The organism is Curvibacter sp. PAE-UM, from assembly GCF_001432305.1.
Lineage (GTDB): Bacteria > Pseudomonadota > Gammaproteobacteria > Burkholderiales > Burkholderiaceae_C > Hylemonella.
Genome location: NZ_KQ483358.1, coordinates 1155361 through 1210649 on the forward strand (window position 1 = coordinate 1155361; position 55289 = coordinate 1210649).

At 66.2% G+C, this 55289-nt stretch carries 54 protein-coding genes and 1 riboswitch (2 of these 55 only partly in view); of the genes, 37 read left to right on the forward strand and 17 right to left on the reverse strand.

All coding sequences use genetic code 11. The features are described 5' to 3' along the window. On the reverse strand, nucleotides 1-186 hold the 5' end (the start) of the coding sequence (locus AO057_RS05590; protein WP_057674695.1) for an HAD-IIB family hydrolase. It extends 600 nt beyond the left edge of the window; only the first 186 of its 786 coding nucleotides appear in the window; its start codon is at nucleotides 184-186; the stop codon falls past the left edge of the window. A gap of 53 nt (nucleotides 187-239) precedes the next feature. On the opposite strand from AO057_RS05590, the gene AO057_RS05595 reads away from it, so the two are divergent. Genes AO057_RS05595 through AO057_RS18070 form a run of 3 tightly spaced genes read left to right on the forward strand, consistent with a single transcriptional unit; the run spans nucleotide 240 to nucleotide 2395 of the window. Then, the gene (locus tag AO057_RS05595) at nucleotides 240-1139 is read left to right on the forward strand and encodes an alpha/beta hydrolase (protein WP_057674696.1); all 900 of its coding nucleotides are present in this window, start codon (nucleotides 240-242) and stop codon (nucleotides 1137-1139) included. Nucleotides 1140-1170: 31 nt separating this feature from the next. Then, complete coding sequence (locus AO057_RS05600; protein ID WP_168163352.1) at nucleotides 1171-1962, forward strand: alpha/beta hydrolase; 792 nt, start codon at nucleotides 1171-1173, stop codon at nucleotides 1960-1962. 52 nt (nucleotides 1963-2014) lie between these two features. After that, complete coding sequence (locus AO057_RS18070) at nucleotides 2015-2395, forward strand: hypothetical protein (RefSeq protein ID WP_205629999.1); 381 nt, start codon at nucleotides 2015-2017, stop codon at nucleotides 2393-2395. A gap of 56 nt (nucleotides 2396-2451) precedes the next feature. On the opposite strand, the gene AO057_RS05610 is transcribed toward AO057_RS18070, so the two are convergent. Continuing rightward, complete coding sequence (locus tag AO057_RS05610) at nucleotides 2452-4083, reverse strand: peptide chain release factor 3 (protein WP_057674698.1); 1632 nt, start codon at nucleotides 4081-4083, stop codon at nucleotides 2452-2454. Between the two features lie 229 nt (nucleotides 4084-4312). Between AO057_RS05610 and AO057_RS05615 the strand changes: the two genes are divergently transcribed. From AO057_RS05615 to metF, 5 genes are all read left to right on the forward strand, one after another. Further along, on the forward strand, nucleotides 4313-4777 hold the full coding sequence (locus AO057_RS05615) for a hypothetical protein (protein ID WP_057674699.1): 465 nt from the start codon (nucleotides 4313-4315) through the stop codon (nucleotides 4775-4777). Nucleotides 4778-4795: 18 nt separating this feature from the next. Continuing rightward, complete coding sequence (locus AO057_RS05620) at nucleotides 4796-5830, forward strand: NAD(P)H-dependent flavin oxidoreductase (protein ID WP_057674700.1); 1035 nt, start codon at nucleotides 4796-4798, stop codon at nucleotides 5828-5830. A gap of 43 nt (nucleotides 5831-5873) precedes the next feature. Further along, nucleotides 5874-5978, forward strand: a riboswitch (S-adenosyl-L-homocysteine riboswitch). A gap of 73 nt (nucleotides 5979-6051) precedes the next feature. Further along, nucleotides 6052-7479, forward strand: coding sequence for an adenosylhomocysteinase (gene ahcY, locus AO057_RS05625; protein WP_057674701.1), 1428 nt, complete (start codon nucleotides 6052-6054; stop codon nucleotides 7477-7479). Continuing rightward, on the forward strand, nucleotides 7479-8237 hold the full coding sequence (locus AO057_RS05630; protein ID WP_057674702.1) for a TlyA family RNA methyltransferase: 759 nt from the start codon (nucleotides 7479-7481) through the stop codon (nucleotides 8235-8237). The genes ahcY and AO057_RS05630 overlap by 1 nt, the downstream gene beginning before the upstream one ends. A 10-nt stretch (nucleotides 8238-8247) precedes the next feature. Next, nucleotides 8248-9084, forward strand: a complete 837-nt coding sequence (gene metF / locus AO057_RS05635; RefSeq protein WP_057674703.1) for a methylenetetrahydrofolate reductase [NAD(P)H] — start codon at nucleotides 8248-8250, stop codon at nucleotides 9082-9084. On the opposite strand, the gene AO057_RS05640 is transcribed toward metF, so the two are convergent. Continuing rightward, nucleotides 9081-9980, reverse strand: a complete 900-nt coding sequence (locus tag AO057_RS05640) for a DMT family transporter (protein ID WP_057674704.1) — start codon at nucleotides 9978-9980, stop codon at nucleotides 9081-9083. The two genes, metF and AO057_RS05640, sit on opposite strands and share 4 nt — an antisense overlap. A gap of 20 nt (nucleotides 9981-10000) precedes the next feature. Further along, nucleotides 10001-10894, reverse strand: a complete 894-nt coding sequence (locus AO057_RS05645; protein WP_057674705.1) for a 23S rRNA (adenine(2030)-N(6))-methyltransferase RlmJ — start codon at nucleotides 10892-10894, stop codon at nucleotides 10001-10003. A 126-nt stretch (nucleotides 10895-11020) separates the two neighbouring features. Between AO057_RS05645 and AO057_RS05650 the strand changes: the two genes are divergently transcribed. From AO057_RS05650 to erpA, 7 genes are all read left to right on the forward strand, one after another. Continuing rightward, entirely contained in the window at nucleotides 11021-12676 is a 1656-nt protein-coding gene (locus tag AO057_RS05650) for a serine/threonine protein kinase (RefSeq protein ID WP_057674706.1), read from the forward strand. Between the two features lie 89 nt (nucleotides 12677-12765). Continuing rightward, nucleotides 12766-14310 carry a serine/threonine protein kinase gene (locus tag AO057_RS05655; protein WP_057674707.1) on the forward strand — a complete coding sequence of 515 codons (1545 nt, stop codon included), beginning with the start codon at nucleotides 12766-12768 and terminating at the stop codon, nucleotides 14308-14310. A 163-nt stretch (nucleotides 14311-14473) separates the two neighbouring features. Further along, complete coding sequence (gene rplM / locus AO057_RS05660; RefSeq protein WP_057674708.1) at nucleotides 14474-14905, forward strand: 50S ribosomal protein L13; 432 nt, start codon at nucleotides 14474-14476, stop codon at nucleotides 14903-14905. Between the two features lie 11 nt (nucleotides 14906-14916). Further along, nucleotides 14917-15309 (forward strand): 30S ribosomal protein S9, encoded by a 393-nt coding sequence (rpsI, locus tag AO057_RS05665; RefSeq protein ID WP_057674709.1) that lies wholly within the window; start codon nucleotides 14917-14919, stop codon nucleotides 15307-15309. 152 nt (nucleotides 15310-15461) lie between these two features. Further along, nucleotides 15462-16142, forward strand: a complete 681-nt coding sequence (locus AO057_RS05670) for a DUF6776 family protein (protein ID WP_240480737.1) — start codon at nucleotides 15462-15464, stop codon at nucleotides 16140-16142. Nucleotides 16143-16166: 24 nt separating this feature from the next. Further along, a complete protein-coding gene (locus tag AO057_RS05675; protein WP_057674711.1) occupies nucleotides 16167-16562 on the forward strand; it encodes a bactofilin family protein in 396 nt (131 codons plus the stop codon). Nucleotides 16563-16625: 63 nt separating this feature from the next. Then, the gene (erpA, locus tag AO057_RS05680) at nucleotides 16626-16991 is read left to right on the forward strand and encodes an iron-sulfur cluster insertion protein ErpA (protein WP_057674712.1); all 366 of its coding nucleotides are present in this window, start codon (nucleotides 16626-16628) and stop codon (nucleotides 16989-16991) included. 14 nt (nucleotides 16992-17005) lie between these two features. Here erpA and AO057_RS05685 read toward each other — a convergent pair whose 3' ends face one another. Continuing rightward, nucleotides 17006-18112 carry an anhydro-N-acetylmuramic acid kinase gene (locus AO057_RS05685; RefSeq protein WP_057674713.1) on the reverse strand — a complete coding sequence of 369 codons (1107 nt, stop codon included), beginning with the start codon at nucleotides 18110-18112 and terminating at the stop codon, nucleotides 17006-17008. Nucleotides 18113-18119: 7 nt separating this feature from the next. Then, nucleotides 18120-19520, reverse strand: a complete 1401-nt coding sequence (locus AO057_RS05690; protein ID WP_057674714.1) for a peptidoglycan DD-metalloendopeptidase family protein — start codon at nucleotides 19518-19520, stop codon at nucleotides 18120-18122. 120 nt (nucleotides 19521-19640) lie between these two features. On the opposite strand from AO057_RS05690, the gene tyrS reads away from it, so the two are divergent. Beyond that, entirely contained in the window at nucleotides 19641-20891 is a 1251-nt protein-coding gene (gene tyrS / locus AO057_RS05695; RefSeq protein ID WP_057674715.1) for a tyrosine--tRNA ligase, read from the forward strand. A gap of 218 nt (nucleotides 20892-21109) precedes the next feature. Then, complete coding sequence (locus AO057_RS05700) at nucleotides 21110-21502, forward strand: hypothetical protein (RefSeq protein WP_156404476.1); 393 nt, start codon at nucleotides 21110-21112, stop codon at nucleotides 21500-21502. 7 nt (nucleotides 21503-21509) lie between these two features. Here the strand turns inward: AO057_RS05700 and AO057_RS05705 are convergent, their stop codons facing one another. The 3 genes from AO057_RS05705 to AO057_RS05715 are packed head-to-tail and all read right to left on the reverse strand — an operon-like array spanning nucleotide 21510 to nucleotide 25171. Then, nucleotides 21510-23300: a M61 family metallopeptidase gene (locus tag AO057_RS05705; RefSeq protein WP_057674717.1), complete on the reverse strand. Its 1791-nt coding sequence runs from the start codon at nucleotides 23298-23300 to the stop codon at nucleotides 21510-21512. A 21-nt stretch (nucleotides 23301-23321) separates the two neighbouring features. Next, the gene (locus tag AO057_RS05710) at nucleotides 23322-24035 is read right to left on the reverse strand and encodes a DsbC family protein (protein ID WP_057677183.1); all 714 of its coding nucleotides are present in this window, start codon (nucleotides 24033-24035) and stop codon (nucleotides 23322-23324) included. 14 nt (nucleotides 24036-24049) lie between these two features. After that, complete coding sequence (locus tag AO057_RS05715; RefSeq protein WP_057674718.1) at nucleotides 24050-25171, reverse strand: FAD-dependent monooxygenase; 1122 nt, start codon at nucleotides 25169-25171, stop codon at nucleotides 24050-24052. A 103-nt stretch (nucleotides 25172-25274) separates the two neighbouring features. On the opposite strand from AO057_RS05715, the gene AO057_RS05720 reads away from it, so the two are divergent. Continuing rightward, nucleotides 25275-26189, forward strand: coding sequence for an MOSC domain-containing protein (locus AO057_RS05720; RefSeq protein ID WP_057674719.1), 915 nt, complete (start codon nucleotides 25275-25277; stop codon nucleotides 26187-26189). Between the two features lie 21 nt (nucleotides 26190-26210). On the opposite strand, the gene AO057_RS05725 is transcribed toward AO057_RS05720, so the two are convergent. Then, a complete protein-coding gene (locus AO057_RS05725; RefSeq protein WP_057677184.1) occupies nucleotides 26211-26666 on the reverse strand; it encodes a glycine zipper family protein in 456 nt (151 codons plus the stop codon). Between the two features lie 235 nt (nucleotides 26667-26901). Between AO057_RS05725 and ychF the strand changes: the two genes are divergently transcribed. Next, nucleotides 26902-27993 carry a redox-regulated ATPase YchF gene (ychF, locus tag AO057_RS05730; RefSeq protein WP_057674720.1) on the forward strand — a complete coding sequence of 364 codons (1092 nt, stop codon included), beginning with the start codon at nucleotides 26902-26904 and terminating at the stop codon, nucleotides 27991-27993. Between the two features lie 9 nt (nucleotides 27994-28002). Here the strand turns inward: ychF and AO057_RS05735 are convergent, their stop codons facing one another. Both AO057_RS05735 and AO057_RS05740 read right to left on the reverse strand, forming a co-directional pair. Further along, the gene (locus AO057_RS05735) at nucleotides 28003-29379 is read right to left on the reverse strand and encodes a sensor histidine kinase (protein WP_057674721.1); all 1377 of its coding nucleotides are present in this window, start codon (nucleotides 29377-29379) and stop codon (nucleotides 28003-28005) included. 1 nt (nucleotide 29380) lies between these two features. Next, nucleotides 29381-30100, reverse strand: coding sequence for a response regulator transcription factor (locus AO057_RS05740; RefSeq protein ID WP_057674722.1), 720 nt, complete (start codon nucleotides 30098-30100; stop codon nucleotides 29381-29383). A 121-nt stretch (nucleotides 30101-30221) separates the two neighbouring features. On the opposite strand from AO057_RS05740, the gene AO057_RS05745 reads away from it, so the two are divergent. From AO057_RS05745 to AO057_RS05755, 3 genes are read left to right on the forward strand one after another with little or no spacing between them, the layout of a single operon-like run. Beyond that, a complete protein-coding gene (locus tag AO057_RS05745) occupies nucleotides 30222-31196 on the forward strand; it encodes a Bug family tripartite tricarboxylate transporter substrate binding protein (protein ID WP_057674723.1) in 975 nt (324 codons plus the stop codon). Then, nucleotides 31193-31657: a tripartite tricarboxylate transporter TctB family protein gene (locus AO057_RS05750; protein WP_057674724.1), complete on the forward strand. Its 465-nt coding sequence runs from the start codon at nucleotides 31193-31195 to the stop codon at nucleotides 31655-31657. The genes AO057_RS05745 and AO057_RS05750 overlap by 4 nt, the downstream gene beginning before the upstream one ends. A 27-nt stretch (nucleotides 31658-31684) precedes the next feature. Beyond that, nucleotides 31685-33178 (forward strand): tripartite tricarboxylate transporter permease, encoded by a 1494-nt coding sequence (locus AO057_RS05755; protein ID WP_057674725.1) that lies wholly within the window; start codon nucleotides 31685-31687, stop codon nucleotides 33176-33178. Here AO057_RS05755 and AO057_RS05760 read toward each other — a convergent pair. Then, nucleotides 33168-33650: a YqaA family protein gene (locus AO057_RS05760; RefSeq protein ID WP_057674726.1), complete on the reverse strand. Its 483-nt coding sequence runs from the start codon at nucleotides 33648-33650 to the stop codon at nucleotides 33168-33170. The genes AO057_RS05755 and AO057_RS05760 overlap by 11 nt on opposite strands. A gap of 143 nt (nucleotides 33651-33793) precedes the next feature. On the opposite strand from AO057_RS05760, the gene dusB reads away from it, so the two are divergent. The 3 genes from dusB to purH are packed head-to-tail and all read left to right on the forward strand — an operon-like array spanning nucleotide 33794 to nucleotide 36704. Then, a complete protein-coding gene (gene dusB, locus AO057_RS05765; RefSeq protein WP_057674727.1) occupies nucleotides 33794-34846 on the forward strand; it encodes a tRNA dihydrouridine synthase DusB in 1053 nt (350 codons plus the stop codon). Further along, complete coding sequence (locus tag AO057_RS05770; protein WP_057674728.1) at nucleotides 34843-35079, forward strand: Fis family transcriptional regulator; 237 nt, start codon at nucleotides 34843-34845, stop codon at nucleotides 35077-35079. The genes dusB and AO057_RS05770 overlap by 4 nt, the downstream gene beginning before the upstream one ends. Nucleotides 35080-35123: 44 nt before the next feature. Then, entirely contained in the window at nucleotides 35124-36704 is a 1581-nt protein-coding gene (gene purH, locus AO057_RS05775) for a bifunctional phosphoribosylaminoimidazolecarboxamide formyltransferase/IMP cyclohydrolase (protein ID WP_057674729.1), read from the forward strand. Nucleotides 36705-36769: 65 nt separating this feature from the next. Here the strand turns inward: purH and hemL are convergent, their stop codons facing one another. Beyond that, complete coding sequence (hemL, locus tag AO057_RS05780; protein WP_057674730.1) at nucleotides 36770-38080, reverse strand: glutamate-1-semialdehyde 2,1-aminomutase; 1311 nt, start codon at nucleotides 38078-38080, stop codon at nucleotides 36770-36772. After that, a complete protein-coding gene (locus AO057_RS05785) occupies nucleotides 38064-38984 on the reverse strand; it encodes a bifunctional hydroxymethylpyrimidine kinase/phosphomethylpyrimidine kinase (RefSeq protein WP_057677185.1) in 921 nt (306 codons plus the stop codon). Before AO057_RS05785 ends, hemL begins: the two co-directional genes overlap by 17 nt. A gap of 135 nt (nucleotides 38985-39119) precedes the next feature. Here AO057_RS05785 and AO057_RS17410 point away from each other — a divergent pair, with 135 nt between their 5' ends. From AO057_RS17410 to AO057_RS05810, 6 genes are all read left to right on the forward strand, one after another. Next, nucleotides 39120-39272 (forward strand): rubredoxin, encoded by a 153-nt coding sequence (locus tag AO057_RS17410; protein ID WP_047193774.1) that lies wholly within the window; start codon nucleotides 39120-39122, stop codon nucleotides 39270-39272. Nucleotides 39273-39335: 63 nt separating this feature from the next. Next, complete coding sequence (locus AO057_RS05790; protein ID WP_057674731.1) at nucleotides 39336-39734, forward strand: response regulator; 399 nt, start codon at nucleotides 39336-39338, stop codon at nucleotides 39732-39734. After that, nucleotides 39734-40099, forward strand: a complete 366-nt coding sequence (locus tag AO057_RS05795; RefSeq protein WP_057674732.1) for a response regulator — start codon at nucleotides 39734-39736, stop codon at nucleotides 40097-40099. Before AO057_RS05790 ends, AO057_RS05795 begins: the two co-directional genes overlap by 1 nt. A 10-nt stretch (nucleotides 40100-40109) precedes the next feature. Further along, a complete protein-coding gene (locus AO057_RS05800; RefSeq protein WP_057674733.1) occupies nucleotides 40110-40637 on the forward strand; it encodes a chemotaxis protein CheW in 528 nt (175 codons plus the stop codon). Between the two features lie 30 nt (nucleotides 40638-40667). Next, a complete protein-coding gene (locus tag AO057_RS05805) occupies nucleotides 40668-42923 on the forward strand; it encodes a methyl-accepting chemotaxis protein (protein WP_057674734.1) in 2256 nt (751 codons plus the stop codon). Nucleotides 42924-42956: 33 nt separating this feature from the next. Further along, nucleotides 42957-48911 (forward strand): hybrid sensor histidine kinase/response regulator, encoded by a 5955-nt coding sequence (locus AO057_RS05810; protein WP_057674735.1) that lies wholly within the window; start codon nucleotides 42957-42959, stop codon nucleotides 48909-48911. Nucleotides 48912-48945: 34 nt separating this feature from the next. On the opposite strand, the gene AO057_RS05815 is transcribed toward AO057_RS05810, so the two are convergent. Continuing rightward, nucleotides 48946-50427, reverse strand: coding sequence for a cryptochrome/photolyase family protein (locus tag AO057_RS05815; RefSeq protein WP_057674736.1), 1482 nt, complete (start codon nucleotides 50425-50427; stop codon nucleotides 48946-48948). A 20-nt stretch (nucleotides 50428-50447) separates the two neighbouring features. Between AO057_RS05815 and AO057_RS05820 the strand changes: the two genes are divergently transcribed. Genes AO057_RS05820 through AO057_RS05845 form a run of 6 tightly spaced genes read left to right on the forward strand, consistent with a single transcriptional unit; the run spans nucleotide 50448 to nucleotide 55026 of the window. After that, the gene (locus AO057_RS05820) at nucleotides 50448-51047 is read left to right on the forward strand and encodes a YqgE/AlgH family protein (protein ID WP_057674737.1); all 600 of its coding nucleotides are present in this window, start codon (nucleotides 50448-50450) and stop codon (nucleotides 51045-51047) included. Next, entirely contained in the window at nucleotides 51044-51469 is a 426-nt protein-coding gene (gene ruvX, locus AO057_RS05825; RefSeq protein ID WP_057674738.1) for a Holliday junction resolvase RuvX, read from the forward strand. Before AO057_RS05820 ends, ruvX begins: the two co-directional genes overlap by 4 nt. Further along, entirely contained in the window at nucleotides 51466-51963 is a 498-nt protein-coding gene (pyrR, locus tag AO057_RS05830; RefSeq protein ID WP_057674739.1) for a bifunctional pyr operon transcriptional regulator/uracil phosphoribosyltransferase PyrR, read from the forward strand. Before ruvX ends, pyrR begins: the two co-directional genes overlap by 4 nt. Nucleotides 51964-52015: 52 nt before the next feature. After that, nucleotides 52016-52978, forward strand: a complete 963-nt coding sequence (locus AO057_RS05835) for an aspartate carbamoyltransferase catalytic subunit (RefSeq protein ID WP_057674740.1) — start codon at nucleotides 52016-52018, stop codon at nucleotides 52976-52978. Between the two features lies 1 nt (nucleotide 52979). Further along, the gene (locus AO057_RS05840) at nucleotides 52980-54275 is read left to right on the forward strand and encodes a dihydroorotase (protein ID WP_057674741.1); all 1296 of its coding nucleotides are present in this window, start codon (nucleotides 52980-52982) and stop codon (nucleotides 54273-54275) included. Then, nucleotides 54256-55026 (forward strand): lysophospholipid acyltransferase family protein, encoded by a 771-nt coding sequence (locus AO057_RS05845; RefSeq protein WP_057674742.1) that lies wholly within the window; start codon nucleotides 54256-54258, stop codon nucleotides 55024-55026. Before AO057_RS05840 ends, AO057_RS05845 begins: the two co-directional genes overlap by 20 nt. A 4-nt stretch (nucleotides 55027-55030) precedes the next feature. Here the strand turns inward: AO057_RS05845 and AO057_RS05850 are convergent, their stop codons facing one another. Continuing rightward, on the reverse strand, nucleotides 55031-55289 hold the final stretch of the coding sequence (locus AO057_RS05850; RefSeq protein WP_057674743.1) for an ABC transporter ATP-binding protein. Its footprint extends 878 nt past the window's final position; the window shows 259 of its 1137 coding nt (coding positions 879-1137); its start codon lies beyond the right edge, outside the window — the gene reads right to left on this strand; its stop codon occupies nucleotides 55031-55033.

A 55289-nucleotide genomic window follows, 5' to 3' on the forward strand; every position in this document is an offset into this window, starting at 1 on the left:
CACGCTCCAGCCCACGGGGCGACCCGTGACGGGCACCACGTGCAGGCCGGCGGCGCGCAGGTCCGCCAGCGCCTGCAGCGCATCAGCAGTGATGGCGCCCTCGGTGGTCAGCGTGTCGTCGATGTCGGTCAGCACGCCGTGGATGTGGTGGCGTTCATCGGCAGGCCATTGCAAGAGAGGGAGCATGCGGCGGATTTCAGGGAGAATTTGTCCAACTTTACTTGAGCGGATACGCGAGCATGAAAACGGAAGAACTGCCGGTGCAGGGCACGCAGCACTGGGTGGTGCAGGACGAGTTGCGGCTCTTCGTCTGGGAGAAGTACCAGGGCGGCCCGCAAGGCAAGCCGGTGGTGGTGCTGGCCCACGGCTCGGCCACGGCCGGCCGCGAGAGTTTCGACCTCAAGGTGCCGGGCCATCCCGAGGTCAGCCTGATGGACTTCCTGGCGCGCCGGGGCTTCGACGTCTTCGCTCCCGACATGCGCGGTTTCGGCAGCTCCACCAAACCCGAAGGCCACATCACGACGGAGCAGGCCGCCGGCGACCTGAACGCCGTGGTGGACTTCATCTGCAAGTTGCGCGGTGTGGCGCAGGTGCAGCTGCTGGCCTGGTCCTGGGGCACGCAGTACGGCGGCCAGTTCGTCATGGCGCAGCCGCAGAAGGTGCAACGCTACGCAAGTTATGCGCAGATGCACGCCAAGAGCCCGGACCTGGAGGCGCGCCGTTCGCGCCTGGCGACCTTCCAGCGCGCGCCCTACATCCGTATTTCCGAGCCCGGCTGGAAACTGCGTTTCAATTCCATGACGCCCGAAGAGGTCAACGACCCGGGGGTCATGGACGCCTTCGCGCGTTCGGCGGCCCTGGTCGAAACCAAATCACCAACAGGCCCGCAGGTGGACCTGCTGACGCGTCAGCCGCTGATCGATGCGAGCAAGATCACTGTGCCCACGATGATGATTCACGGCCAGTACGACGACGTGGCCGATCTGGAAGGCCTGCTGCCTTTTTTCAGCGCACTGCCGAATCCGGACAAGCAATACACCGTGGTGCCCGATGGCGGGCACATGTTGCATCTGCAGAAAGGCCATGCGCGGTTTCAGCGCGCGGTGGCGGATTGGTTCTCGGCCCCGGCCCAGAGGTGAACGGGCGCACCACGACACGAAGGAGATGGACATGTTGCAACGCAGAACCTGGATGATCGCAGCGCTCGCCTCGGTGGCCCTGTCCGTGGCCGCCCAGACTGGCCGCATCGGGGTCGTGGTCATGCACGGCAAGGGTGGCCGCCCCGATGGGCTGGTGACCGAACTGGCCAGTGGACTGGCTGCGCGCGGCATGCTGGTGCGCAATCTGGAGATGCCCTGGTCCGGGCGTCGCGGCTACGACGTGGCGCCAGAGGCGGCCGAGGCCGAGGTGACCCAGGCGCTGGAGGACTTGCAGCGTGCCGGGGCGACACGCCTTTTCCTCGTCGGGCACAGCCAGGGCGGTCTGTACGCGCTGCACCTGGGGGCCAGGCTTCCATTGGCTGGTGTGGTCGCGGTGGCGCCCGGTGGCAATGTGGCCGCGTCCGTGTATGAGCAGCACATCGGTGCGCAGCGTGCCCGCGCACGTGAGCTCGTGGCGGCAGGGCGCGGCGCCGAGGTTCAGGTCTTTGCCGACTACGAAGGCAGCAAGGGCACGAACGAGGTCCGTACGCGTGCCGACGTCTACTGGGCCTGGTTCGATCCCCTGGGTGTGATGAACCAGGAACGCGCACTGCGTGCGCTACCGGCGCAACTGCCGGTGCTTTATGTGGCACCCACGGGAGACTACCCCGCCTTGCGGCGAGCCAACCCGGGCCTGTTTGCCATCCTCCCGCCCCAGCCTCTCACGCGCTATCTGCAACCGGATGCCAGTCACACGCGGGTCCCGACCGTGGCGCGCGAGGCGATCGCGGGCTGGCTGATCGAGGCCGCCGCCGCCCGCTGAAGAAATCGACAACCCGGGTTTGTTTTGCCAAAGTAGGGAATCCTTACTTTCTTTGCTTGCCAAGATCACTGCCAAGAACCAGCGCACCCTGCCCAAGAGCGTGACGCAGGGCGTGGGCGCCACGGAGTACCTGGACGTGCAGGTGCGCGACGGGCAGATCATCCTGACGCCGGTACGCATCCAGCGCGGCGACGCGGTGCGCGCGGCCTGGCAGAGCGGCACGCTGCGCCCGCTGGCCAACGCGGCCACCGTGCAGGAGGAACTGCTGGCCGACTACCTGCCCTTCATGCAGCTCGCGCTGGCGGGAAGGGCGCGGGGGCTGGTCAGTGGGGACCGTGATCTGCTGGCTGTGGCGGATGCCTTTACCAAGGTGGGTGGTTGTCCTATCCTGAGCCTGGAGGCGTCTTTCCGGAGGCAGCGGATAGGCGTGTAGCGCGGAACGGCCGGTGAGACGAAAGGCAAGCCCCGACCTCGCCGCGCGTCGTCGTGCTATCCCGCGCTCTGGAGTGCCAAGCCCGCATGCTCCCGCAGCGGATGGAAGTGGATTTTGGGAAACCGCTCCTGCGCCAAACGCACGTCGTACGGTGAGGTGCACAGATAGGCCAGGGTGTCGGCCGCATCGCGCGCCATGCGCGTGGGGTAGGCATCCACAAAGGCCTTGAGCTCGGCCGGTGTGTCGGCGGTGATCCAGCGCGCGCCGGTGTACTGGCAGCCCTCCAGCCGCACGTCGGCGTCGTACTCACCCTTGAGGCGGTGTTGCACCACCTCGAACTGCAGCTGGCCCACGGCGCCCAGCAGCATATTGCCGCCCATCTCGGGGCGGAAGACCTGGATGGCGCCTTCTTCGCCCAGCTGGGCCAGGCCCTGCTGCAGCTGTTTGGTGCGCAGTGGGTTCTTGAGCACCACGGTCATGAAGAGCTCGGGCGCGAAGAAGGGCAGGCCGGTGTACTGCAGGGCAATCGACCCGTCGGTGATGGTGTCGCCCAGCTGCACGCCGCCGTGGGTGGTGAAACCCACGATGTCGCCGGCGTAGGCCTCTTCCACCGCCTCGCGGCGCTGGCTCATGAAGGTCACCACGCTGGTGGGGCGCAGTTCCTTGGCCGAGCGCTGCACTTTCAGTTTCATGCCCGGCGCGTACTTGCCCGAGCACACGCGCACGAAGGCGATGCGGTCGCGGTGATTGGCGTCCATATTGGCCTGCACCTTGAACACCACGCCGGAGAAGGCGTCGTCGTCGGGCTGCATCTCCTTCACCACGGTCTGCTTGTTGACCACCAGCGAACTGGTGCGCGGGCCGGGCGAAGGGGCCAGATCGACCAGCGCGTCCAGCACCTCCATCACACCGAAGTTGTTGACGCCGGAGCCGAAGAACACCGGGGTCTGCTTGCCTGCGAGGAAGGCTTCGCGGTCGAAGGTGGGCGAGGCGCCGGTGGCCAGCTCCATACTTCCTTCGGCGGCTTCGAACTCGGAGCCGAAGCGTTTCAGAAGGTTGTCACGGTCACTCAGCGGCACGGTGTCGAAATCCTGCGGGCGGCGCTCACTGCCCGATTCGAAGACGGTCATGGCCTGGGTGCGCAGGTTGATGATGCCGCCGAAACTCTTGCCCTGGCCCACGGGCCAGGTCATGGGCACGCAGGGCATGCCGAGTTCGCGCTCGACTTCGTCCAGGATGTCCAGCGGGTCACGCACCTCGCGGTCCATCTTGTTGACGAAGGTGATGATGGGGGTGTCACGCTGGCGGCAGACCTCGATCAGGCGCCGCGTCTGCGCTTCCACGCCATTGGCCGCGTCGATGACCATGAGCGCCGAGTCCACCGCGGTCAGCACGCGGTAGGTGTCTTCCGAGAAGTCCTTGTGGCCGGGGGTGTCGAGCAGGTTGATCACATGGTCCCGGTACTGCATCTGCATCACCGAGGACGCCACCGAGATGCCGCGCTGTTTCTCGATCTCCATCCAGTCGGACGTGGCGTGGCGCGAGGCCTTGCGCGCCTTGACCGAGCCGGCGATCTGGATGGCTCCCGAGAACAGCAGCAGCTTTTCGGTCAGCGTGGTCTTGCCCGCATCGGGGTGCGAGATGATGGCAAAGGTGCGGCGGCGCCGGGTTTCAGGGGCGTAGGACACAGTGGTTCCAGACAGTGGTGGCGCAGGGCAGACGGAGCCTTGCAACAGACAAGGGAGGCGGTGCGCCCGTGCCGGTGATCCGGCAGGGCGGTGCCTGTGATCGGCCCAATTTTACCCGGGCAGGGCCTCGGGACGGCCGGGGCTCCTGTGCAGACGCTATAGTGCATTTGACGATGCCCGCGCCGGCTTGCCGGGCATTCCGAACGATGGACACCGAAGGACTGCAGCCATGACGACCCTCAATAGAAAAGCATTGATCGCCACGCTGGCCGTCGCCAGTTTCCTTGGCAGCGTGCCGGCCGCGGCCGGCCCCTATTCGGACGACCTGGCCAAGTGCCTGGTGCGCTCCACGGGTGACGCGGAAAAGCGCACGCTGGTGAAATGGATCTTCGCCGCCGTGGCCCTGCATCCGGAGGTGGCTGATATTGCTTCCGTGACGCCGGCGCAGCGCACCGAGATGACCCGCAACACGGCCAAGATCTTCGAGAAACTGCTGACCGATTCCTGTCGTGCCGAGGTGCAGCAGGCCGTGCAGTACGAAGGCCCGCAGACCATCGGTTCGAGCTTCCAGGTGCTGGGGCAGGTGGCGGCGCGCGAACTGTTCTCCAACCCGAGCGTGGCCGCCAATATGGCTGACCTGGGCAAGTACATCGACCAGAAGCGCATCGCCGACGTCATGGGCAAGGCACGCTGAAGCCAGGGCCCGACGAGCATGGGTCTGCAAGAGTTGCTGGGAGTCGAGCTGCCCCTGATCCAGGCGCCCATGGCCGGTGTGCAGGGCAGCGCTCTGGCGATTGCGGTGTCCAATGCCGGTGGGCTGGGTTCCTTGCCCTGTGCCATGCTGGGGCCGGACGCGATGCGGGCCGAGCTGAGCAAGATCCGAGCACAGACGAGCCGGCCCTACAACGTCAATTTCTTCTGCCATCGCCCGCCGGCACCCGATGCGACGCGCGAGGCCCTGTGGCGGCAAAACCTGGCCCACTACTACCGCGAGTTCGATGTCGACCCGGCGTCGATCCCTGCGGGCCCCGGCCGCCTGCCCTTCGATACCGCTACCGCTGAACTGTTGGCCGAATTCAAGCCGCCGGTGGTGAGTTTCCATTTCGGCCTGCCCGATGAAGCCCTGCTGGCGCGCCTGCGCAGCTGGGGCGCCAGGATCCTGTCCTCGGCGACCACGGTGGACGAGGCGCGCTGGCTGGAAGCCCGCGGTGTGGACGTGATCATTGCGCAAGGGCTGGAAGCCGGCGGGCACCGCGGCATGTTCCTGAGCGAGGACCTGAGTACCCAGCTCGGCACTTTCGCACTGCTGCCGCAGATCGCGCGTGCGGTGCGGGTGCCGGTGGTGGCGGCCGGTGGCATCAGCGACGCAGCGGGTGTGCGGGCGGCCCTGGCGCTGGGCGCCGCCGGTGTGCAGGTGGGCACGGCCTACCTGCTGTGCCCCGAGGCCACCACCAGTGCCGTGCACCGGGCCGCCCTGCAGAGCCCGGCGGCCACGCATACGGCCCTGACCAATCTGTACACCGGACGTCCGGCGCGCGGCATCCTGACCCGGCTGATGCGCGAGCAGGGCCCGATGAATGCCATGGCGCCGGCTTTTCCGCTGGCCACGGCGGCGGTGGCCCCCCTGCGTGCCAAGGCGGAAGCCGCGGGCAGCGGGGACTTTTCTCCCCTCTGGGCTGGGCAAAACACCAGTGGGTGCCGTCCCGTGCCGGCGGCACAGCTCACGCGCGAGCTGGCCGGGTCCTGACCGACGGCCCAGCGCAAAAATGCCAAGCTCCGTATAATCACGCCTTTCCGAGGAGCGTTGCGGCTCGTCCCGCCTGTTTCACCAGGCCGACGGGTTAGGCTCGGAACCCAGGGCGGCATGCCCTGCCTTCCAACTGCGCTCACCCACCGGTTTGCTGTGAGGTGAGTCTGCACACTCTCTGCATCCGGTGGCATCCAACGAGCTTTGAATTGGAGTCCACCATGAGTGCTGTTCTCAAACCCACCCCCGACTACGCCGTGCGCGACCTGTCTCTTGCTGCCTGGGGCCGCAAGGAGATCAAGATCGCCGAGACCGAGATGCCCGGCCTGATGGCCATCCGTGAAGAGTTCACCAAGAGCCAGCCGCTCAAGGGTGCACGCATCACCGGCAGCATCCACATGACCATCCAGACCGCCGTGCTGGTGGAAACGCTGCAGGCCCTGGGTGCCAGCGTGCGTTGGGCCTCGTGCAACATCTTCTCCACGCAGGACCACGCCGCTGCCGCGCTGGTCGAGAAGGGCACGCCGGTGTTCGCGCACAAGGGCGAAACGCTGACCGAATACTGGGACTTCACCCACCGCATCTTCGACTTCGGCCCCAAGGGTACGGAAGGCGAAGGTCCCAACATGATCCTGGACGACGGCGGTGACGCCACGCTGCTGATGATCCTGGGCCAGAAGGCGGAGAAGGACGCCTCGGTCATCAGCAAGCCCACCAGCGAAGAAGAGACCTGCCTGTTTGCCGCCATCAAGGCCAAGCTGGCGCAGGACCCGACCTGGTACACCCGCAAGGCCGCGCAGATCATCGGCGTGACCGAAGAAACCACGACCGGCGTGCACCGCCTGAAAGAGATGGCTGCCCGGGGCACCCTGCCTTTCCGCGCCATCAACGTGAACGACTCGGTGACCAAGAGCAAGTTCGACAACCTCTACGGTTGCCGCGAGTCGCTGGTGGACGGCATCAAGCGCGCCACCGATGTGATGATCGCCGGCAAGGTCGCCGTGGTGGCCGGTTACGGTGACGTGGGCAAGGGCTCGGCCCAGGCCCTGCGCGCACTGTCGGCCCAGGTCTGGGTGACCGAGATCGACCCCATCAACGCCCTGCAGGCCGCGATGGAAGGCTACAAGGTCGTGACCATGGAGTACGCCGCCGACAAGGCCGACATCTTCGTGACGACCACGGGCAACAAGTCCATCATCACGCACGATCACATGAAGGCCATGAAGGACCAGGCCATCGTCTGCAACATCGGCCACTTCGACAACGAGATCGACATCGCCTCGATCGAGAAGTACACCTGGGACGAGATCAAGCCCCAGGTCGACCACGTGACCTTCCCCGACGGCAAGAAGATCATCATGCTGGCCAAGGGCCGCCTGGTGAACCTGGGTTGCGGCACCGGCCACCCGAGCTTCGTGATGTCGAGCTCGTTTGCCAACCAGACCATTGCGCAGATCGAGCTGTTCTCGCACCCGGACAGCTACGACATCGGCAAGGTCTACGTGCTGCCCAAGCACCTGGACGAGAAAGTGGCGCGTCTGCACCTGAAGAAGGTGGGTGCCATGCTGACCGAACTGACGGACGAGCAGGCCGCCTACATCGGTGTGCCGAAGCAGGGCCCGTACAAGCCCGATACGTATCGTTATTGATGCGTGTTGATCAACTGCTGGTCCAGCGCCAACTCGCCAGCACCCGTTCCCAGGCCCAGCGCCTGATCGCGGGTGGGGTGGAGTGGCTGCAAGGGGATGCGTGGAAACGCGTTGTCAAGAACGGCGACGAGGTGCCCGACGACGCGCAGCTGCGCCTGCTCGACGACGCCGAAGCCCGCTACGTCTCGCGTGGCGGCCTCAAGCTGGAGGCCGCGCTCAAGCGTATCGGCCTGTCGGTGACGGGGCGTACCTGCCTGGACGTCGGCCAGTCCACCGGTGGCTTTACCGATTGCCTGCTGCAGGCCGGTGCCGAGCGGGTGGTGGGGCTGGACGTGGGGCAGGCGCAATTGCACGCCAGCCTGCGCGACGATCCCCGCGTGCTCTGCATCGAGAAGGTCAATGCGCGTGACCCGGATGCGATCGCCGAGGCCCTGGCCGATGACGAGGTGCTCGAGGCCGGTTTCGACCTGCTGGTGGGCGACCTGTCCTTCATCTCGCAGACCCTGGTGCTGCCGGCCGTGGTGCCGCTGCTCAAGTCCGGCGGCCACCTGCTGATGCTGGTCAAGCCGCAGTTCGAACTGCAGCCGGGCCAGGTGGGCAAGGGCGGCATCGTGCGCGACACCGCGCTCTACGCCTTTGTCGAGCAACGCTTGCGTGACGCCTGCTCGGCCCTGGACCTCGCGGTGCAGGACTGGTTCGACTCGCCCATCGAGGGTGGCGACGGCAACCACGAATTTTTCATCCATGCCATCAAGTGAAGAGGCCGCCATGAGCCTGCAACAGCTGCCCCTGAGCATTGAATTCTTTCCGCCCAAGACGCCCGAAGGCGTGGAGAAGCTGCGCGCCGTGCGCCAGCAACTCAAGGCCTTGAAGCCCGAGTTCTGCTCGGTCACCTACGGTGCCGGTGGCTCCACGCAGGAAGGCACGTTTGCCGCCGTGCGCGAGATCCTGGCCGAGGGCATGGACGCGGCCTCGCACATCTCCTGCATTGGCGCCACCCAGGCCACCATGCGCGAGAACCTGGTCACGCTCAAGGCCATGGGCGTCAAGCGCCTGGTTACCCTGCGCGGCGACCTGCCCAGTGGGTATGGTGCCGGCGGCGAGTTCCAGTACGCCAGCGACCTGGTGGCCTTCATCCGCGCCGAGACCGGCGACCACTTCCACATCGAGGTGGCGGCTTATCCGGAAATCCATCCGCAGGCCAAGTCGCCGGCGTCGGATTTGCAGGCCTTCGTGACCAAGGTGAAGGCCGGGGCCGACTCGGCCATCACGCAGTACTTCTACAACGCCGACGCCTATTTCCGTTTCGTCGAAGAGGCTGACGCGCTGGGGGTGACGGTGCCGGTGGTGCCGGGCATCATGCCCATCACCAGCTCCACCCAGCTGATGCGTTTCAGCGATGCCTGCGGCGCCGAGATTCCGCGCTGGATCCGCCTGCGCCTGCAGGCTTTTGGCGACGACACGGCGTCCATCAAGGCCTTCGGCCTGGACGTGGTCACGGAACTGTGCGAACAGTTGCGTGCCGGTGGCGCGCCGGCCCTGCACTTCTACAGCATGAACCAGAGTGTGGCTACGCTGGAGATCTGCAAGCGCCTGGGGCTCTAGCGGGAGCTGGTGCGCGTCACCAGGTAGATGCCGGGCAGCACCAGGGCCATGCCCCAGAGGTGAAAAGCGCTCAGCCCTTCACCCAGCACCAGCCAGGCCAGCAGCGCGGTATAGATGGGGCTCAGGTAGAGCACCACGCTGACCCGTGCCGCACCGAGTTCGCGCTGCATGAAGGAATGGGCCAGGTAGGCGCCAAAGCCCGGGATGATGGCGGCGGTCAATGCGAGTGCACCGCCTTCGAGCGTCAGGGCCGGTAAGGGGCTGTACAGGACTTCCCACAGGGCAAAGGGGAGGTTGATCAGGGCGCCGGCCAGGCTGATGAGGGCCAGTTGGGCGCCCAGGCCCAGGGGGCTGAGCCATTTCCTGAGCAGCAGGGAATACAGGGTCCAGGACAGTGTGGCCGCCAGGATCCAGCCGTCGCCCGGGACGAACTGCACCGCAGCCAGCGCGTCCCATTGCCCTTTGAGCACCACATGCAGGACGCCGGCCAGCGCCAGCCCCACACCCAGCGCCTGGCGCAGGCTGAAACTTTCACCCAGCCACAGGGCCGAGGCCAGCACGATCAGCACGGGCGAGATCGCGTAGATGAGGCCGATGTTGGCGGCGCTGGTGCTGTGCCCGCCGATGTAAACCCAGGCGCCGCAGATCCACATGCCGAGGGCACCGAGCACCAGGTAATGCTTCCAGTCGGCCAGCACCTGGCGACGCTGCGTCCAGATCTCGGCATGGGTGCCGAGGGCAAAGAGCCCGCTGGCCAGCAGCCAGCGCAGCATGGCCAGCAGGTGCGGCTCGATCACGCCTGTGGCCTTGCGTGCGATCAGGGCGTTGACTGCCCAGAGCGCGGGCGTGATGAAGAGCAGTGCCAGGGCGAGGCGGTGGCGGGCGGCGGCGTGCATGCCGGTGGAGCGCGCCGGCTTCAGCCGCCGCTGTCCAGCGTGAAGCCGGCGTTGCGGTCCTGGCCCAGCAGCTTGACCAGCTGCGGCAGCGCGGGTTGCAGCAAACCCTTGAGCGTGTGCGGCGGGTTGATCACGAACATGCCGCTGGCCGGCAGACCGGGGCGTTTCGCCTCGCCTTGGGCGGCGGCGGCGCTCAGCTTGCTCGACTTGACTGTCAGCGTGGCGTGCAGCCAGGGTTTGCCGACTTTGGTGGCCAGGGTCTTGAGCTTGCGCGGCAGGTCGTGCGCCTCGGGCCGCGGAATGATGGGGTACCACACGGCATAGGTGCCGGTGGCAAAGCGCTTGAGTGCTTCGGTCGCCATGGCCACCACGCGCGGATAGTCGTTCTTGATCTCGTAGCTCGGGTCGCACAGCAGCAGCGCGCGGCGCGAGGGTGGGGGCAGGAATTTGTTGACGCAGCCGAAACCGTCTTCGCGCAGCACGACCACCTGGCGCCCGGCATGGAGCTGCGCCACATTGGCGTCCAGGGTCTTGGCATCGGTCGGGTGCAGCTCGTAGAGCTTGAGCAGGTCGTGCTCACGCAGCAGGCGCTGGATGATGAAGGGCGAGCCGGGGTAGACGCGCCAGTTGTTCTTGCTGTTGAAGCTGGCGATCAGGTCTACATAGTCCTGCAGGGCCGGGGCCAGCGGTTCATCGCTGCCGGAGGCCAGCAGGCGCTGGATGCCTTCGGCGGCTTCGCCGCTGGTGTCGGCAAACTCGCTGTCGAGCCGGTACAGGCCGGCGCCGGCGTGGGTGTCGAGCACGGTGAGCGCAGCCTCTTTTTGCGTGAGGTGACGCAGCAGGGCAATGAGCACGGTGTGCTTGAGCACATCGGCGTGGTTGCCGGCATGGAAGGCGTGGCGGTAGCTGAACATGGTAAGAGGATGTTAATGACGGGGCGGCCGTGTCCGGGACGCCTGCGTTCCGTGCAAGAATCATCCGTTATGGCCGATATTCTCGTTGATCCTGCCCAATCTGCGGCGCCAAGGCCAGCACAGCCTGTGTCGCACGTGGACGCCCTGCCGCCCGGCACGCGCCTGGCCGAGTTCGAGGTGCAGGGCCTGCTGGGAGTCGGCGGTTTTGGTCTGGTCTACCGCGCCTATGACACCTCCCTGCAGCGGGCTGTGGCCATCAAGGAATACATGCCCGCGGCGCTGGCCGCCCGCCTGGATGGCACCACGGTATCGGTGCGTTCCTCGGCCGACCAGGCCACTTACCAGTCCGGCCTGCAGTCCTTCATTGCGGAAGCCCGCCTGCTGGCGCAGTTCGACCACCCCTCGCTGGTCAAGGTCTACCGCTTCTGGGAAGCCAACAACACGGCCTACATGGTCATGCCCCTGTACCGGGGCATGACGCTCAAGCAGGCGCGCAGTCAGATGGCTGCGCCACCGCCCGAAGCGTGGCTGCGCACCGTCCTCTGGTCCGTGTTGCAGGGCCTGCATGTGCTGCACCGCAACGATGCGCTGCATCGTGACATCTCCCCCGACAATATCTTCCTGCAGGACATGGGGCCGCCGGTGCTGCTGGACCTGGGCGCCGCGCGGCGCGCCATCAGCGACAAGTCGCACCGGCTCACCGCCATCCTCAAGGTCAACTACGCGCCGATCGAGCAGTACGCCGAGGCCGAGGACCTGAAACAGGGCCCCTGGACCGACCTCTATGCCCTGGCCGCCGTGGTCTACAGTTGCCTGCGCAACGACCCGCCCCTGCCCGCCACGGCGCGTGTGGTGCGCGACAGCATGCCTTCCGTGCGCAGCGTCGTGGCGACGGTGAAGGAGCATTTCGGTCTTGCGTACTCGGACGAATTCGTGCGCACCATCCAGCACGCCCTGGCCGTGCAACCCGCCGACCGGCCGCAGAACCTGGCAGCCTTTGTGACCGAGATGAAGCTCAAGGCCTCGCCCCGGTTGAGCAAGTTCGACTGGCGCGCGGAGCTCGGGCCCTCGCTGCGCGCCGACGAAGAGGAATACAACTCCCGCCAGTTCTGGCACACCCAGCCGCAGACCGTTCGGCACACGGCGTCGTCTGCCCATGCCTCGAAAGCGGGTGAGCGCCGTGGTCGCTTCGCGCGGTGGGCCAAGCCCATGGGCCTGGGCTTGGCTTTGCTGATGGGGGGGGCACTCCTCTGGAGCTGGCTGGCGGGTGAGGGTGGCCCCTTGCGTGATCGGCCGGGGATGGCCCGTTCGGAGTCTGTCGTCGCGCCGGTGCCGGCGGCCCTGCCTGCAGCGATGGATACGCAAGCACCGTCCGGTGCTGCGGGCGATGCAGGGGCTGTTGCCGCTGGCACTGTCCCATCCCAGCCGCCGGTTGTGCCTGTACCCGTGGCGACCCCGGCGCCGAAGGTGCCTGCCACCTCGATCACGACACCACCGGCTCCCAAGCCGCGTCCGGCGGTCAAGGCTGCGCCCAGGGAGGATGAGCGCCAGCCTGTAGCCCGTCCGCGACCTGCTGCGCCGGAGGCGCCGCCCAAGGCGGCAAGCGTGCCCGCCCCCCAGGCGCCGGCCGTGAGCCGGGACAAGGTCTTGTGTGCGGATGCCAACTTCTTTACCCGTCCCATGTGCATCCACCTCGAATGTCAGAAGGCGGAGAACAAGCAGCTGGCGGTATGCATCGAGAACCGGCAGCGTTATCCGGACGGCGGTAGCCCGGCCCAGTGACATGCCTGACGGCTGGTGCCTGCTGCGATCGCGCCGCTAGCAGCAAGCCTGGGTCGTGACGCCGGCATTCCATGCAAGAATCATTTCTTATGGCCGACACCCCGCTTGATACCGACCCACCTGCTGCGGCGCAGCCGGTGGTGCATCTGGACGCTCTGCCACCTGGCACGCGCCTGGCCGAGTTCGAGTTGCAGGATCTGCTCGGCGTGGGTGGCTTCGGCCTGGTCTACCGGGCCTACGACCATTCGCTGCACCGCACGGTGGCCATCAAGGAGTACATGCCGTCGGCGCTGGCGGCGCGCCAGAATGGTCAGTTGCTGTCGATCCGCTCCTCGGCCGACCAGGCTACCTACCAGTATGGCCTGCAGTCCTTCGTGGCCGAGGCCCGCCTGCTGGCGCAGTTCGACCACCCCTCGCTGGTCAAGGTCTACCGCTTCTGGGAAGCGAACAACACGGCCTACATGGTCATGCCCCTGTACCGGGGCATGACACTCAAGCAGGCACGCGTCCAGATGGCATCCCCTCCGCCCGAGGACTGGCTGCGTACCATGCTGTGGTCCATCCTGCAGGCCTTGCAGGTGCTGCACGAGCACAACACACTGCACCGCGACGTTTCGCCCGACAACATCTTCCTGCAGGACGTGGGGCCACCGGTGCTGCTGGACCTGGGTGCCGCGCGGCGCGCCATCACCGACCAGTCGCGCAAGCACACGGCCATCCTCAAGGTCAACTATGCGCCGATCGAGCAGTACGCCCAGGCCGACGACCTGAAACAGGGCCCCTGGACCGACCTCTATGCCCTGGCCGCCGTGGTCTACAGCTGCCTGCGCAACGACCCGCCCCTGCCCGCCACGGCGCGTGTGGTGCGCGACAGCATGCCTTCGGTTCGCAGCGTGGCCGAGACGGTGAAAGAGCATTTCGGACACGATTACTCAGAAGCTTTTGTGCAGGCCATCAGCCATGCGCTGGTCATACAGCCGGCTGAGCGGCCGCAGAGTGTGCATGAATTCGTGCAGGAGATCGGCCTGCAGGCCCCGGCGGGGCTGGGCAAGTTCGACTGGCGCTCTGCGCTTGGTGTCGATCTGCTGCCCGAGCTGGAGGACCATTCGCGCTCGAACTTGCAAACCCAGGCCCAGACACAAACAAAGACCGTGCCTGTGACGGTGAGCCTTCCTGCCCGGCGTTGGCATGGACGGGGCTGGGGGCTGCTTGGCGCGGCGGCTCTGCTGGCTGTTCTGGGGATCTATTGGGGGCTGTCCAGCGATTTGCCGCTTGTAGCTGCTCCGGAGCCGGCCCCGATACCGGCCATGAGCCGGGCGGCGGTACCTGAACCGGCGACGTCCGATCCCACGGACCCTTGGCCTGTCGCTGCCCAGACGGATGCTCCAGTACAGGCTGGTGAGATCGGCAAGCCGCCGGCCCCTGTGGCCAGACCCGCCAGCCCGGCTTCTGTGCCCCGGGCGGTTGCGCGCCCAGCCAAACCGCGACCCCCCAAACCATTGTGTGTGGATGCTAACTTCTTCGCTTATCCTGTGTGCTTGTTCCGGGAGTGCCTGAAGAAAGAGAACTTCAACCACCCGGTCTGCGTCGAAAGCCGCCGCAACTCAACCAGCCAGCCAGCGCCAGCGCCATAGGTCGGCTTGGGACCCTCAGCGACGCCAAAACTCGTATAATGGCGGGCTTCGCAGCGCTTTTGTGGCCCCGCGGCGAAGGCTTACCACCCACCTAAGAGATTCCCAGCAGAGGAAAACCGACCGTGGAAAAGGGCTGCCCAAACCCTCTTTTAAGAGAAAACTCATGACCCAAACGTTCAGCGCCAAACCCGCTGACGTGAAGCACGAGTGGTTTGTGATTGACGCGACCGACAAGGTCCTCGGACGAGTAGCCAGCGAAGTTGCTCTCCGTTTGCGCGGCAAACACAAGGCCATTTACACGCCTCACGTCGATACCGGTGACTTCATCGTCATCATCAACGCAGCCAAGCTGCGTGTGACCGGTACCAAGGAACTCGACAAGATTTACTACCGCCACTCCGGTTTCCCCGGCGGCATCTACGCCACCAACTTCCGCGACATGCAGGCCAAGCATCCCGGCCGCGCACTCGAGAAGGCTGTCAAGGGCATGCTGCCCAAGGGCCCGCTCGGCTACGCCATGATCAAGAAGCTCAAGGTGTACGGTGGTGCAGAGCACCCCCACACCGCCCAGCAACCCCAAGTGTTGGCAATCTAAGGAGCCTTGAGATGATTGGTGAATGGAACAATGGCACCGGCCGTCGCAAATCCAGCGTCGCCCGCGTGTTTCTGAAAAAAGGCACCGGCAAGATCACGGTCAACGGCAAGGATATCCAGGAATATTTCGGCCGCGAAACCTCGATCATGATTGCCAAGCAGCCGCTCTTGCTGACCAACCACGCCGAGACCTTCGACGTTCAGGTCAACGTGCACGGCGGCGGTGAGTCCGGCCAGGCCGGCGCGACCCGCCACGGCATCACGCGTGCCCTGATCGACTACGACGCTTCGCTCAAGCCTACCTTGTCGCAAGCCGGCTTCGTGACCCGCGATGCCCGTGAAGTTGAGCGTAAGAAGGTCGGCCTGCACTCTGCACGCCGTCGCAAGCAGTTCAGCAAGCGCTAAGCCTGCGTGTTGCCCCCAAGGGCAACAAACTGTTGCAAAACCAGGGCCGCCAGGATGGAAATTCTGGCGGCCCTTGTCTTTGTGGCTGCTAGACTCGTTGGCTTATGCGATTGCGACTGCTTCTCCGCCGCCTGACTGTCAGTGCACCGCGCATGTCCGTGCGCAGTGCGCTCCCCTGGCCCTTTCGCTGGATCGGTGCAGCCGTCGTGCTCGGTTTCTGCGCAGCCCTGGGTTTATGGGCCTTCGAGTTCGGCAAGGAGATTGCCGGCATCGATGATGGGCGCATCGAGTACCTGGCCCGGCTCGAGCGCGACGTGGCTGATCTGCGGCAGGAGCTGGAGATCATGAAGGAGGAGCGCAACAAGGCGCTGTCCCTGGCCAACACGTCCACCACGTTGATGACCGCAGAAAAGGCGGCCCAGGAACGGCTCAGCACCCTCAACAAGCAACTGGAAGTCGACAACCAGCGCCTGCGTGACGATCTTGGCTTCTTCGAAAAGCTGATCCCTACCGTCGGCACGGAAGCCCTGGCCATCCGTGGCCTGCAGGCCGAGGTGCAGGACGGGCGCCAGGTCAAGTGGCAGGTGCTGGTGATCCAGCCGCTGAAGAATGCTCCGGAATTCTCGGGCCGGCTGGAGATCAGCTTCTCCGGTTTGCAGGCGGGCCGGCCCTGGACGGCAACCTTGCCCGGGGGGCCGCAAACGATTAAGCTGCGCCAGTACGCACGCGCCGAGGGGGTGTTCGACCTGCCGCCCCAGACCCTGGTCAAGGGGGTCAGCGTCAAAGTCATGGACGGCACTCTGGTCAAGGCCGTGCAGTCGATCAAGTTGTAATCCAAGTCTGATGGGGAAATCCAGATGTTCAACAAGAAAAAGCAGCCCGCCATTCGCAGCCTGATCGCCGATGGCAACCATATCGAAGGGCATGTCCATTTCACCGATGGCCTGCGTGTCGATGGCTCGGTGGTGGGTGACGTGCGGTCCAGCGAAGACAAGAACAGCATCCTGGTGATCTCCGAAACCGCCTCGGTCACCGGCGAGGTGCACGCCGACCACGTCATCGTCAACGGTTCGGTCAAGGGGCCGGTCTATGCCCGCCGCATGCTGGAACTGCAGCCCAAGGCGCGGATCGAGGGCGATGTCTACTACACCTCTCTGGAAATGCACCAGGGCGCCATCATCGCCGGCCTGCTACGCCCTACGCCGGCCATGATGGAGGAAAAGCCCACACTGAAACTGGCGGCAAATAACTGAGCCAGGAATTCCTGAGCGAACGGGTGTACTATTAACGTAGCTTATTTTCCCCTGGAGTCTTCCATGAGCGCCGTTGCCGAATCCATCCAGACCGAGATGCCCGCCCCCATCCTTTTCACCGACAGTGCGGCCGCCAAGGTGGCCGACCTGATCGCTGAGGAAGGCAATCCTGACCTCAAGCTGCGCGTCTTCGTGCAGGGCGGCGGTTGTTCGGGCTTCCAGTATGGTTTCACCTTCGACGAAGTGGCCAACGAGGACGACACCACCATGACCAAGAACGGCGTGTCCCTGCTGATCGATGCCATGAGCTACCAGTATCTGCTGGGGGCCGAGATCGACTACAAGGAAGATCTGCAGGGTGCCCAGTTCGTGATCAAGAACCCGAACGCCAGCACCACCTGCGGCTGCGGTTCGTCCTTCTCCGTCTAAGCGGACTTCCCGGCTCAGGCCGGGTAGATCGCACCCAGAACACGGGCGCCTCGGGCGCCCGTGACGCTTTTCAGGCTGCCGGTTTCCCGTTGCAGCGTCTTGCGTGCCAGCCAGGCAAAGGCGGCGGCTTCCACCTGCAGCGGCGGCAGGCCCTGCTGCTCCGATGACATCACCTCCAGCGCTGACAGATGCGCTTGCAGGCGCCGCATCAGATGGGTGTTGAGGGCACCCCCGCCGCAGACGATCAGGCGGCGACTGCCGGCCGCATGGCGCAGCACGTCGGCGGCGCAGACGCGGGCGGTCAGTTCGGTCAGCGTGGCTTGCACATCCTCGGTGGGCAAGGTTTCGAAACCGGTCAGCTTGCCGGCCAGCCAGGCCGGGTTGAACAGATCGCGTCCGCTGCTCTTGGGGGCGGGCAGGGCGAAGTAGGGTTCCTGCAGCAGCACTTGCAGCAGTCCGGCGTGTACACGTCCGCTGGCCGCCCAGCGCCCCTGCTCGTCAAAAGGCTGGCGGGTATGCTGCCGGCACCAGGCGTCCATCAGGGCGTTGCCAGGTCCGCAGTCCCAGCCCAGCACCGCATCGTCGCGAAGCACCGACAGGTTGGAGATGCCGCCGATATTGAGCACCGCAACGGTCTGGCCTGCACGGCCGAACAGGGCCTGATGGAAGGCCGGCACCAGGGGCGCGCCCTGGCCGCCGGCGGCGACATCGCGACTGCGGAAATCAGCCACGACCGTGATGCCGCTCAGTTCGGCCAGCAGGGCCGGGTTGTTGAGCTGCAGGGTGTAGCCGATGCCGTCAAAGGCGCCCGGGCGATGCCGTACGGTCTGCCCGTGCGCACCGATGGCGCAGATGGCCGTGGCTGGCAGGCCTGCAGCCTGGAGCAGGTCAGCGACGACCTGGGTATAGACACGGCTCAGAGCGTTGGCGGCCAGGGCCGCACGGTGCAGCTCGTTGTCGCCCTGTCCGTTCAGGGCCAGCAGCTCGGCAGCCAGTTCAGCCGGGAAGGGGCGCCAGGCATGTTGCAGGACGCGGGTGCTGGCGGCACTGCAGTCGGCCAGCACGCCATCCACGCCGTCCAGCGACGTGCCGGACATCAGGCCGATGTAGTGATCGGGCATGCCGGATTCAGCGCACCGCCAGCAACTGCGCGGCCGCCAGCTGCTGGCGTGTCACGGTGGCCAGACGGTTGAAGACCGGGCGGGCGGCGGGTGAAACGGGGATGGACTCGCTGTTGCGCGCAATCGCCAGCGGGTTCTGGTGCCGGCCGTTGATGCGGAATTCGTAGTGCAGATGCGGGCCGGTGGCCCAGCCGGTGGCACCGACCGCACCAATATTCTGCCCCTGTTCAACGCGCTGGCCGCGACGCACGGCAATGCGGCTCAGGTGGGCGTAGACCGTGACGTGGCTGTTGCGGTGACGGACAAAGACAACATTGCCGAAGCCGCCCTGGACACCTGAAAACTCGACCACGCCGTCGCCCACACTGCGCACCGGGGTGCCGGTGGGCGCGGCGTAATCCACGCCCAGATGGGCCGCCCATTTCTTGAGGATGGGGTGGAAGCGCATCTTGAAACCGCTGGTCACGCGCGAAAAGGCCAGCGGCGAGGCGAGGTAGGCGCGCTTGAGGCTCTGGCCCTCCAGCGAGTAGTAGCCGCTACGCCCCTGGGTGCGCGTGGGGCGGCCCTCTTCCACCGGGGTGGGGTTGGCGGCGGTCGGCTCCTGGAACCACATGGCCTGGTAGGCCTTGCCGCCGTTGACGAATTCGGCGCTGAGCACACGCCCGGCGCGCAGCGGTTCACCGTCGCCTTCGAGCACCTCATAGACCACCGAGTAGCGATCGCCCTTGCGCAGTTCACGGTGGAAGTCGATGTCGCCGGAGAATATCTCGGCGATCTGGATCGCCACGGCGTCGGGGATACCTGCCTCGTCGGCCGAGGCGAACAGCGAGCTGTCGATGGTGGCGCTGGCGATGCGGATGGAGGCCGTCAGTGGCAGGGTCTCAAGCCGGGACTTGAAGGTGGTGCCGGATTTCTCGATCACCAGGCGCTTGAAGCTGCCATCGTCGTCCGGGCTCCAGCGCGCCATCAGCTTGATCAGGGTGTTGCGGTCGCTGGCCTCGGCGCTGAGCTGGCGGCCGGTGCGGCCGAGCAGGTGGCGGTGGACCAGGGCGTCGCGGCGCAGGAAGTCCGCCGCCTGCGGATCGTCCATGCCGAGGCGGCGCAGCAGTGTGTCGGCGGTGTCGTTGGCGCGCGAGGCATCGGAGCGATAGAGGCTGTAGCGGTGAAGGTCGAGGGCCGCGGCCTGTTCCTCCAGCGGCAGGGGGGTGACGGTTTCGCTGACTTCGCGCACGGGCAGCTGCGCCACATCGGGCGCCAGCGTGACCACGGCGGCTGCCAGGGCGTAGGCGCCGCCGCCGAGCAGGGCCAGGGAAAACAGGGCTGTCGTGAACCCGCGTGGGCGGTGATCAACCGCCTGGCGCAAGGCGGCCAGGGTGGCGGGGAGGGCGGTGAGCAGCGTGGTCTTCAAGGATGCGGCCCCAAGGTTGGCAAGCCGGGCCGGCCGGCCACCCGGCGCCACTTAAAATCGTGGCCTCAGGGGTAGACCCAAGTATATCGGCCCGCCTCCGGGCCACAGCGAAAAATCTTTATGAATCAAGCTTCTGTGTCGACTTTTCCCCTCACCGACCGGGTTCGCGAGGCGCTCGCCGTGACCCGGCGCGGCTGCGAAGAGTTGATCCCCGAATCCGACTGGGTGCAGAAGCTGGCTCGCTCCGAGGCCACGGGTACGCCGCTGCGCATCAAGCTGGGCCTGGACCCGACCGCGCCTGACATCCACATCGGTCACACCGTGGTGCTCAACAAGATGCGCCAGTTGCAGGACCTGGGGCATCAGGTCATCTTCCTGATCGGCGATTTCACCAGCCTGATCGGCGACCCCTCGGGCCGCAACAGCACGCGCCCGCCGCTCACGCCCGAGCAGATCAAGGCCAACGCCGAGACCTATTACCGGCAGGCCAGCCTGGTGCTGGACCCGGCCAAGACCGAGATTCGCTACAACAGCGAATGGTGCCTGCCCCTGGGCTCCATGGGCATGATCCAGCTGGCGGCCAAGTACACCGTGGCGCGCATGATGGAGCGCAACGATTTCCACGACCGCTTCAAGGCCGGCACCCCGATCTCGGTGCACGAGTTCCTCTACCCGCTGATGCAGGGCTACGACTCGGTGGCGCTCAAGAGCGACCTGGAACTGGGCGGCACCGACCAGAAATTCAACCTGCTCATGGGCCGGCACCTGCAGGCCGAATACGGCCAGGAGCCGCAGTGCATCCTGACCATGCCGCTGCTCGAAGGCCTGGATGGCGTGGACAAGATGTCCAAGTCCAAGAACAATTACATCGGCATCACCGAGGACGCCAACAGCATGTTCGCCAAGGTGCTGTCGATCAGCGATGAGTTGATGTGGCGCTGGTACACGCTGCTGAGCTTCCGCTCCATGGCCGAGATCGAAAAGCTGAAGCAGGAAGTGGCCGGTGGGCGCAATCCCAAGGATGCCAAGGTGCAACTGGCCAAGGAGATCACCGCGCGTTTCCATTCGGCCGCCGCCGCCGATGCGGCCGAGCAGGATTTCATCAACCGCAGCAAGGGCGGCATCCCCGACGACATCGAGGAACAGACGCTCACGCTGGAGGGTGGGCCCATCGGTATGGCCGCGCTGCTCAAGCAGGCCGGCCTGGTGGCCTCGTCCGGCGAGGGCAACCGCCTGATCGACGGCGGCGGTGTGCGCGTGGACGCTGCGGTGGTCAGTGACAAGGGCCTCAAGCTTGGTGCGGGCACCTATGTGCTGCAGGTGGGCAAGCGCAAGTTCAAGAAAATCACGCTGGTGTCCTCCGGGGCCTGACTTGCCGGCTGGCTGCCGGTATGCTGCAATGCAGCGGAAGATATGCAGACCTTGCCTAGTGGAAACACGGGGCCGGGTATGCTGACTGTGGTGAAATAATCCGCAGATTAAATAAAACAAGGTTGGGCGGCATGGAAGCGCAAGCGATATACCGGAAATCCGACAAGGGGACAGAGGCCATCGCGACCCGCGGTCACGGCGTGGGTGGCAAGCTGCGCATGCTGCTTATCCTGGTCGATGGCAAGAAGAACGTGGAAGAGCTGACCCGGCTGGCGGCCGGCATGGGCGAGTCGGCCCAGTTGCTGGAACAGCTGGAAGCGGATGGTTTCATCGAAGCCCTCTCCGGGGGTGCTGGCGCCAGGCCGACGGGGGGACAGGCCGTGGTAGCAGGCACGGACCTGAGCAAACTCAAATCGCTGGCCGCCCGTCTTTTGCTCGAACAACTGGGTCCCCTGGCAGACGAGCTTTCTCTCAAGATCGAAGCGACCAGGGACCTATCCCAGTTCGTCGAGGCCATGAAGCGTGCCTACACCGTGGTGCGCGATGTCAAGGGCCAGGCGGCGGCCGACCGCTTTGGCGCGGAAGTCGAAGCCCAGCTACCGAAGGCCTGAGATCTGTTCAGGACCCGAGCCAGGCGCCGACCCGCTCCCTGGCGCCCACCGACAGACGCCAAGTGTTGATGCTGCGCGGCAGAGGCAAGCTCAATGTCAGCAGGCGCTTGTCGCGTGCCACCAGGGCCTTGACCCGGTTTTGCCCGCCGGCATAGAGCAGCAGTTCGTCGAGCTTGTGGAGTCGCCAGCTGCTGACTGACTTGCCGCTGCCCACCTCCACACCCAGCCATTCGTCGCCGGCCGCAAAGCCGGCCTGTTCGCCGGCACCACCGCGCAGCACGGTCTTGATCTGGAGCGAACCCGACTCGCTCACGCGCAGGCCCAGGCGCTGCGCCAGCTGGGCTGGCTCCTCATGGATGGTCACGCCATGCCGTTCGAGCAGTTCACGCAAGGGCAACTCGGCAGTACTGTGCACCCAGCGCTTGAGTTCGCGCGACCAGGAACGGCCACTCAGTTCCTGCAGCACGGCCAGCAGATCGCTCTCGGTCATGGGGCCGGCCTTGCAGCGTAACCAGAGCGCGCGCATGACGTCGTCCAGGCTGTGCTTGCCCTCCGCGCGCAGCGTCAGGTCCAGGCACAAGGCGACCAGCGCGCCCTTGCCGTAGTAGCTCACCGTGGCATTGGGCGTGTTTTCGTCGACCCGGTAGTACTTGACCCAGGCATCGAAGCTGGCCTGGGCCACCGACTGGACCAGCCGCCCCGGCGTCTGCTGCAGCTGGTTGATGCTCTTGTTGAGCAGACGCAGGTAGCCTGCATCGTCCAGCAGGCCGGCACGGCGCAACAGCAGGTCATCGTAATAGCTGGTGAAGCCCTCGAAGAACCAGAGCAGCTCCGTGTAGTTCTCGGCGCGGTAGTCATAGCGCGCGAACTCGGCCGGGCGCAGACGCTTGACGTTCCAGCTGTGGAAGTATTCGTGGCTGATCAGGCCCAGCAGCGTGGTGTAGCCCTCGCCCGGTTTGCTGTCGGCGCGCGGCAGGTCGCGGCGCGCGCAGATCAGCGCCGTGGAGTTGCGATGCTCCAGCCCGCCATAACCGTCGTCGGTGGCGTTGAGCATGAACAGGTAGCTGGCAAAGGGCGGCTTGCCGCTGCGGCCGCTGGCCTGGCCACTGGCGTGCCAGAAGCGGATGGCCGTCTCGCAGATGCGCTGCGCATCGGCCAGCAGGCACGTGCCGTCGAAGCTGGGTGGGGCGCCGGCCACGACGAAGCGGTGGCTGACACCGCCCGCCTTGAAGTGGCCGCTCCAGAAGGCGCCGAGTTCGAAGGGGCAGTCGGCCAGCTCGTCGTAGTTGGCCGCGCGATAGTGGCCAAAACCGCGCTTGTCGGTCTTGACGGCCGGCAGGCCGGTTGCTACTGTCCAGTTGGCTGGCGCGGCACCGGCCAGCAAGGTCAGGTCATGCGGCGCGTCTTCCTGGCCTTCGACACGCAGGCACAGGCTGGTGCCGTTGAAAAAGCCGCGCGTGGCATCGAGCCAGGCCGTGCGTACCGAGTTGTCCAAGGCATAGACCTCGTAACTCAGTTCCAGCGGCTGCTGTGGGTCGCAGTCGATCTGCCAGCTGCATTTGTCGAGCTGGACAGCTGCCAGGGCACACCGGCCTTGCCGTGCCTTCAGTTGCTGCAGGTTCTTCGCAAATTCCCGGATGAGGTAGCTGCCTGGAATCCAGACCGGCAGTGCCACGCGCTGGCCGGCCTGCGGCTGCGTGATGGTCAGGGTGACACGGTACAGATGGGCGTGCAGATCGGCCGCCTGGACCTGGTAATGCACGGGGGCAGGAGCGGTGCGGCCGGAGGTGCGGGGCATGGGGCTGGTGGTTGGATGGGATCAGCGGGTGACGCTGGCGAGCTGTTTCTCGATCTGCTGGGTGGTCAAGGCGCCGGGCACGCGCGAGCCATCGGCAAAGATCAGCGTGGGGGTGCCGGTGATCTTGTGCTTGCGACCCAGCGTCAGGTTGCGGGTCAGGGCCGTGGTGTCGCAACTGACGGCGGCCGGCACCTGGTCGTTGAACATCCAGTCCTGCCAGCTCTTGTTCTTGTCCTTGGCACACCAGATGTTTTTCGACTTCTCGGTCGAATCCGGGCTCAGGATGGGATAGAGAAAGGTGTGGACCGTGACGTTGTCGATCTTGGCCAGGTCGCGCTCGAAACGCTTGCAGTAACCGCAGTTCGGGTCGGCGAAGACGGCCACCTTGCGCTTGCCGTTGCCGCGCACCACGGTGAAGGCGTCCTTCAGGGGCAGGTCCTTGAACTCGATGGAGGTCAGCTGTTCGACGCGCTCCTCGGTGAGGTTGCGACGCTGGCGCACATCGATGATGCTGCCCTGGATCAGGTAGTTGCCTTCGGCGTCGGTGTAGTAGATGTCGTTCTCGTTGACGCGGATCTCGTAGATGCCGGGCAGCGGTGTCTTGCTGACTTCGTCGATTTTTGGCAACTGGGGCAGGCGTTCGGCCAGGTTCTTGCGGATGGTACTTTCCTGGGCGCAGACGCCAAGGGAGAGCAGGGCCAGCAGGCCCGCCAGCAGGTGTTTGGACATATTCATCATCACATCGACTTTCAAAAATTCATGGCGCGCCGCGCCAGCCAGTTCTTCAGCATCCCGCTGCGTTCCACGCCTTGCAGGCCCCAGTGGCGCAGTGCACCCCAGGCCTCGCCCTCGCGTGCAAACAGCAGCTGCAGCCCGTCCATGCCGACATCCAGGGCCAGCATGCCGGCCTTGCGTGCCCGTTCATAACGACGCAGCAGCTTCTCGTCATCCACGCCGCGCCAGTACTCGCGCCCGTGCAGCACACGCGTGAGCTCTGCCACATCGGCCAGGCCCAGGTTCAGGCCCTGACCGGCCAGCGGATGCACGTTGTGTGCCGCGTCACCGGCCAGCACCCAGGCGCCTCCCGCCGAGCGGCCCGACCACTGCCGTGCCTGGGCTTTCTGCAAAGGCCAGGTCCGGCGTTCGCTGGCCAGCGTGAGCGAACCAAGTGTGTGGGCACTGGCGTTTTCCAGTTCCCGGCAAAACTCGGCCGACTCCAGTTGCTGCAAGCGCGCGGCCTGCTCAGGAGAGACAGACCAGACGACGGCCACAGAGTTCCCCTGGGCGCCGTCCAGGGGCAAAAAAGCCAGGATCTCGCCCTGTGCAAACCACTGCCGGGCGACCTGGCCGTGGGGTCTTTCGCAGCGCAGGCGTGTGGCCAGGGCGTGCTGTGGGTAGGGCGTTACTTCGAAATCGACGCCGAATTCGGCGCGTGTGCTGCTGGTACGGCCTTCGCAGACCACGGTCAGCCGGGCCGGCGCCGGTCCGCTCAGCACCTCGATCTGGGGTTGGTAACGCACGGCATCGGCCAGCTGGGCTTCGAGCACCGGCACGTCGACGATCCAGGTCAACGCCGGGCTGCCGGATTCGCCGGCATCGAAATTCAGTTCACTGCCGCGGTCGCCCCAGACCTGCATGTGCCGCACCGGCGTGGCCGATGCTTCGTCGGCCGGCCAGCAGCGCACGCTTTCCAGCAGTTCGCGTGAGGCGCGGTTCAGGGCATAGGCGCGCACGTCGGTGGTTGGCGGCTTGCCTGCCGGGGCCGGCTGTTCCACCAGTCCGACGCGCAGACGCTCGCGTGCCAGCAGCAGGGCCAGGGTGCGGCCGACGATGCCGCTGCCGCGTATGCAGATATCCAGGGCTTGGGGCATGGGGCATTGTAAGAGCCTGATCACGGCCCCTGCGAGGCCGTGATCGGGCTCTAAAGGCAGGGCAGAATCAGACCTGTTGTCAGTCAATCCAGGAAATTGATCCGTGAGTGCTACCCCCCTTACCCCGGCCGATGTGCAAGCCCGCATCGCTCGCCTTTTCGTCTACCCCGTCAAGTCCTGCGCCGGCATCGAGGTGCCTGAGGCCCTGCTGACCGACACGGGTCTGGACCTGGACCGCGCCTGGATGGTGGTGGACGCGCACGGCGAGTTCCTCAGCCAGCGCGAGGAGCCACGCTTGGCCCTGGTGCAGCCGCAGTTCAAGCGTGGCGGCACCGAGTTGCAGCTGCGCGCGCCGGGTATGCTGGCCCTGCATCTGCGGGTTGATGCCGTCGAGGCGCCGGCCCGTGTGCGCGTCTGGGACGACGAAGTGCCTGCCTATGACATGGGCGACATCGCGGCCCAGTGGTTCACCGATTTCCTGGCGCTCAACGAGCAGGGCTTGCCCAAGGCGAATGCGCCCAGGTACCGGCTGGTGCGTTTCGATCCCGAGCATCGCCGCCTGTCCGACAGGAAATGGACGGGCCAGGCCGAGGCGCTCAACCAGTTCAGCGACGGTTTTGCGGTGCTGGTGCTGGGCCAGGCGTCCCTGGACGGTCTGAACACCCGTCTGCAAGCGCAGGGGCACGTGCCGGTGGATGTGCGGCGCTTCCGGCCCAACATCGTGCTCGACGGTTTGCCCGAGCATGACGAAGACCGTGTGGGGCCGCTGCAGATCGAGACGGCCGAGGGGCCCGCGCTGCTGACGCCAGTCAAGCCTTGCCCGCGCTGCCCCATTCCCGACATTGACCCCGCCACGGCCCGCAGCAGCCCCGAGGTGAGCGACATGCTGCAGACCTATCGGCAGGATGCACGCCTCAAGGGCGCCGTGACCTTCGGCATGAACGCCATCGTCAGCGCCGGGGTCGACACGGTGCTGCGCGTCGGGCAGCCGGTCAGCGCCAGCTACCGCTTCGATTGAGCTTGCGACATCGGCAGGCGCTCACTGCCAGCCGATGATTTCCAGGCCGCGTTCGGTCACGCAGCGCTGCACGAAGTGGCGGTAGGTCATGTTCGGTTTTTCGCTCATGGCACCGGCGACGGCGCCGACCGAGCCGCCCACCACGGCGCCACGTGCGCCGGCGGTCGCCACGCCCTCGATGCCGCGGCCGCGTATCAGCGAACCCACGGCGGCAGCCGTGCCCACCACGGCGGCACCCTTGGCCGCGCCGCGCCCGGCGGCATTGTCTTTTTCATCCGGGGTCAGGCCGGCGTGGCTGGCCGCGCCCATGCAGGCGTCGACCTCCTCCAGCGCCCGGTCCTCCCCCATCTGCTTGAAGGCGGCATTCGGATACAGCACGGGGCGGGCATTCGGGCTGTGCGAGCCGCGGCTGGCGCAGCCGGTGAGCATGGCCAGGGCCAGGCTCAGGCCGAGGAGGCTGGGGGTACGGAGTTTCATGATGACAGGCATGGGGGTTCCGGGTTGATGCACATTGTGGCACCCCCCGTACGGGCTCTTTCCCTAACGCCATGAGCCGGCAGGCGGCCGACGCCGGGGCGGATCGGCGCCCCGGTCTTACAATTGGCAGCAATTTCCGGCGGCTGCGGGCCGCCCCATCGAACCCCACCGTGCGCCGGCTTCAGCCGTGCAGCGCGAGCCTGACCGGACCCGGCCGGGCATTCCAAGGAAACCCATGAGTCTCAAGTGCGGCATCGTCGGCCTGCCCAACGTCGGCAAATCCACCCTCTTCAACGCCCTGACCAAGGCGGGCATCGCGGCGGAGAACTATCCCTTCTGCACCATCGAGCCCAATGTGGGCGTGGTGGAAGTGCCCGATCCGCGGCTGGCGCAGCTCTCGGACATCGTCAAGCCGGAGCGGGTGGTGCCGGCGATCGTCGAGTTCGTGGACATTGCCGGTCTCGTGGCCGGTGCCAGCACCGGCGAGGGCCTGGGCAACAAGTTCCTGGCACATATCCGCGAGACCGACGCCATCGTCAACGTGGTGCGCTGTTTTGTCGACGACAACGTCATCCACGTGGCGGGCAAGGTGGACCCGATCTCGGACATCGAGGTGATCCAGACAGAACTGTGCCTGGCCGACCTGGGCGCGGTCGAGAAGGCCCTGCACCGCGTGACCAAGACGGCGCGCTCGGGTGACAAGGAGTCGATCAAGCTGGTGGCGATCCTGGAGAAATGCCAGGCCGCGCTCAACGAAGGCAAGCCGGTGCGCACGATCGAGTTCAGCAAGGAAGAACAGCCCTTGCTGAAGCAGTTCTTCTTCATCACGGCCAAGCCGGCCATGTTCGTGGGCAACGTGAGCGAAGACGGCTTCGAGAACAACCCCTACCTGGACCGCCTGAAGGAATACGCCGCCACGCAGAACGCGCCGGTGGTGGCCATCTGCGCCAAGATCGAGGCCGAATTGTCCGAGATGGACGATGCCGACCGCCTGGAATTCCTCAAGGAGCTGGGCCAGGAGGAACCGGGCCTGAACCGCCTGATCCGCGCGGCCTACAAGCTGCTGGGCCTGCAGACCTACTTCACCGCCGGCGTCAAGGAAGTGCGCGCCTGGACCATCCATGTGGGCGACACGGGGCCGCAGGCCGCGGGCGTGATCCACACCGATTTCGAGAAGGGCTACATCCGCGCCCAGACCATCGCTTTCGACGACTTCATCGCCTGCAAGGGCGAGCAGGGCGCCAAGGATGCGGGCAAGATGCGCGCCGAGGGCAAGGAGTACGTTGTCAAGGATGGCGACGTGATGAACTTCCTGTTCAGCGCCTGAACCGGCGCTTCAACTGGCCGGCCATTCCATCCGGAACACCGTTCCTGTGCCCGGGGCGCTGCGTAGCGACACCTGCGCGCCATATTGCTGGGCGATCTCCCGCACGATAGCCAGGCCCAGACCGCTGCCGCGCAGCGCAGGCGGCGCGGCCCGGTAGAAGCGTTCGAACACATGGGCCTGGTGCTCCGGGGCGATGCCCGGGCCCGTGTCTTCCACTTCCACCCAGCGCGGCCCTACGCGTACGGTGACGCGCGTGCCGGCCGGGCTGTGGTGCAGCGCGTTGTCGATCAGGTTGCCCAGCGCTTCGTGCAGCAGGGCTTCGGTGCCGGGCACCCCACAGCTGTCCACACCAGTCTCGAAGCCCAGGTCGTCGCCACGCTGCAGCGCACGTGGCAGGTATTCCTGGATCACCTGCCGTGCCAGCGGCACCAGATCCACGGAGGTTCCGGCGGAGGGCGCATGCATTTCGCCGGCGTGCTCGGCGCGGGTCATGGCCAGCAACTGCTCGGTGAGCCGCACGGCCTCATCGGTCGTTTTCCGCGCCGCAGCCAGTGCCGAACTCTCCCGGTCGGCCAGTGCCAGCTGCGTCTTGAGCACCGTCAGCGGCGTGCGCAGCTGGTGCGCGGCATTGTCCAGAAAGCGCTTGCGGATATCGATGAGGCGGCCCAGGCGCGCCAGGTAGCTGTTCAGCGTTTCCACCAGCGGGCGCAGTTCGCGGGGCAGGTCCGGGGGATGGATGGGGGACAGTTCGTCGTCACCCCGGTCTGCCAGGCGCTGGCGAAAATTCTCCAGGGGCCGGATGCCATGCTGCACGCCTGCAATCACGAGCAGCGCTGCCGCCAGCAGCAGCAGCGTCTGGCTGACGAGTGTTTCGCGCAGCAGCAGTTGCACCATCTGCTGGCGCGTTTCCAGGGTTTCGGCCACGCTGACTTTCAGGATGTGCGACCTGCCTTGTTCGTCCTCCAGCACGTGGGTGAGGTGGGCCAGCCGTACGGGGCGTTCCCGGAAGTGCCCATCCTCGAACTGCACCAGGGCGTAGTACTTGACGCTGGCAGCGGGTTCGGGTGTGGCGGCTGGCAGGGTGGCCTCGCCGGCCAGCTGCTGGCCGTTGACGTCGCTGATGCGGTAATACAGGCGCGCGCCCGTGTGGTTCTCCAGCAGATAACCGGCAGCGCGCAGCACGTTGACCTGGAGCGCGCCATCGCGCCAGACCAGCTCCTCGGCCAGGGCCCGGCTGGCCAGGTACAGGGCCCGGTCGTACGCCTCGTTGCTGGCTTCGATGGCATTGCCATAGGCCACCCAGGCGTTGATGGCAATGAGCCCGGCCAGCGGCGGCAGGATCCAGCCCAGCAGGCGGGTGCGCAGTGAGGCGGCGGCACGTGCCATGTCAGTGCCCTGGCCCGGCCGGCGGCATCAGCATGTAGCCCAGGCCGCGGATGGTGTGGACGACGGGCGGCCCGGCCTGTCCCGGCGGGACGGGGGCGGATTCCAGTTTCTTGCGCAGGCGGTGGATCAGCACCTCGACCGCTTCCAGTTCCACGGCCTCGTCGGCAAAGACGGAGCGGTGCAGATCGTCCTTGCTCACCGTGCGCCGGGGGTCTTCCAGCAGCACCCGCAGGGCGGCCGCTTCCCTGGGGGTCAGGGCCAGGGGCTGGTCAAACAGGCTGACCTGGCCGGAGCTGCGGTCCATCTCCAGGGGACCCAGGCGTAGCCGGGTGTTCCTGGTGCGACCGGGCCGGCGCAGCAGGGCCTGCAGCCGGGCTTCGAGCTCGCTCAGGTCGAAAGGCTTGGGCAGGTAGTCGTCCGCGCCCAGGTTCAGGCCCAGCACGCGGTCGGGCACGCTGACGCGGGCGGTGAGCACCAGGACGGGGACAGTGTCGCCGCGCTCGCGCAGGCTTTGCAGCACGGACAGCCCGTCCAGGCCGGGCAACTGCAGGTCCAGCAGCACGGCGTCAAAGCCATGCCCTGCCGCCAGTTGCGCCAGGGCTTCATGCCCGTCCCGCGCAAAGCTCACGGCCAAACCCGTCTGGCGCAGGGCAGTGCCCAGCCAGAGCGCCAGATCGGGGGTGTCTTCGACCAGCAGGATGTGGGCGGCGGGCGTGTTCACGAAGTCGTCAGGGTTTTCACTGAGCCGAATTGACAGCCGTTTGAAAGCCGGCGTCCGGGCTGGTGAGCAGAATGCAATGGGTGGGCTGTCCGGCCCGTTTGATCTTACACAGGAGTTGATCATGGAAATGAACAAGCGTGAGTTTCTGGGCCTGGGTGCCGCTGCGGGTGCCGCCCTGGTGTTGCCGGCCTGGGCGCAGGGCAAGCCCCTGTTCGAGACCCTGAACATGTTCGTGCCGGCGGCGCCGGGCGGCGGCTGGGACGGCACGGCGCGCGCCATCGAGCGTGCGGCCAAGGCCGCCGGACTGGTGGGCAACATGGCGTTCGAGAACGTGGCCGGGGCCGGCGGCATGGTGGGGCTGCCTCGTTATGTGAACCAGCGCAAGGGCCAGGGCAACAGCCTGATGGTCGGCGGTTCGGTGATGGTGGGTGCGGCCATTGCGAACAAGAGCCCGGTCACCATGCGCAACGTGACGCCGATCGCCCGCCTGACCGAAGAGGCCGGCGTGGTGGCCGTGCCGGCCGGCGGCAAGATCAAGACCTGGGCCGAACTGGAAGCCGCGATCAAGGCCGGCCCGAAGGCGGTGTCCGTGGCCGGCGGCAGCGCTGGCGGCACCGACCACGTGCTGCTGGGTCTCATCATCAAGGCGCTGGGCCGCAACCCGCGCGACGCGGCCTATGTCGCTTTCTCCGGCGGCGGGCCAGCCAACGCGGCGCTGCTGGGTGGGCAGGTGGTGGCGGGGATTTCCGGCTACTCGGAGTTCGAGGAGCAGATCAAGGCCGGCCGACTCATTCCACTGGCGGTGTCGGGCAACAAGCGCATCCCTGGCGTCAACGTGCCGACCCTGACCGAGCTGGGTGTGCGTGTCACCGCGGCCAATTGGCGCGGGGTGTTCGCGCCTCCTGGCATCAACCCGGCGCAGCGCGAGGCGCTGGTGGAGTTCATGAGCAAGGTGAATGCGTCCGAGCCCTGGCGCAAGGAACTGGAGACGCGCAAGTGGACCGATGTGTTCCTGGCCGCCCAGTCTTTCGAGCGCGAGATCGAAGCCAACATTCGTGACACCGAAGAAGTCATGAAGGACCTGGGGCTGGCATGACGCCTCTGCGCCTGGCCGTCCTGCTGCTGGCCATCGCCGCCGCGGCCATCTGGCAGGTGACGGTCATCCCCGAGTCCCTGATGCAGATGACGGTCGGGCCCGTGCTGGCGCCGGCCGTGGTGGTGGGGGGGCTGGCCGTGCTGGCCCTGCTCTACGGCGTGAGCGCCTGGCGGGGCCGCCAGGTCGACGTGAGCCACGCGCCTGAGCAGGAGCCTCTGCCCGGCAGCGGCCGGCGGCTGGCCAGTCTGCTGGGCGGTGGCATCGTTTTCATGGCTCTGGTGGTGCCCCTGGGTTTTGTGCTGCCGGCCGCGCTCTGCGGCATGGGGGTGGCGCGCGCCTTCGATGCGCCGCTGGGCTGGCGTTCGGCGCTGGTCTGTGGCGCGATTGCCTCCGTGTTCTGGCTGGTGTTTGCCCAGTTGCTGGGCATCGGCCTGGGACCGGCCTTGCGCTGGCCTTTCTGATTCCCTGTTTCTGCGAGTGGAGCGAGCATGCAAGCCTTTGACGCCCTGCTGACCGGTTTCGGCAGCGCCCTGCAACCCCTGACCCTGATGTGGGGCTTCGCGGGCTGCCTGATCGGCACCCTGGTGGGGGTGTTGCCGGGCATCAGCCCCGCGCTGACCATCGCCCTGTTGCTGCCCCTGACCTACCAGGTGCCGGCCACCAGCATGTTCGTGATGTTCGCCGGCATCTACTACGGTGCCGCCTATGGCGGCTCCACCACCTCCATCCTGCTCAACACGCCGGGCGAATCCGGTTCGGTGGTGACGGCGCTGGAAGGCAACAAGATGGCGCGGCGCGGCCGGGCCGGCCAGGCCTTGGCCACGGCTGCCATCGGCAGCTTCGTGGCGGGCACCATCGGCACCCTGGCGCTGACTTTCTTTGCCCCCTGGGTGGTGGAGGCGGCGCTGGCCTTCGGCCCGGCGGAGTACTTCAGCCTCATGGTGCTGTCGCTGGTGGCCGTGTCCGCGGTGCTGGGCAGCTCTGTGCTGCGCGGCCTGCTGAGCCTGTGCGCCGGTCTGCTCTGCGGTCTGGTGGGCATCGACCTGCAGACCGGCCAGCCACGTTTCACCTTCGGGCGGGCCGAGTTGCTCGACGGGCTGGAGGTGACGGTGGTAGCGGTGGGCCTGTTCGCCGTGGGCGAGGCCCTCTACCTGGCCTGGCAGGGGCGTGAGTCGCGCAGCGGCGAGGTGATGAAACTCACGGGCAGCCTGCGCCTGAGCCGCGAGGACTGGGCGCGCTCCTGGAAACCCTGGATCCGCGGTTCGCTGTTTGGTTTTCCCATCGGCGCGCTGCCGGCGGGCGGCGCCGAGCTGCCCACCATGCTGTCCTACTACACCGAGAAAAAACTTTCCAAACATCCCGAGGAGTTCGGCCACGGCGCGATCGAGGGGGTGGCCGGGCCGGAGGCGGCCAACAATGCTGCTGCGGCCGGTGTGCTCATGCCCCTGCTCACGCTGGGCATTCCCACCTCGGCCACGGCGGCCATCATGCTCTCGGCTTTCGAGGGTTATGGCATCCAGACCGGTCCGCAGCTGTTCAGCCAGCAGGGCGCTCTGGTCTGGACGCTGGTTGCCAGTCTCTACATCGGCAACGTCATCCTGCTGGTGCTCAACCTGCCCCTGGTGCACCTGTGGGTGCGGCTGCTGAAGATCCCGCCGCCCTGGCTCTACGCCGGCATCATCGTGATCTCCACGGCCGGGGTTTACGGCGCGGGCAACTCGGTGTTCAACGTGGGCCTGCTGTTCTTCTTCGGGCTGATCGGTTTTCTGATGCGGCGCTTCGACTTTCCCGCGGCACCGCTGATCGTGGGCATGATCCTGGCGCCCATGGCCGAGCAGTCCATGCGGCAGGCGCTCACCATCAGCCAGGGGGACTGGTTCACCTTCTTCACGCGGCCGCTGTCCGGCTCGCTGATGGCCGTGGCCATGCTGCTGCTGGTGTTGCCGCCGCTGATCCGGCGTTGGCGTCGGGCTAGAAGCTGAAGCCGCCCGGAAAGAGCCAGAGCAGCGCCACCGTCATGGTGAGGTAACGCGCCAGCTTGCCGATGGCCATGTAGAGCAGGCAGGGCCAGAAGGGCTGGCGCAGCCAACCCGCTACGGCGCACAGCGGGTCGCCGATCACCGGCAGCCAGCTCAGCAGACAGGCCCGGGGACCGATGCGTTCCAGCCAGTCGAGGGCGCGCAGATGCGTGTCGGAATGGCGGTACTTGTCTATGAGCTTGTGCGATTCCCAGCCCATGGCCCAGCTGACGGCGCCCCCCAGCGTGTTGCCGGCCGTGGCGACCAGGATGGCGGGCCAGAACAGTTCCGGGTTGAGCTTGAGCAGGCCGAAGAGCGCGGGCTCCGAACCCAGCGGCAGCAGCGTTGCCGAGACAAAGGCGATCAGGAACAGTGTGACCAGGCCGTATTCAGGCAGGGCCAATAGCGTCAGCAGCTGGGTGATCCAGTTCTCCATAGAGGGGCAGTATAGGCAGCGGCTTGCGACTGGCGGCGCCTGATTTCAATTGCTGAAATTTTGTGCAGCTAGAATACCCGGCCCGGCTGCTGCCAGTTCTGGCGGTGGCATCTTTCATTGGCGCCTTACTTTTCCACACCCGCATGCACATCGGTTCCTTCGAACTGCCGAACACCCTGTTCGTGGCCCCGATGGCGGGCGTGACGGACCGGCCGTTTCGCCGCCTGTGCAAGGCCCTGGGCGCGGGGTATGCAGTCAGCGAGATGGTGACTTCGCGCAAGGACCTTTGGAACACCCTGAAGACCTCGCGCCGCGCCAACCACGAGGGCGAGGCAGGCCCGATCGCCGTGCAGATCGCCGGCACCGACGCGCCCATGATGGCCGAGGCGGCGGTCTACAACATCGAGCGCGGCGCCCAGATCATCGACATCAACATGGGCTGCCCGGCCAAGAAGGTCTGCAACAAATGGGCCGGCTCGGCCCTGATGCAGGACGAGGCGCTGGCACTGGAGATCATCGAAGCCGTGGTGGCCGCCTGCGCGCCGTGCAACGTGCCCGTGACGCTCAAGATGCGCACCGGCTGGTGCCAGACCGAAAAGAATGCCCTGACCATTGCACGTGCCGCCGAAAGCGCCGGTGTGCAGATGGTCACCGTGCATGGCCGCACCCGCGAGCAGGGCTACAAGGGCGCGGCCGAGTACGACACCATCGCCGCCGTCAAGGCCGCGCTGCGTATCCCCGTGGTGGCCAACGGTGACATCAACTCGCCCGAAAAGGCGCGGGCCGTGCTGCGCGCCACGGGCGCCGACGCGCTGATGATCGGCCGCGCGGCCCAAGGTCGGCCCTGGATCTTTCGCGAGATCGGCCACTTCCTGGCCACGGGTGAGCACCTGGCCCTGCCGCTGGTGGTCGAGGTCCGGCGCCTGCTGCTGGAGCATCTGGAAGACCACTACGCGCTCTACGGCGAATACACCGGTGTGCGCAGCGCGCGCAAGCACATCGGCTGGTATCTCAAGACCCTGCCCGGGGGCGAGGCTTTCCGCGCCCGCATGAACCTGCTGGATGACAGCCGGACCCAGGTCCAGGCCGTCGCCGATTTTTTGGATGAACTGGGGACCCGCATGGACCGCATGCCGGTTGCCGGGACGGATGCCCTAGAAGACAGGGACGAGGAACAGATGGAGCTTGCCGCATGAGCAAAAAACAGATCGAAGAATGCGTGCGTACCAGCCTGGAAGGTTATTTCAAGGATTTGCGCGGCACCGAGCCGGACGGCATGTACGACATGCTGGTGCGCATCATCGAGAAGCCCTTGCTGGAAGTGGTGATGCAGCAGGCCGAGCACAACCAGTCGCGCGCCGCGCTCTGGTTGGGCCTGAACCGCAACACCTTGCGCAAGAAGCTGGTCGAACACAAACTTCTCAAATAAACCTTGTGGGTCGGATCTTCAGCGCTGACCCCAACTGATCAAAAATGAACGCACTCCTCTCCGTTTCCGACAAGACCGGCATCGTCGAATTCGCCCAGGCCCTGCATGCGCTGGGCATCAAGCTCATCTCCACCGGCGGTACCGCCAAGCTGCTGGCCGATGCCAAGCTGCCCGTGACGGAAGTCGCCGAGCTCACCGCTTTCCCCGAGATGCTGGACGGTCGTGTCAAGACCCTGCATCCCAAGGTGCACGGCGGCCTGCTGGCCCGGCGTGACGTGCCCGAGCACATGGCCGCGCTGAAGGCGCACCAGATCGACACCATCGACCTGCTGGTGGTCAATCTCTACCCCTTCGAGGCCACGGTGGCCAAGCCGGGCTGCACGCTGGAGGACGCGATCGAGAACATCGACATCGGCGGCCCGGCCATGGTGCGCAGCGCGGCCAAGAACTGGAAAGACGTGGGGGTGCTGACCGACGCTTCGCAGTACCCGGCGGTGCTGGATGAACTGAAGACGAACGGCAAGCTGTCGGACAAGCTGCGCTTCGCGCTGTCGGTGGCGGCCTTCAACCGCATCGCCAACTACGACGCGGCCATCAGTAACTACCTGTCAGCGATCAACGAGGACGGTACGCACGCCGCCTTCTCGGCCCAGGCCAACAGCAATATGGTCAAGCTGCAGGACCTGCGTTACGGCGAGAACCCGCACCAGTCGGCCGCTTTCTACCGCGACCTGTATCCGGCACCCGGTTCGCTGGTGACGGCCAGGCAGTTGCAGGGCAAGGAGTTGAGCTACAACAACATCGCTGACGGTGATGCCGCCTGGGAATGCGTGAAGAGCTTCGAGGTGCCGGCCTGCGTCATCGTCAAGCATGCCAACCCCTGCGGTGTGGCCATGGGCAAGGATGCGCTGGAGGCCTACAGCAAGGCCTTCCAGACCGATCCGACCTCGGCCTTCGGCGGCATCATCGCCTTCAATCGTGTGGTGGATGGTGCAGCCGCCCAAGCCGTGAGCAAGCAGTTCGTCGAGGTGCTGATGGCGCCCGGCTATACGCCTGAAGCGCTGGCAGTGTTCAAGGCCAAGGCCAATGTGCGTGTGCTCGAGATATCGCTCGATGGCGTCAAGCGCGACGGCAAGAATGCCTGGGAGCGGGGCCAGAACTCGCACGACGTCAAGCGTGTGGGCTCGGGTCTGCTGATCCAGACTGCGGACAACCACGTGCTGCAACGCAGTGACCTGAAAGTGGTGACGAAGAAGGCGCCAACACCGCAGCAACTCGAAGACCTACTCTTCGCCTGGAAGGTGGGCAAGTTCGTCAAGAGCAATGCCATCGTCTTCTGCAAGGACGGCATGACCATGGGGGTGGGCGCCGGCCAGATGAGCCGACTGGACTCGGCGCGCATTGCCAGCATCAAGGCCCAGCACGCCAATCTGTCGCTGCAGGGCACGGTCGTGGCCAGCGACGCCTTCTTTCCCTTCCGCGACGGCCTGGATGTGGTGGTGGATGCCGGTGCGACCTGCGTGATCCAGCCCGGTGGCTCCATGCGCGACCAGGAAGTCATCGATGCGGCCGACGAGCGCGGCGTGGCCATGGTGTTTTCAGGCGTGCGGCATTTCCGCCATTGAATCGAGCCTCGGTGCACATGAAAAAAGCGGCCAGGAGGCCGCTTTTTTCATGGAAAAGGTGCGGACTATTTCGCCAGCAGCTTGAATACTTCACGCGCCGCAGCCACGGTCTGTGCGATGTCTTCCTCGCTGTGCGCTGCGCTCACGAAGCCGGCTTCGTACAGCGCTGGCGCGATGTAGACGCCGCGATCCAGCAGGCCGTGGAACAGGGTGTTGAAGCGCGGGCTGTCGGTCTTCATGACCGTGGCGTAGTTCTGCGGCAGCTCGGACATCAGGAAGAAGCCGAACATGCCGCCCTGGCAGTCGGCGCTGAAAGCCACGCCTTCGGCTGCCGCGGCGGTTTTCAATCCCTCGACCAGCGAACGCGTCTTGCGTGACAGGGCCTCGAAGAAGCCCGGCTTGCTGATCTCGCGCAGGGTCGCCAGGCCGCAGGCCGTGGCCACCGGGTTGCCGGAGAGCGTGCCGGCCTGGTAGACCGGGCCCAGCGGGGCCATCTGTTCCATGAGCGTGCGCGGCCCGCCAAAGGCCGCCAGCGGCATGCCGCCGCCGATGACCTTGCCCAGCACCGTGATGTCGGGCTTGAAACCGGGGATGGCCTGGGCGTAGACGCTTTGTGCGCTGCCCAGGGCCACACGAAAACCCGTCATGACTTCGTCGAACACCAGCAGGGCGCCGTACTGCGTGCAGAGCTCGCGGCAGCGCTGCATGAAGGGCACCGAGGCGCGCACGAAGTTCATGTTGCCGGCGATGGGCTCGATCATCAGGCAGGCGAGTTCCTTGCCGTGCAAGGCGAAGGCTTCCTCAAGCTGCTGCACGTTGTTGTACTCGAGCACCAGGGTGTGCTGCACCACCTCGGCCGGCACGCCAGCGCTGGTGGGGTTGCCGAAGGTGGCCAGGCCCGAACCGGCCTTGACCAGCAGGGCGTCGGCGTGCCCGTGGTAGCAGCCCTCGAACTTCATGATCTTGCTGCGGCCCGTGGCGCCGCGCGCCAGGCGGATGGCGCTCATGCCGGCTTCGGTGCCCGAGCTGACCAGGCGCACCATCTCCATGGACGGCACGTGCTTCAGGATTTCCTCGGCCAGCTCGATCTCGCGCTCGGTCGGTGCGCCGAAGGAGAAGCCCTCGGTTACGGCCTTCTGTACGGCGGCAACCACGGTCGGATGACCGTGGCCCAGGATCATGGGCCCCCAGGAGCCGATGTAGTCGATGTAGCGACGGTCGTTGGCGTCCCAGAAATAGGCGCCTTGAGCCCGTTGCACGAAGCGCGGCGTGCCGCCGACGGCGCGAAAGGCGCGCACGGGCGAATTCACGCCGCCGGGGATGACGCGCTTGGCGCGCTCGAACAGGGTCTCGTTACGGTCAGTGCTGGGTGTCATGCGGGGGAAGTTCCAATTGGGAGGCCGGGCCCTGCGGCCCGTCGTCGGCGTCATCGCTGTCGTCAAGATCGGCCTGGGCCCAGAACAGGCGGTCGGGGATCACGTTGCCCATGCCGGGGCGAAAGCCGCCGTCCAGGCAGTGGTCCAGGTAGTCCAGCGCCTCGGTGAAGGCCTCCGTCAGGTCGCAGCCGCTGGCGATGAGGGCGGCGAGTGTGGCGGCCAGAGTGTCGCCAGCACCGGAGAACACCGCTTCGAAGCGTTCGAATTTTTCGCTGGCGAGCACGGTTTGTGGCGAGGTCAGCACGTTGTCGATGTACTGATCGGGCGCCGGGATGCCGGTGACCAGGGTATAGGGCACGCCATATTCGCCGGCAGCGCGGGCGATGTCGCGCGCGCTGGGGCTGCGCTCGCCGTTCCAGTCCGGCAGCAGCCAGCGCCACAGGGTGCTGTGGTTTCCGACCAACACTGTGGTCTGGGGCAAAACCAGTTCCTGGAAGGCGTCCAGGTAGAGGTCGATCTGCACCTCGTTCCACCAGGACAGGTTGGGCATGTAGGCGATCAGCGGGATGTCCGGGTAGTCGGTGGCGATCCCGGCGATGGTGCTGAGGTTCTCGGGCGTGCCGGCAAATCCGACCTTGATGGCTTGCACGCTCACATCTTCCAGCAGGCCGCGCGCCTGCTCGGCCACTACCTCTTCATCGAGGGGAAAATGGTCGAAAGTTTCCGCCGTGTCGCGGGCGTAGGTGCCGGTGATGACCGGCAGTGCGTGGGCACCGGCCGAGGCGATGGCGGACACGTCACTGGACAGGCCGCCCGCGCCGCTGGGGTCGTTGGCATTGAACACCAGCACGCACGGCGGCTGGCTCGGATCGTGCGCTGTTTCCTCGGGGGCTGGGGTTTGCATGGGCTGGCCTGTGGTGGTCATCAGGCAGAATACGACAAGTCGTTGCGCGAAAGCCGTTCGAGAGTGGTTTTCGCTTTGTACAATGTTGCATTCTATTCGAAGGTCCCGTAAGCTGTGAGTGATAAGAAAACCTGGATGTGTCTGATTTGTGGCTGGATCTATGATGAGGCGGCCGGCGATCCGGAGCACGGCATAGCGCCGGGGACAGCATGGGCTGATGTGCCCATGAACTGGACCTGCCCTGAATGCGGTGCGCGCAAGGAAGATTTCGAAATGGTCCAGATCTGAGGCTTGGTCTGAAACATGGTGTCTGTCATCGTTTCAGCCGGCCGTAATCAGGAGTAGCGTTCAGTGAGTACGCAAGAATCGCCCCTCAAGGTCCTCGTGATCGATGACAGCAATACGATCCGTCGCAGCGCCGAGATATTTCTCAAGCAGGGCGGGCACGAGGTGATGCTGGCTGAAGACGGCTTCGATGCCCTGGCCAAGGTCAACGACTACCAGCCCCATCTGATCTTTTGCGACATCCTGATGCCGCGCCTCGATGGCTACCAGACCTGCGCCATCATCAAGCGCAACGCCAAGTTCGCCTCGGTGCCGGTGGTCATGCTGTCATCCAAGGACGGGGTGTTCGACAAGGCGCGTGGCCGCATGGTGGGTGCGCAGGACTACCTGACCAAACCATTTACCAAAGACCAGCTGTTGCAGGCCGTGCAGCAGTTTGGCATAGTCTCGCAAGGAGTGAATTGATGCCGATACGCAAAGTTTTGATCGTTGACGATTCCAAGACGGAATTGATGTTTCTGACGGATCTGCTCCAGAAAAACGGGATGGCCGTGAAGACCGCCGAGGACGCCGACGATGCGTTCCGTCGCCTGGCCGAAGACAAGCCGGACCTGATCCTGATGGATGTCGTGATGCCGGGTCAGAATGGTTTTCAGCTCACGCGCGCCATCAACCGCACGCCGGAGTACGCCGAGATCCCGATCATCATCTGCACCAGCAAGAACCTGGAAACCGACCGCGTCTGGGGCATGCGCCAGGGCGCGCGTGATTACGTGACCAAGCCGGTGGACGAGGCTGAATTGCTGGGCAAGATCAAGGCGCTGGGCTGATTCGCATCCCATGGCCAATCGCGAAGCTCTCAGGGACCTGCAGTCACGACTTGCTAGCCGATTGCAAGCGGCCAAGGCCGAAGGTCTCTCCATTTCGTGGCTGGCGGTGCGTGCAGGCGGGCTTGATTACCTGCTGCCCCTGGCCCAGTCGGGTGAAATTTTCCCGCTGCCTGCGGTGCAGACGGTGCCTTACTCGCAGTCCTGGTTTCTGGGGGTCGTCAACCTGCGTGGCGGCCTGTATGGCGTGGTGGATCTGGCGGCTTTCATTGCCGGCAAGGCGCCGGTGCGGACCGAGCAGTACTGGTCCGAGGCCAGTGTCGTCACGCTCAACGCCGCTCTGGAGCTCAATTGCTCCTTGCTGATCGATTCACTGGCGGGTTTGCGCCATGTCGGGGCGTTCTCGGGCTCCGAGCCGCCGCCGGAAGGCGCGCCACCCTATTTCGGTAACCGCTATGTCGACGCTGACGGCAGCCGCTGGCAGGAGATCAATCTCCAGCAGCTGTCGCAGATGAGCGAGTTTTTGAGCATCAGTGCCTAGGGCCTGTCCATACTTTCCTAAGGTTGCATCATGTCCGTCCTCAACAAACTGACCCATCTCTTTGCCAAAAAGACGCCCGACTCGGAGCAGAGTGTCGGTCTGAGCCTGGCCATGCCTGACGACCTGTCCGGCCTGCAGCCGCAACGTGCGTCGGCCCCCGGGAAGTCGGCCGACACGCAGCTGCAGGACCTGCCCGCGCCGGTCTCGCTGGATCAGGACGACATGGTCAACGTGCCCCTGCTGGGGCGCCGGCCGATTGCCGAGCAGCAGCGCCTGTTGTGGTGGCTGCTGGGCCTGGCCCTGGTCGTCCTGGGCGCGATCGCCTTCGTGGCGCTGACCGCTGCCGACCGCGTGGCGCAGCAGCTGAATGCCACCGGCCAGTCCCTGATGCAGTCGCAACGTCTGGCCAAATCGGTGTCGCAGGCCCTGGTGGGCGTGCCCCAGGCCTTCGCCGAAGTCAAGGAGAGTTCCAGCTACCTGGTGCGTTCCGTCAAGGGCCTGCGCGACAGCGATTACGCCCTGCGCCTGGAGCCGATCGATGCCGACCTGCTGCCGCAGCTCGAAAAGATCGTCCCGCTGATGGAGCGCGCCGAAAAGAGCGCCGGAGCCATCATGGCGCAGGAGAAGATCCTGACCCAGGTGGGCGCGGCCCTGCGCACCATCAACCGCCAGTCGTCCGACCTGCTGGAGATTGCCGAGACCGTGTCCTCGCTCAAGCTGCAGCAGAATGCCAGCGCCGCCGAGATCTCTGCGGCCGGCCAGCTGGTGATGCTGACCCAGCGTATCGGCAAGTCGTCCAACGAGTTCCTGACGGCCGAAGGTGTGAGCCCGGAAGCCGTGTTCCTGCTGGGCAAGGATTTGAACTCGTTCAAGGAAATTGCACAGGGTCTGCTCGACGGCAGCCCCGAGCTGCGCCTGAATGCCTCCAAGGACGCGCAGACACGTGAGCAGATCGAGGCGCTGATCAAGCTCTACGAGTTGACCCGCACACAGGCCGGTGCCATTCTGGGCAATCTGCAAGGCCTGGTCTCGGCGCGTAGCGCCCAGATCACCATCATCAACGACTCGGAGCCGATGCGTCGCGACCTGGAAGAGTTGCAGGGCCAGCTGGCCACCCGTACCGGCCTGGGCCCGACCTCGCTGCTGTCCCTGGTGGGTGCAGCCATCTTCGCCCTGCTCTGCGCTGCCGGTCTGGCGCGTGTGCAGCTGATGGACAGCCGTCGCCGCCAGGTGATGGCCGAAGCGCAGCGACTGGAAGCCGAGCGCCAGGAGCAGGAGGCCAAGCGTGTCAACGACGCGAATCAGGCGGCCATTCTGCGGCTGATGAACGAACTGCAGACGGTGGCCGAGGGCGATCTGACGCAGGAAGCCACGGTGACCGAGGACATCACGGGCGCCATTGCCGACTCGGTGAACTACACGGTGGAAGAGTTGCGATTGCTGGTGGGTAACGTGCAGAACACGGCGGCCCAGGTGGCGCAGACGACGGCCGAGGTGGACCAGACGTCCACTGAACTGCTGGCCGCTTCCAACGAACAGCTGCACGAGATTCGCGAAACCGGCCGTTCGGTGGTGGACATGTCGACCCGCATCAACCAGGTGTCGCACCAGGCGCAGGAATCTGCCGCGGTGGCGCGCCAGTCGCTGCAGGCTGCCGAGTCCGGCCTGAAGGCCGTGCAGGACGCCATCGGCGGTATGAACTCCATCCGCGACCAGATCCAGGACACCTCCAAGCGGATCAAGCGCCTGGGCGAATCCTCGCAGGAGATCGGTGAAATTACCGAACTGATCTCGGACATTACCGAACAGACCAACGTGCTGGCCCTGAACGCTGCCATCCAGGCGGCGTCTGCCGGTGAAGCTGGCCGCGGCTTCTCGGTGGTGGCGGAAGAAGTGCAGCGACTGGCTGAACGTTCCGCAGACGCCACGCGCCAGATCTCGGCGCTGGTGAAGGCGATTCAGACCGACACGCAGGACGCCGTGGCCGCCATGGAGCGCTCCACCCAGGGTGTGGTCGAAGGGGCCCGACTGTCGGACAACGCCGGTACGGCGCTGACCGAGATTGACCGCGTGTCGCGCCGACTCGCCGAGCTGATTGAGCAGATTTCCGACTCGACCTCCAAGGAAGCCGCGATGGCCAACGTGGTGGCCGACAACATCCAGCACATCTTCGCTGTGACCGAGCAGACTGGTGAAGGTACGCGGGCCACGGCCGCCCAGGTGCGTGAACTCTCGCGCATGGCTGAAGAGCTGCGCCAGTCGGTTGCGCGTTTCAAGATTTCCTGATCACCGTCCGTCATCCGCAGGAGCGACGTATCCATGCAAGCCCTCGCAGCCGCTAGCGGCAACGACGATCAGCCGGTCAACGACCTGGGCCCCCTGGCCTGGGTGCTGGACGAGTTGCGCAAGTCGCTCGATGGCGCCAGCAAGGCCATCCGCCGTTTCGTGCGCGATGCCGAGCTGGCGCGCGGCTCCGACCTGGAGTCGCTCGATGCCAGCCAGCTGCGCATCGCGCGCCAGCAATTGCACCAGGCCGTCGGCGCCCTGGAGATGGTGGGCCTGCCCGAGCCGGCCAAGGTGCTGCGCGCCATGGAGGCGCTCGCGCAGAAATTCGTCGAGCGTCCCGAGTCCTGCAGCGAGGACGCTGCCACCAAGGTCGAGCGCGCCAGTTTTGCCCTGATCGAGTACCTGGAGAGCGTGCTGCGTGGCAAGTCGGCTTCGGCGGTGGCTCTGTTTCCGCAGTACCGCGATGTGCTGGAACTGGTCGGCGAGGAGCGGGTGCACCCGGCCGAACTCTGGGGTCACGCCTGGCGCTGGATCGATGCCGATATGCCGGCGCCGGCGCAAGCCCTGGGCTATGACCCGGCCGTGCGTGCGCAGCTGGATTCGGCCGTGCTCAAGGTGGTCAAGACAGGCAGCGTCTCTTCGGCCAAGGCCCTGCGTGACATCTGCCTGGGGCTGGCGGCCGGCCGGCAGACGCTGGAGGAGCGCTCCTTCTGGAAGATCTGTGCCGCCTACTTCGAGGCCCTGTCGCTGAAGTTGTGCCCATCGGATGTCTACGTCAAGCGCGCGGCTTCGCGCGTGCTGATGCAGTTCACCACGCTGGCACGCGGCAAAAATGAAGTGTCGGACCGTCTGGCGCAGGACCTGCTGTTCTTCTGTGCCCAGGCTGCGCCGGCCGATGCCCAGGCCGCTCCGGCCTTGACCGCGGTCAGGCTGGCCTACGGCTTGGTGCAGACCAAGCCTGTCAATTACGACACGCCGCAATATGGCCGTTTCGATCCGGCGGTTCTGGTACAGGCGCGCAAGCGCATTGCCACGGCCACCGAAACCTGGTCGGCCCTCTCCGGTGGCGACACCAACCGCCTCAAGGTGGTGTCCGAGCAGTTCAGCCTGGTGGGCGAGTCGCTGCTGAAGCTGCATCCCGAGAACAAGGAGCTGGCGCGTGCCCTGCTCAAGGCCGTGGACGGCACGGTGCGTTCGGGCGAGCCGCCGACCACACCGGTGGCCATGGAAGTGGCCACCTCCATCCTGTATCTGGATGCGGCCTACGAGGACATGGACCCGACCGAGTCCAGCATGAGCCAGCGCAGCGATCGCCTGGCGCGCCGGCTGGATCACGTCGTGGCCGGCGGCCAGCCCGAGGCGCTCGAAACCTGGATGGAGGAGCTGTACCGCCGCGTCAGCGATCGCCAGACCATGGGCAGCGTGGTCGAGGAACTGCGCACCAGCCTGACCGAGATCGAGAAGTCGCTCGACACCTTCTTCCGCAATCCGAAGGACAAGGCGCCGCTCAACGACGTGCCCAACCAGTTGGCGCAGATGCGCGGCGTGTTCTCGGTGCTGGGCCTGGACCAGGCTTCGCTGGCCACCGTGCGCATGCGCGATACCGTCGAGAAGTTCCTGGTCGACAACATCGATGAGGACGCTGCGCGGACCGGCGTGTTCGAGAAATTCGGCAACAGCCTCGGTGCCCTGGGATTCCTGATCGACATGCTGAGCTATCAGCGCGCCCTGGCCAAGAAGCTGTTCGTCTATGACGAGGAACTGGGTGAGTTCAAGCCCCTGATGGGCCGCGAACGTGAGGTCGCCGCAGTGGCGCCCGAACCGACCCCGATGCCGGTGCCTGTTGCAGCTCCTGTGGCGGCGGCCCCCCGTCCGCCCGTTGCCGCACCGCAGCCTGCAGCTGCGCCGGCTGTCGTCGAGGACGATGGTGCCGAGTTGCGTGACATCTTCCTGGATGAAGCACGCGAAGTTGCGCGCAATGGGCTGGACGCCGTGTCGGCCCTGCTCGGGGATCCTGCGGATCTGTCCCAGCAGACCACCCTGCGTCGTGCCTTCCACACGCTCAAGGGCAGTTCGCGCATGGTCGGTTTCAACGAGTTTGGCGAAGCGGCCTGGGCCATGGAGCAGCTGATGAACAGCTGGCTGGCCGAGCAGAAGCCGGCCCGCCCCGAACTGTTGCAGCTCTCAAACGCGGCTCTACAGGCCCTGGGCCAGTGGGTCGAGGACATCGCTGCCGGCAGCGATGCTGGCTGGAGTGCCGTGCCTTTCCGGCAGTCGGCCGATGCCATGCGCCTGGATGGCAAGTTCCTTGCGTTGGCCTTGCCCGGTCTTGCCGCACCGGCCCCTGCGGCAGCGCCCGTCGCCGTTCCCGAACTGCCCGCACTGTCCGACGAACCGCCGCCCATCGATTTCGAATCGACACAGATGTTCGATTTCGATCTGACCGATGCCAAGGCCCCGGGCAAGGCGGTGGCGCGGGCCGCCCCCGACTTGGGCGATGTCGGGGACATCGACTTCAGCAGTCTGGCCGGTGTGCCTCCGGCCGCCCCCCCAGCCGCGCGTGTTGCCGAGACCGCGGCTGACAAGAGCAGCGATCTGTCCATCGACTGGGCTCCCACCAGTATGGCGGGGCCCGAGGATATGCTCTCCCTGACGGGCAAGGGCGCAAGCCAGGACTGGGCTCCCACCAGCTTGGCGGGCCCTGAGGACCTGCCACCGCCCAAAAAGGGTGCGGCCCAGGATTGGGCGGCGACCCGCATGGCCGGGCCGGACGAATTGCCCGCCTTCGAACTGCCGGAATTGCAGAACAACTGGGCTGACACGGCGACCGGCGCTCTCCAGGATCTGCCGGATGCGCCCGACACCCAGCCGGGCGGTATCGAGGGCTTCGAACTCGACCTGCCAGAGGTCGCAGCGCCCGTCGAAACGGCGGACGAGCAGGTCAAGGTGATCGGCACGCTGCGCATCGGCATCCCGCTGTACAACGTCTTCCTCAACGAGGCCGACGAGTGGTCACGCCGCCTGCTCACCGAACTCAACGAGTGGTCGCTTGAGTTGCACAACCCGGTCCCTGACACGGCCATCGCTCTGGCCCACTCGCTGGGCGGTAGTTCGGCGACCGTCGGCTTTTCCGCGCTTTCCGAAATTGCCCGCGCGCTTGAGCAGGCCATGCAGCACGTGCAGTTGCACGGTCAGGGGCAGTCCGAGCACGCCAAGGTCTTCGTGGCCGCTGCCGACAATATCCGTCACCTGCTGCATCAGTTCGCTGCCGGTTTCCTGAAGGCGCCGGAACCCGGGCTGGTCGAGGCGCTGAATGCGATCCACAGCACCGAATTTGCCCAGCTCGACGCCCTGGAATCAGACGGCCTGCGCGGCCATGAGGCGCTCACAGTCACAGAGGTGCCCGAGTTTGATCTGGGCGATCTGAACTTCGACTTCGAGCCTGCCAAGCCGGCGGCGCCTGTTGCGGCGCCTGCGCCCAAGCCCATGCCGGCGGCAGTCGCACCCCCGGTGGTGCCGGTCGCCACGCCCAGGCCGCCGGCAGCAGTTTTGCCCGGCGCGGCCAAGATCGTGGTGGACGACAGTGACGAAGAGATCGACGCCGTCGACGTGATCGATCCCGACCTGTTCCCGATCTTCGAGGAAGAGGCCGCCGAACTGATGCCCCAGATGGCGGCAGCACTGCGTCAGTGGTCGGAACAGCCCGATCACGCCGGCGCACGCCTGGACGTGCTGCGTGTGCTGCACACCCTCAAGGGCAGCGCCCGCCTGGCGGGTGCCATGCGCCTGGGCGAGATGACGCACCGCATGGAATCGGCCATCGAGCAGATGGGCAGCGAGTTCCTCCAGGCCGCGCAGATCGAGCCCATGCTTACGCGCTACGACCGCCTGCAGCAGGTTTTTGACGAACTCTGCCGTGCACCGGTGGAAGAGGTCTACGTGCCCGAAGCACCGGCCCGCCCCAGCGTGGCTGCTGCAGCCCCCGCAGCGGCTCCTGTCGCCACGGCCCCTGTACCTGCTCCCGAGCCAGCTGCCAAGGCAGCCCAACGCCCCTTGGTGGCAGCGCGTCCCGCCATGGCGACACCTGTGCCGGCCAAGCTGCCGTCGGCCACGGCCCGGTCCACATCCGGCCAGACCGTCCGGGTGCGTTCGCAACTGCTCGACCGCCTGGTCAACCAGGCCGGCGAAGTCATGATCACCCGCAGCCGACTCGACCAGCGGCTGGGCCAGCTCAACGGCTCCCTCGGTGAGTTGACGGCCAATCTGGACCGTCTGCGTACCCACCTGCGTGACGTGGAACTGCAAGCCGAATCGCAGATGCAGTCGCGTCTGGCCCAGGCCAAGGACACGGCGCAAGGTTTCGACCCGCTGGAGTTCGACCGTTTCACGCGCGTGCAGGAACTCACCCGCATGATGGCCGAGTCGGTCAACGACGTGGCCACCGTGCAGCGCAACCTGCAGCAGACCATCAGCGGCACCGAGGACGACCTGATCGCCCAGGCGCGCCAGACGCGCGAATTGCAGCGCGACCTGCTGCGCACGCGCATGATGGAGTTCGAAGGCATCTCCGAACGCCTCTACGGCGTGGTTCGCCAGGCGGCCAAGGACGCCGGCAAGCAGGTCAAGCTCGACATCACCGGCGGCTCCATGGAAATCGACCGCGGCGTGCTGGACCGCATGACGCCAGCCTTCGAGCACATGCTGCGCAATTCCGTGGCGCACGGCATCGAAAGCCCGCAGCAGCGCGAAGCCGCCGGCAAGCCGGCGGCCGGCACCATCACCATCGGCCTGCACCAGGAAGGCAATGACGTCTCGGTCGTTTTCAGCGACAACGGCGCCGGCCTCAACCTGCCCCGCATCCGCGAGAAGGCACTGGCCCAGGGCCTGGTGGCGCCGGGCCAGCCGCTCAGCGATGCCGATGCCTCCAACATGATCTTCATGCCGGGCTTCTCCACCGCAGCCAGCGTGACCGAACTGGCCGGACGCGGCATCGGGATGGATGTGGTGCGCTCCGAGGTGCAGGCCCTGGGCGGCCGCATCGAAACCGCCACCACGGCCGGCGCCGGCACCAGCTTCAAGCTGGTGCTGCCCCTGACCACCGCCGTGACGCAGGTGATCATGCTGCGCATGGGTGAGTTGAGCGTCGGCGTGCCTGCCAACCTGGTCGAGATCGTGCGTCGTCTCACCTACGCCGAACTCGATCAGGCTTATGCCAACGGCAGCATCGACTTTGGCGGAGAGGCCGTGCCTTTCTTCTGGTCCGGGGCACTCCTGCAGGCTTCGGTTCGCAGCCGCGAGCATGTGGGCAAGACGCAGCCGGTCGTGCTGCTGCGCAGCGCTGGCCAGCGCCTGGCCATCCACGTCGATGAAGTGCTGGGCAACCAGGAAGTCGTGGTGAAGAACCTCGGCCCGCAACTGGCGCGCATGCCCGGTCTGGCCGGCATGTCGGTGCTGGCTTCCGGTGCGGTGGTGCTGATCTACAACCCGGTGGCTCTGGCGACCGTGTTCGGCGACAAGGCCTATGAGTTGCAGCAGGCCAGCAGCGAACCGGCATCCGGCAAGCCGCACATTCCCGCGGCCGAGCAGGTGCTCCCGGGCACCGGTGGAGAACTGCCGCTCGTGCTGGTGGTGGACGACTCCATCACCGTGCGTCGTGTCACGCAGCGCCTGCTGCGACGCGAAGGTTATCGTGTGGCCATGGCCGCCGACGGCCTGCAGGCGCTCGAACGCCTGGCGGAGGAACGCCCGGCGGTGGTGCTGTCCGACATCGAGATGCCGCGCATGGACGGCTTCGACCTGGCGCGCAACATCCGCGCCGATGCCAAGCTGCGCGACCTGCCCATCATCATGATCACCTCGCGCATTGCCGAAAAGCATCGCGAGCATGCCAAGGAACTGGGCGTTGACCATTACCTGGGCAAGCCTTACGGCGAAGACGAGCTGCTCGCCCTCGTGAAGCACTATTGCACCCAGACCGTCCCGGCCTGAGTTCAGACCACCCTGCAGGCTCGGCCTGCAGGGGTCAGTCTTCTTTTTCTCCCGGCTTCTTGACCACCGCGTAACGCGCCAACGTGCTTGCCCGCGCTTCATCGTGTGCCACCAGCGGCAGCGGGTAGCCGCTGCCCAGCGTGACGCCGGCTCCCGCCAACTCCACCGGGCTGGCCAGCCAGGGGGCGTGCAGGGCCGCATCGGGCAGGGCGGCCAGCTGCGGCAGGTAACGGCGGATGAAACGGCCCTGCGGGTCGAACTTCCTGCTCTGGCTGATCGGGTTGAAGATGCGGAACCAGGGCTGGGCATCGCAGCCGCTGGAGGCTACCCACTGCCAGCCGCCGTTGTTGGCCGCCAGATCGTAGTCATTGAGCTTTTCGGCAAAGTAGCGCTCGCCCCAGCGCCAGTCGATCCCGAGGTCTTTCACCAGGAAGCTGCCAGCCACCATCCGCAGGCGGTTGTGCATGTAGCCGCTCTGGTTGAGCTGGGCCATGGCGGCATCCACGATGGGATAACCCGTGCGGCCCTCGCACCAGGCGGTGTACAGCGCCTCGGCATGCGCGTCCTGTTCCCAGTGGATCGCGTCGTAGGCCGGTTTGAAGGAATGACTCGCCACATGCGGGAAATTGGCCAGGATCTGGAAGTAGAACTCGCGCCAGACCAGCTCGCTGAGCCAGGTGGCTGCACCCGGGCTGCCTTCCAGGCTGCGCTGCTGTGCCGTGGTCACCAGGCGGCGCAGCGAGACCGTGCCAAAGCGCAGGTGCACTCCCAGGTAGCTCGGGCCCTTGAGGGCAGGGAAATCGCGCGTGGCGTGGTACTGGTCCATGCGGCTGAAGAACTCCTCGAACAGCTGGCGGGCGCCACTGCTGCCCGTGGGAATCCTGAGCTGGGTCAGGTTGCTGGGCTCGAAGCCGAGTTCGGCCAGGGTGGGTACGGTACTGCGCAGGGGCTCGGGCCGTGAGGCCAGGCCGGCAGCCAGCGGTGCGCAGTCGAACACCGGCAGCTGGGTGGCTTGCAGCCGCGCCAGCCAGGTCCGCTTGTAGGGCGTGAAGACCGTGTAGGGCGTGCCGCCGCCCGTGAGGATCTCGCGGCCCTCGAAGATCACGTGGTCCTTGCAGGTGTGCAGGGCGATGCCCAGGCTGGACAAGGTGCCGCGCACGCGGGCATCGCGTGCCTGGGCTTGCGGCTCGTAGTCGTGCGCGGCGTAGACGGCCTGCACGCCCAAAGCCTGGGCCAGGGCCGGCAGCGTTTCGGCGGCGTGGCCGTGCTGGACGATCAGGCCGGCCTCCTCCTGGCCAGCCAGGGCGCGCAGGTCCGCATCCAGCTCGACCAGGCTGCTGCGGATGAACTCCACCCGGCGGTCGGCGCGCGGCAGCGGGTCGAGGATGTCGCGGTCGAAAATGAAGGCGCAATACACGCGCCGGCACTGCTGCAGGGCCAGGTGGAGGGCGGCGTGGTCATCCACCCGCAGGTCGCGCCGGAACCAGACCAGACCGGAATCCAGGTTTTTTTTCATATCGCCGTTAAAATCAGAACATGGCCGATGATTCTGCACCCATCAACCTCACGAATCATTTCCTGATCGCCATGCCCGGTCTGGCCGACGAGACTTTTTCCAAAAGTGTGGTCTACCTCTGCGAACACAGTGAGCGCGGGGCACTGGGTCTGATGATCAACAAACCCACCGACATCAAGCTGCAAGGCCTGTTCGACAAGGTCGAGCTGCCCCTGGGGCGTGCCGACCTCAAGGACGCTCCGGTCTTCCACGGTGGCCCGGTGCAGACCGAGCGCGGCTTCGTGCTGCACGAGGCCCTGCAGGAGCCGGCAGCCGAGAAGCCTGAGCCGGTCTACGCCTCCACCATGATGATCCCCGGTGGACTGGAGATGACCACCTCGCGCGACGTGCTCGAAGCCCTGTCCACTGGCGCCGGCCCCAGCCGCGTGCTGGTCTCCCTGGGCTATTCGGCCTGGGGCCAGGGCCAGCTCGAATCGGAGATCGGCGAAAACAGCTGGCTCACTGTCCACGCCGACCCGATCGTGATCTTCGAGACGCCGGTGGCCCAGCGCTACGACAAGGCCCTGTCCCTGCTGGGCCTGCAGGCCTGGATGCTCTCACCGGATGCGGGGCACGCATGAGCGCCATGCCTGCGCTTGCCGTGACGTCCGTACCCGCCGCTCAGCAAACCTTTCTCGCTCTGGATTTCGGTCTCAAGCGCACCGGCGTGGCTGTGGGCAACCGCCTGCTGCGCCAGGCCCAGCCCCAGCCCACCATCCGGGCCGAAGGGGACGCCCGCTTCGAGCGCATCGCCGAGCGCCTCAAGGAATGGCAGCCCGACGCCCTGGTGGTGGGTGTGCCTTTCCACCCCGATGGCGTGCCGCATGAGAATACGGCGCGGGCGCAGAAGTTTGCGCGCCAGCTGCGCGGGCGTTTCGGCCTGCCGGTCTACGAGGTCGACGAACGCTACAGCACCACCGAGGCCCTGGCCGATGGCGCGGCCGACGCCGATGCGGGGGCGGCCTGCGTGATCCTGGAACAATTCTTGAGGAACCTGGAATGAGCGTACTCACCCTGGATGCCGAAGCCCTCTACGGCGAACTGCTACGCGGCGTGCGTGGCCTTTGCACCGCAGAAACCCGCCTGGTCGGTGTGACCTCGGGCGGCGCCTGGCTGGCCGAGCGCCTGCAGCGTGACCTCAAGCTTCCCGGCGAGCACGGGGCGATCTCCTCGGCCATGCACCGCGACGATTTCGCCCAGCGCGGCCTGGCAGGGGGCGGCCAGACCGTGCTGCCCTTCGATGTCAACGAGGCGCAGATCATCGTGCTCGACGACGTGCTCTACACCGGCCGCACCATCCGCGCCGTCATCAACGAGCTGTTCGATTACGGCCGCCCGGCCGGCATCAAGCTGGCCGTCCTGGTGGACCGCGGCGGACGCGAACTGCCCATCCAGGCCGACTTCGCCGCTGCGCGCGTGGCGTTGGCGAGCGACCAGTCGCTGGCACTGGCGCGCGACAAGAACGACCGCTTCAGCTTCAAGGTGGAGGCGGCATGAAGCACATCACCTGCTCCCTGCCTTACTGAGCGAACCGAACCAGGCCAGACCCATGCTGTACAAACGCAACCCCCAACTCAACAAGCACGGCGAGCTGATCCACCTGCTGTCCACCGAAGGGCTGCCGCGCGAGATCCTCACCCACATCCTGGACACCGCGGCCAACTTCGTCAGCGTCAGCGACCGCGAGGTGAAGAAGGTGCCGTTGCTGCGCGGTAAAAGCGTGTTCAACCTGTTCTTCGAGAACTCTACGCGCACCCGCACCACCTTCGAGATCGCGGCCACGCGTCTGAGTGCCGATGTCATCAACCTGGACATCGCGCGCTCCTCGGCCTCCAAGGGTGAGAGCCTGCTCGACACCATCGCCAACCTGAGCGCCATGGCGGCCGACCTCTTTGTGGTGCGCCACAGCGAATCGGGCGCGCCCTACCTGATCGCCCAGCACGTGGCACCGCACGTGCACGTGATCAACGCCGGCGACGGTCGCCACGCGCACCCCACGCAGGGCCTGCTGGACATGTACACGATCCGGCACTACAAGAAGGATTTCAGCAACCTCACGGTGGCCATCGTCGGTGACGTGCTCCACTCGCGCGTGGCGCGCTCCGACATCCACGCCCTCACCACCCTGGGCTGCGCCGAAGTGCGTGTGGTCGGCCCCAAGACCCTGGTGCCGGCCACCATGGCGCCCATGGGCGTGCGCGTCTGCCACACACTGGAAGAAGGCATCAAGGGAGCGGACGTCATCATCATGCTGCGCCTGCAGAACGAGCGCATGAGCGGCGCGTTGCTGCCCTCCAGCCAGGAATACTTCAAGAGCTTCGGCCTGACGCCCGAGAAGCTGCAGCTGGCCAAGCCTGACGCCATCGTCATGCACCCGGGCCCTATCAATCGCGGCGTCGAGATCGATTCCAACGTGGTGGATGGCAAGCAGAGCGTGATCCTGCCGCAGGTCACCTTCGGTATCGCGGTGCGCATGGCGGTCATGAGCATCGTCGCAGGGAACGAGGCATAAGATGAAACTGTTGATCAAGGGCGGCCGCGTCATCGACCCCGCCAGCAATCGCGACGAGATCGCCGACGTGGCCATCGCCGCCGGGCGCATCGTGGCCATCGGCAAGGTGCCGGCCGATTTCGCGCCCAACCGCGTGGTCGAGGCGACGGGTTGCGTTGTCGCCCCGGGTCTCATGGACCTGGCCGTGCGCCTGCGCGAGCCCGGCCATGAGCACGAGGGCATGCTCGAATCCGAGATGGCCGCCGCCGTGGCCGGTGGCGTCACCGGTCTGGCCTGCCCGCCCGACACCGACCCCGTGCTGGACGAGCCGGGCCTGGTCGAGATGCTCAAGTTCCGCGCCGAGAAGCTGCACCAGGCACGTGTCTTCCCCATCGGCGCGCTCACGCGCAACCTGCAGGGCGAGATCCTGACCGAGATGGCCGAGCTCACCGAATCCGGCTGTGTGGCCTTCAGCCAGGCCGACGTGCCCCTGGTCAACACCCAGATCCTGCAGCGCGCCTTCCAGTACGCCAGCACCTTCGGTTACGCGGTCTGGCTGCGTCCGAACGACCACTACCTGGGTCAGGGTGTGGCAGCCAGCGGTGCGCTGGCCACGCGCCTGGGCCTCTCGGGGGTGCCGGTGGCGGCCGAGACCGTCGCCCTGCACACCATCTTCGAGCTGATGCGTGCCAGCGGTGCCCGCGTGCACCTGTGCCGCCTCAGCAGCGCCGCCGGCCTGGCCCTGGTGCGCCAGGCCAAGGACGCGGGCCTGCCGGTCACTTGTGATGTGAGCATCAACTCCCTGCACCTGACCGACAACGACATCGGCTACTTCGACAGCCGCATGCGCCTCAACCCGCCGCTGCGCCAGCAGGCCGACCGCGAAGCCCTGCGCGAAGGCCTGGCCGACGGCACCATCGACGCGCTGGTCTCCGACCACACGCCGGTGGACGAGGACGCCAAGATGCTGCCTTTTGCCGAGGCCGAACCTGGTGCTACCGGCGTCGAGCTGCTGCTGAGCCTGGCGCTCAAATGGGGCCAGGAAAGCGGTGTGGGCCTTACCCGCGCCCTGGCCGTGCTGACCAGCGAACCGGCGCGCGTGCTGGGCAGTGCCCTGGGCACACTGCAGGCCAGCGCCGGCCAGCTGGTGGTGGGGGGGGTGGCCGACGTCTGTGTGTTCGACCTGCAGGCCGAGTGGACGGTGCAACCCGAGGCCCTGCGCAGCCAGGGCAAGCACACGCCCTTTGCCGGTTACGAGTTGCCCGCGCGCGTGCGCTGCACCATCGTGGGTGGGCAGATTGCATACCAGGCAGCCTGAGGTTTCTTTCTGGCGCGCCGTCTGGCGCCTGGGTCGTGCCTGCACGCACATCGTCGCGGGCCTGCTGACCGTCCTGCTGCGTTTTCCACGCCTGAGCCCCGAGCAACGCGAAATACGTGTGCAGGTCTGGTCGCGCGAGATGCTCGCGCGCCTGGGGATCAAGCTGGAGGTGCAGGGCGACGCCACGCTGCCCGGCCCCCTGCTGCTGGTGGCCAATCATATTTCGTGGCTGGACATCACCTCGCTGCACGCGGCGCGTTTCTGCCGTTTTGTCTCCAAGGCCGACGTCAAAGCCTGGCCGCTGATCGGCGCCCTGGCCAGCGGCGTGGGCACCTTGTTCATCGAGCGCGAGTCGCGGCGAGATGCCATGCGCGTGGTGCACCACATGGCCGACAGCCTGCGCGCCGGCGATGTGCTGGCGGTGTTTCCCGAAGGCACGACCGGCGAAGGCATCGAGCTGCTGCCTTTCCACGCCAACCTGCTGCAGGCAGCGATCGCCGCGGGTGCGCCGGTGCAGCCGGTGGCCCTGCAGTTCATCGACACGCACAGCGGCGAGCGCAGCCTGGCACCCTGTTACGTGGGTGACGACACCTTGCTGGGCTCGGTCTGGCGCACGGTGCGCGCGCGCGGCATCACGGTGCGCATCGTTTTCGGTGAGCCGCAGACTGCCCAGGGGCGCGAGCGCCGGACCTGGGCGGCCGGTCTGCGCGAGACCATCGTGCAATTGCGCCAGCTGCCGGCGCCGCGCTGAGGCTTCAGCGCAAGTCTTCGCAGGCGACCGTCTGCCCGGAACAGGGCTTCTCGCACATCGCACCGCCGCGCAGCGAACATGAGCGGTTGAAGGTCACCACATGGTCCACCTGGGGCCGGATGCCGATCCACTCGCCTATTTTGTGGTCGTGGTGGCTGGGCACATGGGCCAGCACGGTCTGGCCGCCGGCCAGGCGCAGGGTGTAGAGGAACTCCGAGCCGCGGAAGGCCTTGCGCACGATCTCGGCCTTCACCGGCGCCTCG

Excerpts from the sequence above, each read along its gene's own strand:
- AO057_RS17410 (WP_047193774.1), top strand. The coding sequence starts at position 39,120 with ATGTGTCTGATTTGTGGCTGGATCTATGATGAGGCGGCCGGCGATCCG.
- purH (WP_057674729.1), top strand. The coding sequence starts at position 35,124 with ATGAACGCACTCCTCTCCGTTTCCGACAAGACCGGCATCGTCGAATTC.
- ruvX (WP_057674738.1), top strand. The coding sequence starts at position 51,044 with ATGAGCGCCATGCCTGCGCTTGCCGTGACGTCCGTACCCGCCGCTCAG.
- AO057_RS05760 (WP_057674726.1), bottom strand. The coding sequence starts at position 33,650 with ATGGAGAACTGGATCACCCAGCTGCTGACGCTATTGGCCCTGCCTGAA.
- erpA (WP_057674712.1), top strand. The coding sequence starts at position 16,626 with ATGAGCGCCGTTGCCGAATCCATCCAGACCGAGATGCCCGCCCCCATC.
- rplM (WP_057674708.1), top strand. The coding sequence starts at position 14,474 with ATGACCCAAACGTTCAGCGCCAAACCCGCTGACGTGAAGCACGAGTGG.
- AO057_RS05840 (WP_057674741.1), top strand. The coding sequence starts at position 52,980 with ATGAAACTGTTGATCAAGGGCGGCCGCGTCATCGACCCCGCCAGCAAT.
- AO057_RS05640 (WP_057674704.1), bottom strand. The coding sequence starts at position 9,980 with ATGCACGCCGCCGCCCGCCACCGCCTCGCCCTGGCACTGCTCTTCATC.
- ychF (WP_057674720.1), top strand. The coding sequence starts at position 26,902 with ATGAGTCTCAAGTGCGGCATCGTCGGCCTGCCCAACGTCGGCAAATCC.
- AO057_RS05655 (WP_057674707.1), top strand. The coding sequence starts at position 12,766 with ATGGCCGACACCCCGCTTGATACCGACCCACCTGCTGCGGCGCAGCCG.
- AO057_RS05685 (WP_057674713.1), bottom strand. The coding sequence starts at position 18,112 with ATGCCCGATCACTACATCGGCCTGATGTCCGGCACGTCGCTGGACGGC.
- ahcY (WP_057674701.1), top strand. The coding sequence starts at position 6,052 with ATGAGTGCTGTTCTCAAACCCACCCCCGACTACGCCGTGCGCGACCTG.
- AO057_RS05645 (WP_057674705.1), bottom strand. The coding sequence starts at position 10,894 with ATGTTCAGCTACCGCCACGCCTTCCATGCCGGCAACCACGCCGATGTG.
- AO057_RS05820 (WP_057674737.1), top strand. The coding sequence starts at position 50,448 with ATGGCCGATGATTCTGCACCCATCAACCTCACGAATCATTTCCTGATC.
- AO057_RS05725 (WP_057677184.1), bottom strand. The coding sequence starts at position 26,666 with ATGAAACTCCGTACCCCCAGCCTCCTCGGCCTGAGCCTGGCCCTGGCC.
- AO057_RS05815 (WP_057674736.1), bottom strand. The coding sequence starts at position 50,427 with ATGAAAAAAAACCTGGATTCCGGTCTGGTCTGGTTCCGGCGCGACCTG.
- dusB (WP_057674727.1), top strand. The coding sequence starts at position 33,794 with ATGCACATCGGTTCCTTCGAACTGCCGAACACCCTGTTCGTGGCCCCG.
- metF (WP_057674703.1), top strand. The coding sequence starts at position 8,248 with ATGAGCCTGCAACAGCTGCCCCTGAGCATTGAATTCTTTCCGCCCAAG.
- AO057_RS05630 (WP_057674702.1), top strand. The coding sequence starts at position 7,479 with ATGCGTGTTGATCAACTGCTGGTCCAGCGCCAACTCGCCAGCACCCGT.
- rpsI (WP_057674709.1), top strand. The coding sequence starts at position 14,917 with ATGATTGGTGAATGGAACAATGGCACCGGCCGTCGCAAATCCAGCGTC.
- AO057_RS05750 (WP_057674724.1), top strand. The coding sequence starts at position 31,193 with ATGACGCCTCTGCGCCTGGCCGTCCTGCTGCTGGCCATCGCCGCCGCG.
- AO057_RS05710 (WP_057677183.1), bottom strand. The coding sequence starts at position 24,035 with ATGAATATGTCCAAACACCTGCTGGCGGGCCTGCTGGCCCTGCTCTCC.
- AO057_RS05810 (WP_057674735.1), top strand. The coding sequence starts at position 42,957 with ATGCAAGCCCTCGCAGCCGCTAGCGGCAACGACGATCAGCCGGTCAAC.
- AO057_RS05700 (WP_156404476.1), top strand. The coding sequence starts at position 21,110 with ATGCTGCTTATCCTGGTCGATGGCAAGAAGAACGTGGAAGAGCTGACC.
- AO057_RS05675 (WP_057674711.1), top strand. The coding sequence starts at position 16,167 with ATGTTCAACAAGAAAAAGCAGCCCGCCATTCGCAGCCTGATCGCCGAT.
- AO057_RS05800 (WP_057674733.1), top strand. The coding sequence starts at position 40,110 with ATGGCCAATCGCGAAGCTCTCAGGGACCTGCAGTCACGACTTGCTAGC.
- AO057_RS05770 (WP_057674728.1), top strand. The coding sequence starts at position 34,843 with ATGAGCAAAAAACAGATCGAAGAATGCGTGCGTACCAGCCTGGAAGGT.
- AO057_RS05795 (WP_057674732.1), top strand. The coding sequence starts at position 39,734 with ATGCCGATACGCAAAGTTTTGATCGTTGACGATTCCAAGACGGAATTG.
- pyrR (WP_057674739.1), top strand. The coding sequence starts at position 51,466 with ATGAGCGTACTCACCCTGGATGCCGAAGCCCTCTACGGCGAACTGCTA.
- AO057_RS05620 (WP_057674700.1), top strand. The coding sequence starts at position 4,796 with ATGGGTCTGCAAGAGTTGCTGGGAGTCGAGCTGCCCCTGATCCAGGCG.
- AO057_RS05835 (WP_057674740.1), top strand. The coding sequence starts at position 52,016 with ATGCTGTACAAACGCAACCCCCAACTCAACAAGCACGGCGAGCTGATC.
- AO057_RS05595 (WP_057674696.1), top strand. The coding sequence starts at position 240 with ATGAAAACGGAAGAACTGCCGGTGCAGGGCACGCAGCACTGGGTGGTG.
- AO057_RS05755 (WP_057674725.1), top strand. The coding sequence starts at position 31,685 with ATGCAAGCCTTTGACGCCCTGCTGACCGGTTTCGGCAGCGCCCTGCAA.
- hemL (WP_057674730.1), bottom strand. The coding sequence starts at position 38,080 with ATGACACCCAGCACTGACCGTAACGAGACCCTGTTCGAGCGCGCCAAG.
- AO057_RS05745 (WP_057674723.1), top strand. The coding sequence starts at position 30,222 with ATGGAAATGAACAAGCGTGAGTTTCTGGGCCTGGGTGCCGCTGCGGGT.
- AO057_RS05805 (WP_057674734.1), top strand. The coding sequence starts at position 40,668 with ATGTCCGTCCTCAACAAACTGACCCATCTCTTTGCCAAAAAGACGCCC.
- AO057_RS05715 (WP_057674718.1), bottom strand. The coding sequence starts at position 25,171 with ATGCCCCAAGCCCTGGATATCTGCATACGCGGCAGCGGCATCGTCGGC.
- tyrS (WP_057674715.1), top strand. The coding sequence starts at position 19,641 with ATGAATCAAGCTTCTGTGTCGACTTTTCCCCTCACCGACCGGGTTCGC.
- AO057_RS05785 (WP_057677185.1), bottom strand. The coding sequence starts at position 38,984 with ATGCAAACCCCAGCCCCCGAGGAAACAGCGCACGATCCGAGCCAGCCG.
- AO057_RS05615 (WP_057674699.1), top strand. The coding sequence starts at position 4,313 with ATGACGACCCTCAATAGAAAAGCATTGATCGCCACGCTGGCCGTCGCC.
- AO057_RS05705 (WP_057674717.1), bottom strand. The coding sequence starts at position 23,300 with ATGCCCCGCACCTCCGGCCGCACCGCTCCTGCCCCCGTGCATTACCAG.
- AO057_RS05600 (WP_168163352.1), top strand. The coding sequence starts at position 1,171 with ATGTTGCAACGCAGAACCTGGATGATCGCAGCGCTCGCCTCGGTGGCC.
- AO057_RS05670 (WP_240480737.1), top strand. The coding sequence starts at position 15,462 with ATGTCCGTGCGCAGTGCGCTCCCCTGGCCCTTTCGCTGGATCGGTGCA.
- AO057_RS05735 (WP_057674721.1), bottom strand. The coding sequence starts at position 29,379 with ATGGCACGTGCCGCCGCCTCACTGCGCACCCGCCTGCTGGGCTGGATC.